52 protein-coding genes (2 of these 52 cut by a window edge) are annotated in these 55,618 nt (G+C 61.0%); 27 read left to right on the top strand and 25 right to left on the bottom strand.

Annotated features, from left to right (window positions below):
* The 6 genes from L8K08_RS20945 to L8K08_RS20970 all read right to left on the bottom strand — a co-directional run.
* Nucleotides 1-600, bottom strand: the 5' portion of a protein-coding gene (locus L8K08_RS20945; RefSeq protein ID WP_347341014.1) for a DegT/DnrJ/EryC1/StrS family aminotransferase. Its footprint begins 624 nt before the window's first position; 600 of the gene's 1,224 nt are visible here — the first part of the coding sequence; it begins with the start codon at nt 598-600; the stop codon falls past the left edge of the window.
* Nucleotides 600-1,010, bottom strand: a complete 411-nt coding sequence (locus L8K08_RS20950) for an EamA family transporter (protein ID WP_145157862.1) — start codon at nt 1,008-1,010, stop codon at nt 600-602. Before L8K08_RS20950 ends, L8K08_RS20945 begins: the two co-directional genes overlap by 1 nt.
* Entirely contained in the window at nt 1,010-1,366 is a 357-nt protein-coding gene (locus tag L8K08_RS20955; protein ID WP_145157859.1) for an EamA family transporter, read from the bottom strand. The genes L8K08_RS20950 and L8K08_RS20955 overlap by 1 nt, the downstream gene beginning before the upstream one ends.
* Nucleotides 1,367-1,659: 293 nt before the next feature.
* Entirely contained in the window at nt 1,660-1,932 is a 273-nt protein-coding gene (locus L8K08_RS20960) for a colicin immunity domain-containing protein (protein ID WP_179676509.1), read from the bottom strand.
* Nucleotides 1,929-3,587 (bottom strand): S-type pyocin domain-containing protein, encoded by a 1,659-nt coding sequence (locus L8K08_RS20965; protein ID WP_242199783.1) that lies wholly within the window; start codon nt 3,585-3,587, stop codon nt 1,929-1,931. Before L8K08_RS20965 ends, L8K08_RS20960 begins: the two co-directional genes overlap by 4 nt.
* A 216-nt stretch (nt 3,588-3,803) precedes the next feature.
* Nucleotides 3,804-4,388, bottom strand: a complete 585-nt coding sequence (locus L8K08_RS20970; protein WP_242199785.1) for a DUF6436 domain-containing protein — start codon at nt 4,386-4,388, stop codon at nt 3,804-3,806.
* A 99-nt stretch (nt 4,389-4,487) separates the two neighbouring features.
* Here L8K08_RS20970 and L8K08_RS20975 point away from each other — a divergent pair, with 99 nt between their 5' ends.
* On the top strand, nt 4,488-5,429 hold the full coding sequence (locus L8K08_RS20975; RefSeq protein WP_242199862.1) for an alpha/beta hydrolase: 942 nt from the start codon (nt 4,488-4,490) through the stop codon (nt 5,427-5,429).
* Between the two features lie 104 nt (nt 5,430-5,533).
* On the opposite strand, the gene L8K08_RS20980 is transcribed toward L8K08_RS20975, so the two are convergent.
* Nucleotides 5,534-6,286, bottom strand: a complete 753-nt coding sequence (locus tag L8K08_RS20980; protein ID WP_106575734.1) for a DUF2059 domain-containing protein — start codon at nt 6,284-6,286, stop codon at nt 5,534-5,536.
* 131 nt (nt 6,287-6,417) lie between these two features.
* Between L8K08_RS20980 and L8K08_RS20985 the strand changes: the two genes are divergently transcribed.
* Both L8K08_RS20985 and L8K08_RS20990 read left to right on the top strand, forming a co-directional pair.
* Entirely contained in the window at nt 6,418-7,050 is a 633-nt protein-coding gene (locus tag L8K08_RS20985; protein ID WP_106575733.1) for a 2OG-Fe(II) oxygenase, read from the top strand.
* Between the two features lie 2 nt (nt 7,051-7,052).
* Nucleotides 7,053-7,535 carry a DUF523 domain-containing protein gene (locus tag L8K08_RS20990; RefSeq protein WP_242199787.1) on the top strand — a complete coding sequence of 161 codons (483 nt, stop codon included), beginning with the start codon at nt 7,053-7,055 and terminating at the stop codon, nt 7,533-7,535.
* A gap of 114 nt (nt 7,536-7,649) precedes the next feature.
* Here L8K08_RS20990 and L8K08_RS20995 read toward each other — a convergent pair whose 3' ends face one another.
* Complete coding sequence (locus L8K08_RS20995) at nt 7,650-8,144, bottom strand: transporter substrate-binding domain-containing protein (RefSeq protein ID WP_242199788.1); 495 nt, start codon at nt 8,142-8,144, stop codon at nt 7,650-7,652.
* Nucleotides 8,145-8,278: 134 nt separating this feature from the next.
* Between L8K08_RS20995 and L8K08_RS21000 the strand changes: the two genes are divergently transcribed.
* On the top strand, nt 8,279-8,719 hold the full coding sequence (locus L8K08_RS21000; protein WP_106575730.1) for a DUF4399 domain-containing protein: 441 nt from the start codon (nt 8,279-8,281) through the stop codon (nt 8,717-8,719).
* Nucleotides 8,720-8,782: 63 nt separating this feature from the next.
* Here L8K08_RS21000 and serA read toward each other — a convergent pair whose 3' ends face one another.
* Nucleotides 8,783-10,012: a phosphoglycerate dehydrogenase gene (gene serA, locus L8K08_RS21005; RefSeq protein WP_010167810.1), complete on the bottom strand. Its 1,230-nt coding sequence runs from the start codon at nt 10,010-10,012 to the stop codon at nt 8,783-8,785.
* Nucleotides 10,013-10,217: 205 nt separating this feature from the next.
* Here serA and L8K08_RS21010 point away from each other — a divergent pair, with 205 nt between their 5' ends.
* From L8K08_RS21010 to L8K08_RS21025, 4 genes are all read left to right on the top strand, one after another.
* Nucleotides 10,218-11,612, top strand: coding sequence for an FAD-binding oxidoreductase (locus tag L8K08_RS21010; protein ID WP_242199789.1), 1,395 nt, complete (start codon nt 10,218-10,220; stop codon nt 11,610-11,612).
* A 22-nt stretch (nt 11,613-11,634) separates the two neighbouring features.
* Nucleotides 11,635-12,300: a fumarylacetoacetate hydrolase family protein gene (locus L8K08_RS21015; protein WP_242199790.1), complete on the top strand. Its 666-nt coding sequence runs from the start codon at nt 11,635-11,637 to the stop codon at nt 12,298-12,300.
* A gap of 248 nt (nt 12,301-12,548) precedes the next feature.
* Nucleotides 12,549-13,472, top strand: a complete 924-nt coding sequence (locus L8K08_RS21020) for an SdiA-regulated domain-containing protein (protein WP_242199792.1) — start codon at nt 12,549-12,551, stop codon at nt 13,470-13,472.
* 120 nt (nt 13,473-13,592) lie between these two features.
* Nucleotides 13,593-14,501 (top strand): SdiA-regulated domain-containing protein, encoded by a 909-nt coding sequence (locus L8K08_RS21025; protein ID WP_242199793.1) that lies wholly within the window; start codon nt 13,593-13,595, stop codon nt 14,499-14,501.
* Here the strand turns inward: L8K08_RS21025 and L8K08_RS21030 are convergent, their stop codons facing one another.
* Nucleotides 14,502-16,448 carry an autotransporter domain-containing protein gene (locus L8K08_RS21030; protein ID WP_242199794.1) on the bottom strand — a complete coding sequence of 649 codons (1,947 nt, stop codon included), beginning with the start codon at nt 16,446-16,448 and terminating at the stop codon, nt 14,502-14,504.
* Nucleotides 16,449-16,816: 368 nt separating this feature from the next.
* Nucleotides 16,817-17,488: a ribose-5-phosphate isomerase RpiA gene (gene rpiA, locus L8K08_RS21035; protein WP_138813421.1), complete on the bottom strand. Its 672-nt coding sequence runs from the start codon at nt 17,486-17,488 to the stop codon at nt 16,817-16,819.
* Between the two features lie 137 nt (nt 17,489-17,625).
* Between rpiA and ilvA the strand changes: the two genes are divergently transcribed.
* Nucleotides 17,626-19,140, top strand: a complete 1,515-nt coding sequence (gene ilvA, locus L8K08_RS21040) for a threonine ammonia-lyase, biosynthetic (protein ID WP_145157825.1) — start codon at nt 17,626-17,628, stop codon at nt 19,138-19,140.
* Nucleotides 19,141-19,180: 40 nt separating this feature from the next.
* The gene (locus L8K08_RS21045; protein ID WP_242199795.1) at nt 19,181-19,594 is read left to right on the top strand and encodes a DUF2269 family protein; all 414 of its coding nucleotides are present in this window, start codon (nt 19,181-19,183) and stop codon (nt 19,592-19,594) included.
* Nucleotides 19,595-19,705: 111 nt separating this feature from the next.
* Here L8K08_RS21045 and L8K08_RS21050 read toward each other — a convergent pair whose 3' ends face one another.
* Nucleotides 19,706-20,362 carry an HAD family hydrolase gene (locus tag L8K08_RS21050; protein ID WP_145157820.1) on the bottom strand — a complete coding sequence of 219 codons (657 nt, stop codon included), beginning with the start codon at nt 20,360-20,362 and terminating at the stop codon, nt 19,706-19,708.
* Nucleotides 20,363-20,505: 143 nt separating this feature from the next.
* Between L8K08_RS21050 and L8K08_RS21055 the strand changes: the two genes are divergently transcribed.
* Together L8K08_RS21055 and ptsP are read left to right on the top strand one after the other, a co-directional pair.
* The gene (locus L8K08_RS21055; RefSeq protein WP_003176750.1) at nt 20,506-20,985 is read left to right on the top strand and encodes an RNA pyrophosphohydrolase; all 480 of its coding nucleotides are present in this window, start codon (nt 20,506-20,508) and stop codon (nt 20,983-20,985) included.
* 22 nt (nt 20,986-21,007) lie between these two features.
* Nucleotides 21,008-23,287: a phosphoenolpyruvate--protein phosphotransferase gene (gene ptsP, locus L8K08_RS21060; RefSeq protein ID WP_145157818.1), complete on the top strand. Its 2,280-nt coding sequence runs from the start codon at nt 21,008-21,010 to the stop codon at nt 23,285-23,287.
* A gap of 100 nt (nt 23,288-23,387) precedes the next feature.
* Here the strand turns inward: ptsP and L8K08_RS21065 are convergent, their stop codons facing one another.
* Nucleotides 23,388-24,134 carry an NRDE family protein gene (locus L8K08_RS21065; RefSeq protein WP_145157816.1) on the bottom strand — a complete coding sequence of 249 codons (747 nt, stop codon included), beginning with the start codon at nt 24,132-24,134 and terminating at the stop codon, nt 23,388-23,390.
* A gap of 214 nt (nt 24,135-24,348) precedes the next feature.
* Here L8K08_RS21065 and lgt point away from each other — a divergent pair, with 214 nt between their 5' ends.
* Both lgt and L8K08_RS21075 read left to right on the top strand, forming a co-directional pair.
* Nucleotides 24,349-25,161: a prolipoprotein diacylglyceryl transferase gene (gene lgt / locus L8K08_RS21070; RefSeq protein WP_056857664.1), complete on the top strand. Its 813-nt coding sequence runs from the start codon at nt 24,349-24,351 to the stop codon at nt 25,159-25,161.
* Nucleotides 25,162-25,215: 54 nt separating this feature from the next.
* The gene (locus tag L8K08_RS21075) at nt 25,216-26,049 is read left to right on the top strand and encodes a thymidylate synthase (RefSeq protein ID WP_106575719.1); all 834 of its coding nucleotides are present in this window, start codon (nt 25,216-25,218) and stop codon (nt 26,047-26,049) included.
* Between the two features lie 140 nt (nt 26,050-26,189).
* Here L8K08_RS21075 and cadR read toward each other — a convergent pair whose 3' ends face one another.
* Nucleotides 26,190-26,639: a Cd(II)/Pb(II)-responsive transcriptional regulator gene (gene cadR / locus L8K08_RS21080; protein WP_145157813.1), complete on the bottom strand. Its 450-nt coding sequence runs from the start codon at nt 26,637-26,639 to the stop codon at nt 26,190-26,192.
* An 85-nt stretch (nt 26,640-26,724) separates the two neighbouring features.
* On the opposite strand from cadR, the gene L8K08_RS21085 reads away from it, so the two are divergent.
* From L8K08_RS21085 to L8K08_RS21115, 7 genes are all read left to right on the top strand, one after another.
* Entirely contained in the window at nt 26,725-29,061 is a 2,337-nt protein-coding gene (locus tag L8K08_RS21085; RefSeq protein WP_242199796.1) for a heavy metal translocating P-type ATPase, read from the top strand.
* 16 nt (nt 29,062-29,077) lie between these two features.
* Nucleotides 29,078-29,941, top strand: coding sequence for a LysR family transcriptional regulator (locus tag L8K08_RS21090; RefSeq protein WP_242199797.1), 864 nt, complete (start codon nt 29,078-29,080; stop codon nt 29,939-29,941).
* Nucleotides 29,942-30,178: 237 nt separating this feature from the next.
* Nucleotides 30,179-31,243 (top strand): putative 2-aminoethylphosphonate ABC transporter ATP-binding protein, encoded by a 1,065-nt coding sequence (locus tag L8K08_RS21095; RefSeq protein ID WP_242199798.1) that lies wholly within the window; start codon nt 30,179-30,181, stop codon nt 31,241-31,243.
* A gap of 1 nt (nt 31,244) precedes the next feature.
* Nucleotides 31,245-32,951 (top strand): putative 2-aminoethylphosphonate ABC transporter permease subunit, encoded by a 1,707-nt coding sequence (locus tag L8K08_RS21100; RefSeq protein WP_242199799.1) that lies wholly within the window; start codon nt 31,245-31,247, stop codon nt 32,949-32,951.
* Between the two features lie 22 nt (nt 32,952-32,973).
* A complete protein-coding gene (locus L8K08_RS21105) occupies nt 32,974-33,996 on the top strand; it encodes a putative 2-aminoethylphosphonate ABC transporter substrate-binding protein (RefSeq protein ID WP_242199800.1) in 1,023 nt (340 codons plus the stop codon).
* 125 nt (nt 33,997-34,121) lie between these two features.
* Complete coding sequence (locus L8K08_RS21110; RefSeq protein WP_242199801.1) at nt 34,122-35,255, top strand: TIGR03364 family FAD-dependent oxidoreductase; 1,134 nt, start codon at nt 34,122-34,124, stop codon at nt 35,253-35,255.
* A complete protein-coding gene (locus tag L8K08_RS21115; protein ID WP_242199802.1) occupies nt 35,255-35,809 on the top strand; it encodes a phosphonate degradation HD-domain oxygenase in 555 nt (184 codons plus the stop codon). The genes L8K08_RS21110 and L8K08_RS21115 overlap by 1 nt, the downstream gene beginning before the upstream one ends.
* Here the strand turns inward: L8K08_RS21115 and L8K08_RS21120 are convergent.
* The gene (locus L8K08_RS21120) at nt 35,806-37,173 is read right to left on the bottom strand and encodes a GTPase/DUF3482 domain-containing protein (protein ID WP_242199803.1); all 1,368 of its coding nucleotides are present in this window, start codon (nt 37,171-37,173) and stop codon (nt 35,806-35,808) included. The two genes, L8K08_RS21115 and L8K08_RS21120, sit on opposite strands and share 4 nt — an antisense overlap.
* Complete coding sequence (locus L8K08_RS21125; RefSeq protein ID WP_242199804.1) at nt 37,166-38,545, bottom strand: DUF2868 domain-containing protein; 1,380 nt, start codon at nt 38,543-38,545, stop codon at nt 37,166-37,168. Before L8K08_RS21125 ends, L8K08_RS21120 begins: the two co-directional genes overlap by 8 nt.
* Before the next feature lie 69 nt (nt 38,546-38,614).
* Between L8K08_RS21125 and L8K08_RS21130 the strand changes: the two genes are divergently transcribed.
* A complete protein-coding gene (locus L8K08_RS21130) occupies nt 38,615-39,127 on the top strand; it encodes a dihydrofolate reductase (RefSeq protein WP_242199805.1) in 513 nt (170 codons plus the stop codon).
* 85 nt (nt 39,128-39,212) lie between these two features.
* On the opposite strand, the gene L8K08_RS21135 is transcribed toward L8K08_RS21130, so the two are convergent.
* On the bottom strand, nt 39,213-40,604 hold the full coding sequence (locus tag L8K08_RS21135) for an L-cystine transporter (protein ID WP_242199806.1): 1,392 nt from the start codon (nt 40,602-40,604) through the stop codon (nt 39,213-39,215).
* Nucleotides 40,605-40,845: 241 nt separating this feature from the next.
* Between L8K08_RS21135 and L8K08_RS21140 the strand changes: the two genes are divergently transcribed.
* Nucleotides 40,846-41,904 carry a haloacid dehalogenase-like hydrolase gene (locus L8K08_RS21140; RefSeq protein WP_145157782.1) on the top strand — a complete coding sequence of 353 codons (1,059 nt, stop codon included), beginning with the start codon at nt 40,846-40,848 and terminating at the stop codon, nt 41,902-41,904.
* 635 nt (nt 41,905-42,539) lie between these two features.
* On the opposite strand, the gene ilvD is transcribed toward L8K08_RS21140, so the two are convergent.
* From ilvD to L8K08_RS21155, 3 genes are all read right to left on the bottom strand, one after another.
* Nucleotides 42,540-44,381, bottom strand: a complete 1,842-nt coding sequence (gene ilvD, locus L8K08_RS21145) for a dihydroxy-acid dehydratase (RefSeq protein WP_242199807.1) — start codon at nt 44,379-44,381, stop codon at nt 42,540-42,542.
* A gap of 259 nt (nt 44,382-44,640) precedes the next feature.
* A complete protein-coding gene (locus L8K08_RS21150; RefSeq protein WP_242199808.1) occupies nt 44,641-45,801 on the bottom strand; it encodes an MFS transporter in 1,161 nt (386 codons plus the stop codon).
* 248 nt (nt 45,802-46,049) lie between these two features.
* Nucleotides 46,050-47,246: a class I SAM-dependent rRNA methyltransferase gene (locus L8K08_RS21155; protein ID WP_003213799.1), complete on the bottom strand. Its 1,197-nt coding sequence runs from the start codon at nt 47,244-47,246 to the stop codon at nt 46,050-46,052.
* A 296-nt stretch (nt 47,247-47,542) separates the two neighbouring features.
* Here L8K08_RS21155 and L8K08_RS21160 point away from each other — a divergent pair, with 296 nt between their 5' ends.
* Nucleotides 47,543-48,355 carry an HDOD domain-containing protein gene (locus L8K08_RS21160; RefSeq protein WP_178119648.1) on the top strand — a complete coding sequence of 271 codons (813 nt, stop codon included), beginning with the start codon at nt 47,543-47,545 and terminating at the stop codon, nt 48,353-48,355.
* 21 nt (nt 48,356-48,376) lie between these two features.
* Nucleotides 48,377-49,189, top strand: a complete 813-nt coding sequence (mutM, locus tag L8K08_RS21165) for a bifunctional DNA-formamidopyrimidine glycosylase/DNA-(apurinic or apyrimidinic site) lyase (RefSeq protein WP_145157771.1) — start codon at nt 48,377-48,379, stop codon at nt 49,187-49,189.
* Between the two features lie 123 nt (nt 49,190-49,312).
* Here the strand turns inward: mutM and L8K08_RS21170 are convergent, their stop codons facing one another.
* From L8K08_RS21170 to L8K08_RS21190, 5 genes are all read right to left on the bottom strand, one after another.
* Nucleotides 49,313-49,564 (bottom strand): YfhL family 4Fe-4S dicluster ferredoxin, encoded by a 252-nt coding sequence (locus L8K08_RS21170; protein ID WP_003195146.1) that lies wholly within the window; start codon nt 49,562-49,564, stop codon nt 49,313-49,315.
* Between the two features lie 339 nt (nt 49,565-49,903).
* Nucleotides 49,904-50,383, bottom strand: a complete 480-nt coding sequence (coaD, locus tag L8K08_RS21175) for a pantetheine-phosphate adenylyltransferase (RefSeq protein WP_003176711.1) — start codon at nt 50,381-50,383, stop codon at nt 49,904-49,906.
* 93 nt (nt 50,384-50,476) lie between these two features.
* Nucleotides 50,477-52,072 carry a GMC family oxidoreductase gene (locus L8K08_RS21180; protein ID WP_242199809.1) on the bottom strand — a complete coding sequence of 532 codons (1,596 nt, stop codon included), beginning with the start codon at nt 52,070-52,072 and terminating at the stop codon, nt 50,477-50,479.
* A 153-nt stretch (nt 52,073-52,225) separates the two neighbouring features.
* The gene (locus L8K08_RS21185; protein WP_242199810.1) at nt 52,226-52,771 is read right to left on the bottom strand and encodes a twin-arginine translocation pathway signal protein; all 546 of its coding nucleotides are present in this window, start codon (nt 52,769-52,771) and stop codon (nt 52,226-52,228) included.
* Nucleotides 52,772-52,799: 28 nt separating this feature from the next.
* Entirely contained in the window at nt 52,800-54,227 is a 1,428-nt protein-coding gene (locus tag L8K08_RS21190) for a coniferyl aldehyde dehydrogenase (RefSeq protein WP_242199811.1), read from the bottom strand.
* A 146-nt stretch (nt 54,228-54,373) separates the two neighbouring features.
* Here L8K08_RS21190 and L8K08_RS21195 point away from each other — a divergent pair, with 146 nt between their 5' ends.
* Complete coding sequence (locus L8K08_RS21195) at nt 54,374-55,045, top strand: TetR/AcrR family transcriptional regulator (protein ID WP_025859550.1); 672 nt, start codon at nt 54,374-54,376, stop codon at nt 55,043-55,045.
* A gap of 33 nt (nt 55,046-55,078) precedes the next feature.
* A protein-coding gene (locus L8K08_RS21200) for a sulfurtransferase (RefSeq protein ID WP_242199812.1) crosses the window boundary here: on the top strand, nt 55,079-55,618 show its 5' portion. 315 nt of this gene lie beyond the right edge of the window; only the first 540 of its 855 coding nucleotides appear in the window; its start codon is at nt 55,079-55,081; its stop codon lies beyond the right edge, outside the window.

Raw genomic sequence — 55,618 nt, forward strand, 5'->3', positions numbered from 1 at the left:
GCATTGCCGGTGCAGCGCCTGATGCAGCACCGGGTCGCGGCTGAACAGCACGCCACCTTCGGCCGTGGTCAGGCCTTTGCCCAGCGCCATGCTGAAAAAGCCCACGTCGCCTTTGAGCCCGACGCTGTGGCCATCGTCGAGCGCGCCCATGGCTTGCGCAGCGTCCTCGATGACCGCCGCGCCGACAGCCCCGGCAATGCGCTTGGCGGTATCGACATCGGCCACACGTCCTGCCAAGTGAGTGACCACCACGGCCAGGGTGTTCTCGTCGCACAACTGCGTCAGTTGCTGTTCATCCAGGTCAATGCTTTCGGGCTGTAGATCGCAAGGCACCACGCGCAATGGCGGGCAGTAATAGGCGGCCAGTGCCACCAGCGGGCAGGTGTAGGCGGGCACGATAAGTTGGGTGCGGCCGGGCATGCGTTGCTGTAAGACGCGCAGCGCGATGATCAACGCCGCCGTGCCGGAGCAGGGCAGTGCTGGCAGTGGGATAGAGAGTTGGCGGGCCAGCAATTCGGCCAGGTTGCCCGAGCGTGCGAGTAAATCTTGCCAGCGCAAAGGGAGCCCCGCAGTTGGCGGAATTTCCCAATGGCGGCTCATCACGCCGGGGCCTGCGACGGCTCGACCTCAAGCTGCTTGCTCTCTTTGTCTTCGCTGCGCGCCAGGCAGAGAATGCCCGCAATAATCAACGCGCCGCCAATGATTTTAGGCAGGGTCAGGGTGTCATCGAACAGCCACACGGAGATCAGCGTCACGCTGATCAGCTCCAGGTGGGAGGCGGCAAACGCCGGGCCCACCGGTGCGTATTTGAGCAGCGTCATCCAGGTGAAGAACGCGCCGATATAGCCGACGAAGGCGCCGTAGATCCACGGCGCGCCGAACACGCGAATCAGCCAGGCCGCGTCCATGGTCAGCGGCTCGGCATGCACCGAGGCGAATTTGAAGCTGACCTGCGCCAAGGTGTCGAAAATGATCAGCGCGAGAAAACCCAGGATATAGAAACGTTTCATCATTCAAACCCTACGACAGTCACGCCACAGGCGATCAGCATGATGCCGATCAGGCGCCATTTGCTCAGGCGCTCTTTGAACAGGAACCGCCCGGCAATCATGATCACGACAATATTGATCGAACCCAGCATCACACCCACCGACAGCGGCACGAGTGTCAGGAACGCCAGCCACAACACGAATTCGAAGACATAACAGATCACGCCGAGCCAGATCCACGGACGCTTGAGCATGTGCTTCCAGTGAGCCAGCCCGTCATGTTCGGCGCTGGCCGAGGCGGCGGCTTTAAAGGCCAGTTGGCCGGACGTGTCAACGATAACGTTGAGCATCCAGAGGATGATGGTTAACTGGCTCATGTATTCCTATGCTTACAAACTCTGCGAAATCCTACGATACAACAGGCTGTTGATCGGGTGATTGGAGTTTGCCAGTTGAACAGCCTGTGTTCAGTTTGGGGTAGGGCTACGCGTTGCATGACGTGCTAGCCGGGACTGACTATGAGGTTTGGGCCCAGTACGGCGTCTTAGGGATTCTGGAGGAGGTAGGCGGGCGCGGTAGAGTACAAGTCCCAGGACTGGGCCTTGTACTCTTGCGCAGTGATAACTGCTAACCCAAGGGGCCGAGTTGTTTTCTTCAGTGTTAATGGGCGTTATTGAAGATTGAATTCCGCCAGAGTGTTTTTTATTTTTTCGCGAAGTTGCAGCTCATCCAGTTCGTACTCATCGCGGTCACTCTCTGGGTTGTAGCAATCAGCCAATGAAAAAATGGTGGATGATGCCTCGTCGACTTTCTCTCCGTCAGTCGTTAGTAGACCCGCATCGCGCTCTCCTTTCCACATCGTCATGTATGAGGCGGCGAAGGTATCTGCATCTATTGCCGAGTTGACAAAATGCTTGGCGAATTCAATTAAGCTTTTGCTCATCTCAAATTTCCTTTCTCAACATAGTTTATAAATTGTTGGGTGCCTGGCTCAATTTTCCATCCAGATAAAAAATTACCATTTTTATCAAGTATTACGACATTATTAGTTTTAGGGTTGAAATATACCGACGAGCCTTCTGCTAGTAGATAAGTTCCTTTGGGAACAGTTTCCTGGTCCTCCAGATGCCTGTTAATGGCGTCCCTGAATTTGGTCAAGGTATCACTGTTCTTCCTAGTGTCATCAATGCCAAAGTCAGACGCGTGTTTTAGATACTTTTTGTCCAGCTGTTTTCGGGTGAAACGGCCTGCGTCGAGCGATTCACTGAATACGAGATATACAGGCGCAATACCCGACCCCGCAGGAAACACATAAATTGCATCGCGAATATCCAGCGGGTCAACCTCTGGCAGCACTTCGGTCGTCGCCGTGATCGGTGTCAACGTAACGCCTGAATAGACAGGCACATCCATTGGTTGGGCGGGGGATGTGGTCGAGCTGTTGCCGGGTGCCGCAATGGGAAACACCAGTGTTCGAGGTGGTGTGTCGGCTGAGGTGAAGGTGTAGGCGTTAAGCGAAGGGTCCAGTGTCAGCGCTCTTACGGGCACCTTTGCTGCAGCTCGATCGCCGACAGGGGGTGCGATCAGGGAATACTGGGTGCGGTCTCCGTAAATACGATACGGCATATCCACAGTCCCGCCAGCGGCGGCGATTTCCGGTAAGTTGCCCGGCAGTTGCGGTGCCAATCCTGCGGCGGGAATGCTCATTGCCGTTGGGTAAAGGTCGCTGTTACCCAGTGCCGGTGAATACAGCAGTAAGCCAATGCCCACTCCCGTTGCCCGGTCCAGTGCGGTCGCGGCAAGCCCTCTCAGGGCCTGGATCGCCGCTTGAATGGCTGTATCCAGCGTTAGCGAAGAGCCAGCAGTCAATGCAATTGAGCCTGCTGTGGTACTGAATTGCGCACCTACTGGCAGCGCGGAAACCCTGAACGTGTTTGCCGCCCGGAGGGTCTGTGCCTGTGCTAAAAGTTGAGCTTGCTCGGCAGCTTCAGCAGCCTTGGCTTGTTCGACTTGAGCTGTCAGCCACGCGATCTGTTGCGTCAGGTACGTGATTTCATCATTCAGGAGTTTGGCAGCATAGGCGGCGTGTAAGGAGTTTTGCCAATTTTGGAAGTTTTTGTCTGGGTTGGCAAAAATCATGCTGTCGGAGGTAGCTATTCTCATGAAGTCGCTGACGCGCCGGCTAAAGAAGTTGGAGCGGTAATAGCTGTTTGCAGTGGCTATCTGCGTTGTTATCGCTGCTGATTTTTCAGCAAGCAGTGTTTCTCTGATTGATCGTTCCTGATTTAATGCCTCGATAGCCGTTAAGGCAGTATTCGCCATCTTTTCCCTGATGGCAGAAAGACTGTTATCTATGGATGTGGCCAAAGCCCCCAGTTTGGTTGAATAGAGGGTTTCTTGATTTCTTACTGCGGCCGCTACGAGCGGTGGAAACTTTTCCAGAATGTAGTTACGGGTTGCGGAGCCGATTCTTCGTGCTTCTAGGCTGCCTGAGAAATCGTCATATCCTCCTCCGTTATTTGGGCCAAATGTTTGCTCTCTATAAGCAGTTATTCTTGTTTCTCCTAGGAAAACAGTATCTCCGGGTTTATATGGCATTGATGCATTCCCTCATTTGACGTGCCAGCACGAGCCATTCCATGCTCGTGTGTATAAATTTAGTTGTTCGCTCTTTAAGAGATGAGCATCTGCACTGTAGTGCAGCCAAGTTTTGAATGCGTCGAGTAATTGTGTGGAGGCGTTTCTATTAACTTTCGTGCGTAGGCCGAGGCGGGGAAGAGGGTTAGTGGATGAATGGCCCGGTCGCGTTAAGTCTTAGGGGGCAGAGGGCGCCGCACGCCACTCGCAATAGCAGCCCACCGCCAACGTATGGGTGGCATCGACCTCGCGCCCGGCCTCAAGGGCTTGCAGGATGGGCTCGATAAAACTGTTGCTGGAATTGCACGTGAGCCCTTCGCTGTACGGCCCGAAATACGCAAGTTTGCCGCTTCGGTCCCAGATTCCGACGGCAGGTGTGGCCGGTATCTGCTCGGCACCGGACAGGGCATTGAGGGGTTTCATCTTGCGCAGGTTGTCGGGCAGTTGGCCGTGGCTGCCGGCCTTTTGCAGGGCGTAGAACTCGACGCCTTGGGGCGCGTAGTGCTCGATCAACTCGCCCAGGTGTTGCTGGTTGCCGACGTTGCACGGGCAGGCCGGGTCCCAGAAGTGCACCAGGCGAATCGGGCCTGGGCCGGCAAGTTCGGCGGGCAGGCGCAGTGCGTCGCCGGAAAACACCGCCGTGTGCTCACTGAATGCGCGCAGGTAGCGACCCTGGAACCAGTCATACGCCGCCCACAGCACGCCGGCGCAGATGACCAGGATCAGGCTGGCGAACAAGGCGGAACGGTAGGGCTGTCGCATTCAGATCAATCCTCGAAGGTCGCGTAGCTTGCCATGCTTGTCCTGACAGATGAATATCGCAGCTCGATATTCATCTTCACCGTCAGTCTGGAACCCTTTATGCCTGTGAGCTTTGACCCCGATCATCTGCGCGAAAGCTTGCGGCCACTTGTGGATGCGCAACCGCTCAGCGTCGAGGCGCGGGTCTACCAGCGCTTCTACGGGCTGGACCTGGCCGCGCGCAAAGTACCGGCGGTGAGCCGCCTGGGGCGTTTCGATGTGGATGGCTTCCACGTGGTGGCGCAGGTGTGGTGGCCACCTCAGCCCGTGGCAACCATGTTCGTGTTCCACGGCTTCTACGACCATATGGGGCTTTACCGCCACGTGGTGAACTGGGCGCTGGACCAAGGCTGTGTGGTGATTGCCTGCGATCTGCCCGGCCATGGCCTGTCCAGCGGCGCACGCGCCAGCATCGATGATTTTGCGGTGTACCAGAACGTGGTGCAGGCGCTGTTTGCCCAGGCCACGGCGCTGCAACTGCCCCAGCCCTGGCATCTGTTCGGGCAAAGCACCGGCGGCGCAGTGGTGGTGGACCATGTGCTCCATCACGGCGCCGACAGCCCGGCGCAGGGCAAGACCTTCCTGCTGTCACCCTTGGTGCGCCCGCGTGCGTGGGGTTGGTCGCAGGTCAGCTATTACCTGCTGCGGCCCTTCGTCAAAGGCATCGCGCGGCGGTTCAGCGAGAACACCAACGACCCTGCGTTCAAACCGTTCCTGGAAGCTGACCCGCTGCAGCCGCGCCACTTGCCGACCGCCTGGGTGGGCGCGCTGGCACGCTGGATCAAGCGCATCGAAGCCGCACCGCGCAGCCCACGGCGGCCGGTGATTGTGCAGGGTGAGGAAGACATGACGGTGGACTGGCAGCACAACTTGCAGGTGCTGCGGGGCAAGTTTGATCAGCCTGAAGTGTTGATGATCCCGCGTGGCAGGCATCATTTGGCGAATGAGATTGCGCCGATTCGCGAGGAGTATTTCAGCTTTCTCACGAACCGCCTGAAGTAACACAATCCAAATGTGGGAGCGGGCTTGCCCGCGATAGCGATCTGCCAGTTAGCCTTTGAGGTGCTGTCCCACCGCTATCGCAGGCAAGCCAGTTCCCACAGTTTTTACTGCGACAGGCTTGAGGTGCTCTGGCCTACTGCAAGCCCTGCGCGAATGGCTGCCAACGCCGCCTTGTAATACGCCCGACCTTCCGGCGACTCGGCAAACGTGGCGAATTCTTCCAGTTCCGGGTCAGACAAATCCCGATAGACGTACAGCAACGTATTGTTCAGGTCGTTGCCGATCTGCTGCATCAGCCGCTCACGCTGCCCATTCAACATGCCCTGAGCCTGCCCACCGCCCAACAAACCCGGAATCATCTGGCTCAAGCTGTCGGCGGCCACACCGGCAATCGCCAGGCTGACTTCCGCACCGGCTTCACGGGCAGGCAGCGCCTGGGCCAGGTGGCCGATGATCAGGCTGCGAGTGGCATCGGCTTCGATGTGCGGCAGGCCTTGGGCGTTTTTCGCCAACTGGTCGCGGCGCGTGGCCAGCAACTCGGCGGCGACAATCTTGCGGCCCAATGGTGATTGAAAAAACGCCAGGGCGGGCTTCGGGTCCGCCAGGTTCTTGCGCAATTGCGCCTCGGCACGCTGGTCCACGGCCTGGGCAGCAAAGCGTTTATTGCTGTTGTCCACCAGTGCCTGGTACACCGCCGGCGGCAGGCTGTTGCGGTAGCGTTGCTGAGCGGCACTCAGAGCGTCATTGAAATGCGCACGCTGTTCAGCCCAGCCGGCGACCTTGTACAACTGGTCATGGCCGTCTGCCCAAGCGGGCAAAACGCAGAACATCAGCACGGAAAAAAACAAACGACGCATATGGACTCCTGTCAGTCGGCCACTATTGTCCGTGTCGGGCGTAGGATTTGTCGAGAAATCCTATCGGTCACCTGACTAAAGTGTATTCAGACGCTCGGCGGCTCTGTCGGATTCACAGGCGTATGGATACTATGCGCGCCATGCAAATACCCCTCGATCATCCCCTGCTGCAACGCATTGTCGACGACCTGGCCGAAAAAGGCTGGTCGCAGCAGAACGGCTTCCTGCCCCAGGCTCTGACCCTGGAACTGGCGGCTGAGTGCCGTAAACGTGCGGCTGAGGGGGAATTGGCACCCGCAGCCGTAGGACGCGGGCCGGCCCAGGAGATTCGCGAGGGTATTCGCGGTGACCATATCCAGTGGTTGGAAGAGGGTGATGCAGCGGTCTGCGAGACTTACATGGGCGTAATGGACAGCCTGCGGTCGGCCATGAACCGCGGGCTGTTCCTGGGCCTGGAAGATTTCGAAAGCCACTTTGCGATGTACCCGCCGGGTGCGTTTTACCTCAAGCACCTGGACCGTTTTCGCGACGATGACCGGCGCATGGTCTCGGCGGTGGTCTACTTGAACGACGCCTGGCTGCCCGAACATGGCGGCCAGTTGCGCATGTACCTCAAGGGCGGCGTCGAATACGACGTGGTGCCCACCGGCGGTAGCCTGGTGGTGTTCCTGTCCGGGGAGGTGCCCCACGAAGTCCTGCCCGCCACGCGCGAACGCCTGTCCCTGACCGGCTGGTTTCGCCGGCGGGGTAACGAGCCGTTTTAAACATGGAAAAGATTCTGATCAGTCGCTGCCTGCTCGGGCACAAAGTGCGCTACGACGGTGGCGCCAGCGGCCCGTTCGATCAATTGGCGGCGTGGCAGGCGCAAGGCCGTGTGGTTGCGATCTGCCCGGAGGTGTCGGGCGGTTTGCCGACGCCCCGGCCCTCTGCCGAAATCCCGGGCGGGCAGGGCATCGATGTGTGGGAGGGCCGTGCCCAGGTGCTGACCGCTGAAGGTGAAGACTTCAGCGCCGCCTTTCTCGATGGCGCCCGCCAAGCCTTGGCGCTGGTGCAACGCCACAATATCCGTGTCGCCATTCTCAAGGCCAATAGCCCGTCCTGCGGCAACGTGCTGACCTATGACGGCACGTTCACTGGCGTAAAGGTCAGCGGCGAAGGCGTGACGGCGGCGTTGCTCAAGCGCCACGGGGTGTTGGTGTTCAGTGAGCTGCAGTTGCCTGAGGCGGCTGCGGCCTTGGCCCAGCTCTGAACCGTCCCCTGAATCAACATGTGGGAGCGGGCTTGCTCGCGAAGGCGGTGCGTCAGTCACCGTTTCTGGTACTGACACTCCGTCTTCGCGGGCAAGCCCGCTCCCACAATTGATCTAGGGTGTCTTGAGGGCCGGTGTGTCGCCTTCAAACCACTTCTGCGTCAGCGCCTTCAAGCGACCATCCGCCTTCACCTGCTGCAGCGCCTTGTCCAGGCTGTTTTTGAACGCCGGGTTGCCCTTTTGGAATGGAATGGCCAGCTCAGGTGTTTCCTTGTAGGGATCGCTGAAATCGAAACGATCCTGCAGCTGGGCAGTCATAGCGATATGGTTGATGGCTACGTCGTACTTGCCGGTTTCAACGCCTGGCAGCATGTCGGCGTCATCGGTGGTGATGAATGAGGGGCGTACATCCATTTCCTTCGCCAGCTGCTCGCCCAGTTCCACTTCAAAGCCGGTGAGCTTGTCGCCGTCCTTGAAGTTGAACGGCGGCGTGTTGGCCTCCAGGGCGATGCGCAGTTCGCCACGATCAAACACATCATCAATCAATTCGGCGTGAGCCAAGGGGCTCAGAAGGGGCAGCAAAAGTACAAGGCCAGGCGAAAAGCGCATGGTCGCTCCTGATGAATTCGTCTACGCGAGGGGCCGTTCAGCATCGCTTTGCTATGGTGTTGAGTGCCTTGGACAGCAATTTGTCGCGAAGTTGTCATAACCCTACAGATTTCATAGAAAAACTGGAGAAGCGAATGAAAGCCTTTTTGTCCCGTGCCACCCTGGCCAGCGTTCTGCTGGGTGCTTCGATGTTGGCTACCGCTGCTGACGGTATCCCACGCAGCGCGCCGCCTGAAGGCGCCAAAGTCTTTATCGTGTCGCCAAAAGACGGCGCCACTGTCGATAAAACCTTCACCGTCAAATTCGGCATGGAAGGCCTGAAACTGGCCCCGGCTACCAGCCAGGACCCAGGCACTGGCCACCACCACCTGCTGATCGACCAGAAAGAGCTGCCTGACGCCAGCGTGCCGATCCCGGCCACTGACACCGTGATCCACTACGGCAAGGCCCAGACCGAAACCGAGCTGACCCTCACCCCTGGCAAGCACACCTTGCAGCTGGTAGCCGGCGACAAACTGCACATGCAGTTCAACCCGACTGTAGCCTCGAAAGTCATCACGGTTAACGTCAAGTAAGATTTGTTCAGATGTGAAAAAGGGAGCCCCGAGGGGCTCCCTTTTTTGTGCTGCGTTGAAACCTTAGAACAACACGCGGCTACGAATCGTGCCGTTGATGTGCTGCAGCTTCTCTTGCGCCAGGTCCGAGTACTCGGCGTCGACGTCGATGACCACGTAGCCGACCTTCTCGTTGGTCTGCAGGAACTGACCGGAGATGTTGATACCGTTTTCTGCGAAGACCTTGTTGATCTCCATCATCACGCCAGGGATGTTCTGGTGGATGTGCAGCAGACGGTGCTTGCCAGGGTGAGCCGGCAGCGCCACTTCCGGGAAGTTGACCGAGGACACCGAGGTACCGTTGTCGCTGTACTTGACTAGCTTCTCCGACACTTCCAGGCCGATGTTGGCTTGGGCTTCAGCGGTGGAACCGCCGATGTGCGGGGTCAGGATCACGTTGTCCAGGCCACGCAGCGGGCTTTCGAAGATGTCGTCGTTGGAGCGTGGCTCCACCGGGAACACGTCGATCGCGGCGCCGATCAGGTGCTTGTCCTTGATCGCGTCAGCCAGGGCGTCCAGCTCAACCACGGTGCCGCGCGCAGCGTTGATCAGGATGCCGCCTTTTTTGATGGCGCGGATTTCCTTCTCGCCGATCATCCACTGGGTCTCAGCGGTTTCCGGTACGTGCAGGGTGACGATGTCGGACATGCCCAGCAGCTCGGTCAGGCTCGACACTTGAGTGGCGTTGCCCAGCGGCAGCTTGGTCAGGGTGTCGTAGAAGAACACCTGCATGCCCAGGCCTTCGGCCAGAACCGACAACTGTGTGCCGATAGAGCCATAGCCGACAATACCCAGCTTCTTGCCGCGGATTTCGAAGGAGTTGGCCGCGCTTTTGATCCAGCCGCCACGGTGGCAGGAAGCGTTCTTCTCAGGGATGCCGCGCAGCAACAGGATGGCCTCGGCCAATACCAGCTCCGCAACGGAACGGGTGTTGGAGTACGGTGCGTTGAACACCGCGATGCCGCGCTCGCGCGCTGCGTTGAGGTCGACCTGGTTGGTGCCGATGCAGAAACAGCCGACAGCCACGAGTTTCTTGGCGTGGTCGAAGATCTCTTCGGTCAGCTGAGTGCGGGAGCGAATGCCGATAAAGTGCGCGTCGGCGATCTTTTCCTTTAACTGGGCTTCCGGCAGAGAACTGGTGATGTACTCAATGCTGGAGTACCCAGCGGCCTTCAGTACGTCGACAGCCGATGGGTGGACGCCTTCCAGAAGAAGGAACTTGATCTTGCTCTTATCGAGAGAAGTCTTGCTCATCTGCGTAAACCTGTATCCCGGAGAAAAATGGCAGGGAATCGAGCAGCGCAAGCTGACCCGGACGGCAGGAAAGCCGTCACCGCAGAAACGCCCTTGGGCTCTGTCCTGCGGGGGCGGTATGCTAGCATACGTGCCCCGCTAAACACCCATTCCTGCGACGTGAAGCGTTCTCAGGATGACCATGAATTGTTCGAGAGTTCTGTCGATGACCCATCCTGCCCTGATTGATGAGCTGAAGACCCTGGTTGAGCCTGGCAAAGTGCTGACCGATGCAGACTCCCTGGAGGCTTACGGCAAGGATTGGACCAAGCACTTCGCACCCGCACCTAGCGCCATTGTGTTCCCCAAGACCACCGAGCAAGTGCAAGCCATCGTGCGTTGGGCCAACGAACACAAGGTTGCGCTGGTGCCTTCCGGCGGCCGCACTGGCCTGTCGGCTGCGGCGGTGGCGGCGAATGGCGAAGTGGTGGTGTCGTTCGACTACATGAACCAGATTCTCGACGTGAACCTCACCGACCGCACCGCCGTGTGCCAGCCGGGTGTGGTCACCAAGCAATTGCAGAACGTCGCTGAAGAAAAAGGTCTTTATTACCCGGTGGACTTCGCGTCGTCCGGTTCGAGCCAGATTGGCGGCAATATCGGCACCAATGCCGGCGGGATCAAGGTCATTCGCTACGGCATGACCCGTAACTGGGTGGCCGGCATGAAAGTGGTCACCGGCAAGGGTGATGTGCTGGAACTGAACCGCGACCTGATCAAGAACGCCACCGGCTACGACATGCGCCAGCTGTTCATCGGCGCTGAAGGCACTTTGGGCTTTGTGGTCGAAGCCACCATGCGCCTGGACCGTGCGCCGAAAAACCTCACCGCCATGGTGCTCGGTACCACGGATTTCGACTCGATCATGCCGGTGCTGCACGCGTTCCAGAGCAAGCTGGACCTGACCGCCTTCGAATTCTTCTCCGACAAAGCCTTGGCCAAGGTCATGGGCCGTGGCGACGTGCCGGCACCGTTCGAAACCGATTGCCCGTTCTACGCGCTGCTGGAATTCGAAGCCACCACCGAAGAAGTCGCCAACCACGCCCTGGAAACCTTTGAGCATTGCGTCGAACAAGGCTGGGTACTGGACGGCGTGATGAGCCAGAGCGAAACCCAACTGCACAACTTGTGGAAGCTGCGCGAGTACATCTCCGAGACCATTTCCCACTGGACGCCCTACAAGAACGACATCTCGGTGACTGTCTCCAAAGTGCCGGCGTTCTTGAAGGAAATCGACGCGATCGTCGGCGAACACTACCCCGACTTCGAGATTGTCTGGTTTGGCCACATTGGCGACGGCAACCTGCACCTGAACATCCTCAAGCCAGAAAACCTGAGCAAGGACGAGTTCTTCGCCAAGTGCGCGACCGTCAACAAGTGGGTGTTCGAAACCGTCGAGAAGTACAACGGCTCGATCTCCGCCGAACACGGCGTGGGCATGACCAAGCGTGATTACCTGACATACAGCCGCTCGCCGGTTGAAATCGAATACATGAAGGCAGTCAAAGCGGTGTTCGACCCTAACGGGATCATGAACCCTGGCAAGATCTTCGCTGTTTAATCGCCCCTGTAGGAGTCGTTTCATGAGCTACCAGCACAAGTACGTCGACGGCACCAACATCCACTTTCCCCTGGGCAAAGTGGTGTGCATCGGGCGTAACTACGCCGAACATGCCAAGGAACTGGACAACCCGGTGCCCACTGAACCATTGCTGTTCATCAAACCGGGTAGCTGCGTGGTCGCGCTGGAAGGCGGTTTCGCCATCCCGACCGACCGCGGTTCGGTGCACTACGAGGCGGAAATCGCGGTGTTGATCGGCAAGCCCCTGTCGAACAAACCCAGCCGTGAAGAAGTACTGGACGCCATTTCCGGCTTCGCGCCGGCCCTGGATTTGACCTTGCGCGACAAACAGGCCGAGCTGAAAGCCAAAGGCCTGCCCTGGGAAATCGCCAAGTCGTTCGATGGCGCCGCAGTGATTGCACCGTTCGTGGTCGGCAGCAGCTTTGCGGACGTGACCGATATCGGTATTCGCCTGACCATCAACGGCGAAGTGCGCCAGGACGGCAACAGCTCGCAGATGCTCAACCCGATCATCCCGATGATCCAGCACATGGCTGGCTGCTTCTCGCTGCAGGCCGGTGACGTGATTCTCACCGGCACGCCGGCGGGCGTAGGTCCGTTGAACGTGGGTGACGAGCTGGTGCTGGAGTTGACGGGTGTGAGCCGTTTCGAAAGCAGCGTTCGCTGATTCCTGGCCAAACGCAGTAAAAAATGTGGGAGCGGGCTTGCTCGCGAATGCGGTGTACCAGTCAATACATTCGGTGACTGACATTGCGCATTCGCGAGCAAGCCCGCTCCCACATTGGATCTTCATACATTCTGAATCCCTGCTTTTGCATTTTTTTCACACGCCATCCGGATAATCCACAGCCTCCTGCGCGCGGGCCCGCTGATCCTGTGCTATCACCTAACGCTGACTTTCCGGAAAAGCGCTCAATGGCCGTGACTTTGCCCTCCGCTGCACCCAAGCCCCGTTCACGTTTTGCCCTGCGCTGGTATTCCTGGCTGTTTCTCGCCGGGGCGATTGTGTATGGCGTTGCCTGGCTCATGCATTGGGATGATCGTGGCGTACTGTGGGTGGCGGAACGCTTTGAAACGCCGGCTGAGCAGCAGGCCAGCGTCTGGCTGCCGGACTACCATGCGGTCATCGACGGCAAGTTACTGCCCGGCATGGAGAAGGATGAGGCTTCGGATCTTTCCTACAATCCGCAGACCAAAACCCTGTTTTCCGTGATGGGCAAAAACCCGTTCCTGGTTGAGTTGAGCCTGCAAGGCGATGTGCTGCGCAAGATGCCACTCAACGGCTGGAACAACCCGGAAGGCCTGACGATGATGGAGAACGGCTTGATGGCCATTGTCGATGAGCGCATGCACACGCTCACCGTGGTGAAAGTCGATGCCGGCACCCAGCAACTGAATATCGCTGACTTCAAGAGCTACGACCTGGGCCCGTCCAAGGATCAGAACAAAGCCTTCGAAGGCATCACCTGGGACAAGCGCAATCAACAGCTCGTGCTGGGCGAGGAGCGCCCACCGGCGCTGTTCACCTGGAAAAGCGATGGCACCACGCTGACGGGTGACAAGCAAAAAGTTGCCAGCACCGAGCTGGACATGCGCAACCTTTCGGCCCTTGCCGTCGATCCGCGTACCGGCCACTTGCTGGCATTGTCGGCCGACTCCCACCTGTTGCTGGAGCTGGATGAAAAGGGCGAGCAAGTCAGCTTCATGACCTTGCTCGGCGGCTTCAACGGCCTCAAGCGCACCATTCCGCGTGCCGAAGGTGTGACCATGGACGAGAGCGGCACGTTGTACATGGTCAGTGAGCCGAACCTGTTCTACCGTTTCGAGAAACAGAAATAACCCACGATTACGTCGGACATTTCCCCAATAGCGGCATTCGTCAGACATCCGGCAGCGTTTAAGTTTAAATTCAGACAGGCGTGATATTCATTCGCCACTTTTTGACTTCGAGCTGCCCTGATGCGTCGATTCGCCCGCCCCAAACCCGCGTTTTTTACTGTGCTGCTGATCGCCCTTGTGGCCGCCGGTGTGGTTGCACAGCAATTGCGTCTGTTCGAGCGCGCTTGGTTTAACTGGCAGGCCTGGCGCCAGCCTGCCGATGAGCGCTCCATCGGCCTGGCCGATTATCGCGTCAGCCTGGAAGCCAAGGTGATCGAAGGCCTCGACGATGATGTCTCAGCCCTCACCTATGACCCGGTGCGCAAAAGCCTGTTTACCGTCACCAATAAAAACGCCGAGCTGGTCGAACTGTCCCTGGAGGGCAAGATTTTGCGGCGCATTCCACTGGTGGGCTTTGGCGATGCCGAAGCGGTGGAGTTCATCAGCGACAACATCTACGTGATCAGCGATGAGCGTCAGCAGCGGCTGATCAAAGTGCACGTGAACGACGACACCCAGTTCCTCGACGCCGCCGATGCGGAGCAGATGACATTGGGCGTACACATGGGCGGCAACAAGGGTTTCGAGGGCCTGGCCTACGACTCGGTCGGCAAGCGCCTGTTTGTGGCCAAGGAACGTGACCCGATGCTGATTTACGAGGTGCACGGTTTCCCTCATTTCAAGCCGGAAAAAACCTACTCGGTGCACGTCATCAACAACCCCAAGCGCGATGCCGGACTGTTTGTGCGCGATCTGTCGAGTTTGCAATACGACGAGCGCAGCGGCCATCTGCTGGCGCTGTCGGATGAGTCGTTTCTGGTGCTGGAGTTGGACATCGACGGTCGCCCGCTAAGCAGCCTTTCTCTGCTCAACGGGCGCCATGGCCTGCAAAAACGTGTGCCTCAGGCCGAGGGCATCGCCATGGACGACCAAGGCAGCTTGTACCTGGTCAGCGAGCCGAACCTGTTTTACGTGTTCAAGAAACCCTGATCAAAACATCCACTGCACACCCAGCGAATAGCCGGTCTGGCTGCCTTCGGCATGCCCCAGGCGGCTGTTTACCTCGGCGTAAACGCCCAACTGCGGGGTGATCGCCAGCTGGCTGCCGACTTGGGCGCGGCCAAAGCTTTTGTCCACGGCACCCAGTTTGGCGGTGCGCGCCCGGCCGTCGGCGTGGGCGGTCAATTGCAGGTCGTCGAGACGCCCGTCAGCCAATTCCTTGACCCAGGCGATGTCGCCGTAAGGCAGCAAGCTCAAGCCATAGGGCAGGGCGACGGCACCGCGTACGCGCCAACCGAGGCTGGCTTCCAGAGAGTCGAAGGATTGCTCCTGGTACTCAAGCGCCGTGCGCAGGTTCTGTTTCTCGTGGAATTTATCGATGCGCGCGTGACTGTAATCCAGACCGGCAAACGGCCCACTCTTGACCGTGCCGAAGTCGAAGTCGTAGCCGCCCAGGACGCGCGCGCCCAAGGACAGAGCGTCGGTGTTGCCGCTCAGTTGCTGATTGAGCAAGATCGGGCCGCCATTGGCCTGGATCAACAGGTTGCGCTTGGAATCAAAGCGCGTACGCCCGACGCTCAGGTCGCCGGCCAGCCAGCTCGGCCCGCCGTCGTTGAGCAAGGCGTAGACCGCCGCCTGCCAGGTGTCGCTGTCGAGTTTGCCGCGGTGTTCGAGGGTGTCGCGCCCGTTGAGGTAGCTCAGGCTGGCGCCGATGTTCAGGCTGGACGTGAGTTGGTAGTCGCCCAGCGCATGCACGCCCAGGCGCCGCGCCTCGGGGTTGAGCGGGCTGTCGAAGCCGCTGTCCGGGCTGTATTCGCCATCCACGCCAATTTCGCCATCAAAGCTGCCGGCCTCGCGGCTGGCGGACTGCAAGGTCAGCCAGCGCCGATCATGCAGCCGCACCATGGCCTGGTGCTGGCGCTGCAAATTGTCTTGCATGTTGCGCGCAACGGCGCCGCCCGAGGCGGTCGAGGCCATCAGGTCAGCGTTGGTCAACTCCAGTACCAGGCGGCTGAGCAGGCGCGAATAGTCACGCAGGCGCTGGTCGATGCGCGCCTGGCCGAAGGCATCGGTGAGCACGGCTTTGTTGTCCTCGGCCGGGTCATGCCAGGTGGAGCCACCCGGAATTTTCGGGTTGTTGGTCTGGGTGTAGCCGTCCAGGTCGCCCAGCTCCCAGTTGGTGGCTTCGATATACAGAATCGGGATGTTCAGCGGCTCGAACGGCTCGCCATCGCTGCAACAGCCGGTGCCCTTGGGGTATTGCGGGTCCAGGCCAGGGTTGGTGAACAGTGGGATGTTCAATTCCTTGGCGATCTGGAAAGTGTGCTCGCGCAGCGAGGCCAGGGCGGGGTTGGCCGTGCTGTTCTGGCCGGCGTGGGCGTACATCATGTCGCCGGTGATCAGGCTGTCGAGGTTGATCATCGCCAGCATGTTCGCGCGCTGGCTGGCGCTGAGTGAGTCGACAAACGCCTTGGAGCCGCGCAGGCCTTCTTCTTCCGCGCCGAAGCCGACGATTTGCAGGCCGTTTTCCAACTGCAGCCCGCCGAGGTTCTTCGCCACTTCGGTCAGCCCGCTGGCGCCGGATCCGTTGTCGTCCAGGCCTTGCAGGGTCGGGCGGCCGAAGTAGGTGTCAAAATGCGCGCCAATCACCACGTACTGCGCCGTGGTGCCGGCGGCGTAGGCCACCACGTTTTGCGAGGCGCGAGTGCCGTTGTTCCAGGTGAAGTTCTGGCGACTGAGGCTGTAGGCCGAGCCCATCTGGCTTTGCATCCAATCTGCTGCGCCGGCGAAATTGGCGGTGCCGCGATACCGGCCGGGGTAATCGTTGATCAGCTTTTCCAGGGTGGTGTTGGCGTGCTGGCCGTAATCGTAGGCCTGGGTATGTGTCGACAGCAGGCTGCCGACCACGCTGATCGCGAGGGCTAGGGGCTTTATCACAAGGTCGTCCTTGAGGTGATGGGGAAGGTCAAGCCCAGACCCATTGCACAATGCGCGCCTCATTCCTTGAGCGAATGCAAAGTGGCGCATTGTTAAACGCGAGGGTCGCCTGGCTGTAATTTGTAACGGATTTGATACTGAGGAAGGTGCGACATGCCGTGGGGTTGCGCACGATTTTGGCGAGGGGATGCAGCGAAAAGTAGCATTCTTGTTACATAAATATCGAGGTCAGCACATAGCAAATGTGGGAGCGGGCTTGCTCGCGAAGACGGTGTATCAGGCAGCTGATCCAGCGACTGACATACCGCATTCGCAAGCAAGCCCGCTCCCACACAAACCCGGCTCCCACAGGGGGGATACGCGGTTTTTTAAGCTTTCAGGGTTTTCACGCCTTCAGAGGTGCCCAGCAGCAACACATCAGCCGGACGCGCGGCGAACAACCCATTGGTCACCACGCCGACGATCGCATTGATCTGCGTCTCCAGCTGCACCGGGTTGGTGATCTGCATGTTGAACACATCAATGATGATGTTGCCGTTGTCGGTCAACACGCCTTCGCGGTACACCGGGTCGCCGCCCAGCTTGACCAGCTCGCGGGCCACGTGGCTGCGGGCCATCGGGATCACTTCCACCGGCAGCGGGAATGCGCCGAGTACCGGCACCAGCTTGCTGGCGTCCGCAATGCAGATAAAGGTCTTGGCCACGGCCGCGACGATCTTCTCGCGGGTCAGGGCAGCGCCACCGCCTTTGATCAGGTTCAGGTGTTCGTCGCTTTCATCGGCGCCGTCGACATAGAACTCCAGGTCGCTCACGGTGTTGAGCTCGTACACCGGAATGCCATGGCCCTTGAGGCGTGCGGCGGTGGCTTCGGAGCTGGCCACGGCGCCGTCAAACGCACCTTTGTGCTGGGCCAGCGCATCGATAAAGCAGTTGGCGGTGGAGCCGGTGCCGACACCGACGATGCTCTTGTCGTCGAGTTTAGGAAGGATTAAATCGACGGCGGCCTGGGCCACTGCCTGTTTGAGTTGATCCTGGGTCATGCGGGCTCCGGAACGGGCGGGGAGTTATCGAGGGCGGCGAGTATAACCCAACAAAACCTCGGGATTCGTGTGGTCGCCCGGCCAAAAGCCGGGTTAGACTCCTTGGCCCTGCCCAACCTGCTCAGTGATTCCCGCCGATGCTTGAACAGTACGTCAAAAAGATCCTCACCTCGCGCGTCTACGACGTTGCCGTAGAAACCCCCTTGCAGACCGCCCGCCAGCTCTCCGAGCGGCTGGGCAACAAGGTCTGGCTCAAGCGTGAAGACTTGCAGCCGGTGTTCTCGTTCAAGATTCGCGGCGCCTACAACAAGTTGACCCAACTGAGCAGCGAGGAACGTGCGCGCGGCGTGGTCACCGCGTCTGCCGGCAACCACGCCCAGGGCCTGGCCCTGGCGGCCAAGGTGCTGGGGGTCAAGGCCACCATCGTGATGCCCAAGACCACCCCGGAAATCAAAGTTGAAGGCGTGCGTTCGCGTGGCGGCAAAGTGGTGCTGCACGGCGATTCCTTCCCGGAAGCCCTGGCCTACTCGCTCAAACTGGTCGACGAAAAAGGCTACGTCTACATTCACCCCTACGATGATCCGCACACCATTGCCGGGCAGGGCACCGTGGCGATGGAGATTCTGCGTCAGCACCCTGGGCCGCTGGACGCGATTTTCGTACCGGTGGGCGGCGGCGGGCTGATCGCCGGTATTGCGGCGTACGTGAAATACCTGCGCCCTGAAATCAAGATCATCGGTGTCGAGCCGGATGACTCCAACTGCCTGCAGGCCGCCATGGCGGCGGGCGAGCGTGTGGTGCTGCCAACCGTCGGCATCTTCGCCGATGGCGTGGCGGTAGCACAGATCGGCCAGCACACCTTCGACATCTGCAAAGACTATGTGGACGAAGTGATCACCGTCAGCACCGATGAAATCTGCGCGGCGATCAAGGACATCTACGACGACACGCGCTCCATCACCGAGCCTGCTGGCGCGCTTGGCGTGGCGGGTATCAAGAAATACGTGGAAACGCGGGGCATCACCGGGCAAACCCTGGTGGCCATCGACTCCGGCGCCAACGTCAACTTCGACCGCCTGCGCCACGTGGCCGAACGCGCCGAACTGGGTGAAGGCCGCGAAGCCATCATCGCCGTGACCATTCCCGAGCAGCCGGGCAGCTTCAAGGCGTTCTGCGAGGCTGTGGGCAAGCGCCAAATCACCGAATTCAACTACCGCTACCACTCCGGCCGCGAGGCGCACATCTTCGTCGGCGTGCAGACGCACCCGGAAAACGACCCGCGCAGCGCGCTGATTGCCAGCCTCACCAGTCAGGGTTTCCCGGTGCTGGACCTGACCGAGAACGAACTGGCCAAGTTGCACATCCGCCACATGGTCGGCGGGCACGCGGCCAAAGTCAGCGATGAGCTGGTGTTCCGTTTCGAGTTCCCGGAGCGTCCGGGCGCGCTGTTCAACTTTCTCAACAAACTGGGCGGGCGCTGGAACATCTCGATGTTCCACTACCGCAACCACGGCGCGGCCGATGGCCGTGTGGTCGCGGGCCTGCAAGTGCCGGCGGACGAGCGCCATCTGGTGCCGGCGGCCTTGGCGCAAATCGGCTACCCGTACTGGGATGAAAGCGAAAACCCGGCTTACCAGCTGTTCCTCGGTTAAGCGACTACGCTGACTGAGCGGCCTTCAAGGAATCAAGACCATGGAAACGCTGACCACCCTCAAGGTGATCCACATCACCGCCACTGTGTTACTGCTGCTCAGCGGCCTGGGCCTTGCGGTACTGGCCTGGCGCAAACGCAGCGTCGGTCCGACCGCTACCGTGCAACGTCCGTGGGCGTTTGTGTGGTTGCTGATGGGGGTGTGCATGGTCAGCATGCCGTTTACCGGCTGGTGGCTGGTGCATATGACCGGCTGGCCGCTGGGGCAAACCTGGATTCTGGGTTCCAGCATCCTCTACACCGTGGCGGCGCTGGCCTGGTTCTGGCTGGTGGCGCGGCTTAATCGCCTGCGTAAAGGCGAGGGCGGTAGCCTGAATTTCACGTTGGTGCTGGCGGTGGTCAGCCTGGTGGGGTTTGTGGCGATTGCCGGGTTGATGGGTGCCAAGCCGGTTTAAGGCTTGAGACCGCGTCGGCTGCATCGGGGGCAAGCCCCCTCCCACACTCGACCGCATTCCAAAGGATCTACTCGGTTAAATGTGGGAGGGGGCTTGCCCCCGATAGGGCCATCAGCTACGCAGCGTAATCACCGGCCAGCCACGCTTCTGGGCCTCAGCCCGCAAATTCGGGTCCGGATCCACCGCCACCGGGTGGGTCACTTGCTCCAGCAACGGCAAATCGTTCATCGAGTCGCTGTAGAAGTAGCTGTCTTCCAGGCTGTACCCGGTTTCTTCCAGCCAACGATTCAGGCGCGTCACCTTGCCCTCACGGAAGCACGGCACATCGGTGCTGCGCCCGGTGTAGCGGCCATTTTCCATCTCGCATTCAGTGGCGATCAGGGTTTCAACGCCCAGGCGTGCGGCAATCGGCGCGGTGACGAAGCGGTTGGTGGCGGTGATGATCACCAGCTTATCGCCCGCAGCGCGGTGTTTGGCCAGCAGTTCCACGGCCTTGGGCAGCATGATCGGCTCGATGCAGTCGCGCATGTAGTCGTTGTGCCACTCGTTCAACTGGGCCATCTCGGTGCGGCCGAGGATTTCCAGGCAGAAGTTCAGGTACTCGGCGTTATCCAGCGTGCCGGCCAGGTAGTCCTGGTAAAACTCGTCGTTGCGGGCCTTGTAGGCCACCGCGTCGAGAATCCCGCGTTCGCAGAGGTAATCGCCCCAGGCGTGATCGCTGTCACCGCCCAGAAGCGTGTTGTCCAAGTCGAATAAAGCCAGGCGCATTGCAGTTACTCGCTGAAAAGTCTGTAAAAAGGCGTCCAGAATACGGTCTTTTCACAAGAGTGCACATAAGGTAAGAAGCCTCGTTGCCGCTGGAACAACCTTTGTGGAACAATGCGGCGACATGCGTTTGCGAGGTTGTTGCCGTGATCGACCCCGATGGTTTCCGTCCTAATGTCGGGATTATTCTTACGAATGATGCCGGACAGGTGCTATGGGCTCGCCGAATCAACCAAGATGCCTGGCAGTTTCCTCAAGGTGGAATCAACCCCGACGAAACCCCTGAAGACGCCTTGTACCGTGAGTTGAACGAAGAAGTCGGCCTTGAGCGCGAAGATGTGCAAATTCTGGCCTGTACCCGTGGCTGGTTGCGCTATCGTTTGCCGCAACGCCTGGTGCGTACCCACAGCCAACCGCTGTGCATCGGCCAGAAGCAGAAATGGTTTCTCCTGCGCCTGATCTCCAACGAGCAGCGGGTGCGGATGGATTTGACCGGTAAACCGGAGTTCGATGGCTGGCGTTGGGTCAGCTATTGGTACCCGTTGGGCCAGGTGGTGACATTCAAGCGCGAGGTTTATCGTCGCGCTCTCAAAGAGCTTGCCCCGCGCCTTTTAGCGCGCGACTGACGACGGAGTTCGACCCCGAGCCATGCTCAATACGCTGCGCAAGATCGTCCAGGAAGTTAACTCCGCCAAGGATCTCAAGGCGGCGTTGGGGATTATTGTGTTGCGCGTCAAGGAAGCCATGGGCAGCCAGGTCTGCTCGGTTTACCTGCTGGACCCCGAGACCAACCGTTTTGTGCTGATGGCCACCGAGGGCCTGAACAAGCGCTCCATCGGCAAGGTCAGCATGGCGCCCAATGAAGGTCTGGTGGGCTTGGTGGGGACGCGTGAAGAACCCCTGAACCTCGAAAACGCGGCCGATCACCCGCGTTACCGCTACTTCGCCGAAACCGGCGAAGAGCGCTACGCCTCGTTCCTCGGCGCACCGATCATTCACCACCGCCGCGTTGTCGGCGTGTTGGTCATCCAGCAAAAAGAACGCCGCCAGTTCGACGAAGGTGAAGAAGCCTTCCTCGTGACCATGAGCGCGCAGCTTGCCGGGGTTATTGCCCACGCCGAGGCGACGGGCTCGATTCGCGGCCTGGGCCGTCAGGGCAAGGGCATCCAGGAAGCCAAGTTCGTCGGCGTGCCGGGTTCGCCGGGTGCTGCCGTCGGTACGGCGGTGGTCATGCTGCCACCGGCCGACCTCGATGTGGTGCCGGACAAGACCGTCCACGACATCGACGCCGAAATCAAACTGTTCAAGACCGCCCTGGAAGGCGTGCGCGCCGATATGCGCAACCTGTCGACCAAGCTGGCCACGCAACTGCGTCCCGAAGAGCGCGCGCTGTTCGACGTGTACCAGATGATGCTCGACGACGCGTCGCTGGGTAATGAAGTCAAAACCGTGATCAAGACCGGCCAGTGGGCCCAGGGCGCGCTGCGCCAAGTGGTCACCGATCACGTCAACCGTTTCGAGTTGATGGACGACGCCTACCTGCGCGAGCGTGCCTCGGATGTGCGTGACCTTGGTCGCCGTCTGTTGGCCTACCTGCAGGAAGACCGCACCACCAACCTGGTCTACCCCGACAACACCATCCTGATCAGTGAAGAGCTGACCGCCACCATGCTTGGCGAAGTGCCGGAAGGCAAACTGGTGGGCCTGGTTTCGGTTCTGGGTTCGGGTAACTCCCACGTCGCGATCCTGGCCCGGGCCATGGGTATTCCGACGGTCATGGGCCTGGTGGACCTGCCGTATTCCAAGGTCGACGGCATCGACATGATCGTCGATGGCCATCGCGGCGAAGTCTTCACCAACCCCAGCGAGCTTTTGCGCAAACAGTACGCCGAGGTGGTGGAAGAAGAGAAACAACTGGCGCTGGGCCTGGATTCGCTGCGCGAACTGCCGTGCGTGACCCTTGACGGCCACCGCGTGCCGCTGCTGGTGAACACCGGCCTGCTCGCCGATGTGGCCCGCGCGCAACAGCGCGGCGCCGAAGGGGTAGGGCTGTACCGCACCGAAGTGCCGTTCATGATCAACCAACGGTTCCCGAGCGAGAAGGAGCAGCTGGCGATTTATCGCGAGCAACTGCAAGCCTTCCACCCGTTGCCGGTGACGATGCGCAGCCTGGACATCGGCGGCGATAAGTCACTGTCCTACTTCCCGATCAAGGAGGACAACCCCTTCCTTGGCTGGCGCGGCATTCGCGTGACCCTCGACCACCCTGAAATTTTCCTCGTACAGACCCGCGCCATGCTCAAGGCCAGCGAAGGCCTGAACAACCTGCGCATCCTGTTGCCGATGATCTCCGGCACCCATGAGCTGGAAGAGGCTCTGCATTTGATTCACCGCGCCTGGGGCGAAGTCCGTGACGAAGGCGCCGACGTGCCGATGCCGCCGATTGGCGTGATGATCGAAATTCCAGCGGCGGTGTACCAGGCTAAAGAACTGGCGCGGCAGGTGGACTTCCTTTCGGTCGGCTCCAACGACTTGACCCAATACCTGCTGGCCGTGGACCGCAACAACCCACGGGTGGCCGACCTCTACGACTACCTGCACCCAGCCGTGCTGCAAGCCCTGCAACACGTGGTGCGCGACGCCCATGCCGAAGGCAAGCCGGTGAGCATCTGCGGTGAAATGGCCGGCGACCCGGCCGCAGCGGTGCTGTTGATGGCGATGGGCTTTGACAGCCTGTCGATGAACGCCACCAACTTGCCGAAGGTGAAGTGGATGCTGCGCCAGGTGAACCTGAACATGGCCAAGGAATTGCTGGCCGAGCTGATGACCATCGACAACCCGCAAGTTATCCACAGCTCGCTGCAGTTGGCGCTGAAGAACCTGGGGCTGACGCGGATGATCAACCCGGCTTCTGCAAAAACCCTCTAAACCGAGGGGCCGCCATCGCGGGCAAGCCCGGCTCCCACAGGGGAATGCATTCCACACTGTGGGAGCTGGCTTGCCTGCGATGAGGCCGGCCCAAGCGCCGCTAAATCCTGAGTTCTACCTCGCCCAGCCGACCACCCAGCGGCCCAAAGCTGCGCTCGACCATCTGCCGCGTCCCGTCGGCATTCACAATCAATGCCGTGCTCGCCCGCGTCCCATAACTGGGGCTGGCGATGAACACACTCGACAGCAGACTTTCGGTCGCCAACCCCACGCCGGTGTCCGGCAAGTCGGCAAACGGCGCGGTTTGCGGGTCGCTCAAGATGTCCAGCAAAGCCTCCGGCTGCGGGTTTTCCAGTAATTCGCTAAACGCCGCCTTGGCCTTGAGCAGCTTCGGCCATGGCGTATCCAGCCCGGCGTTGGACAACCCATAAACCCCGGCCTTCAGTTGTGTCGGCGTAGTCTCATTGGCGTTGTAATGCCACAGCTCGTTCTGCGTGCCCACTAACAGGTTAAATCCGGCATATTCAATCGAACGGCCGTTAACGTCGGCTAAGTAGTCGTCAATTGACAGCGAACCGGCCAGGAATCGCGCCACAAGCTCCCCGCGCGACTTACGTGACGGCGGCTGGTGCGGGTCGCGGATGTTGGTCAGGGCCGCAAAACGCCCCTCGGCGTTCACCCCCAGCCAGGTGCCACCCGCTTCCTGGTCGCGGCCGGCGTAAATGTGCGGCGCATCCGGCCATTGGGCCAGCGGCAGGCTGGGGCGGGCGTAGAACTCATCACGATTGGCCGCGACGATCAGCGGTTGGGCGTGGCCCGGCCGCCAGGCGAAAACTATCAGGCACATCAGGCGATCCCTTTTGTGTTTTCCCTCACTCTACCCACACAACGGCGGGCGTTCCATCGTATCGAAGTTGGGCCGCACGCCTTCCATCCGTTAACATGCGTGGCTATTGGGCGCGTGTGAACTTCTTAATTTGAAATAGCGGCTGTAACGCAGGCTTAATCGCACACCGGCATGGTCCGGTGCGTCATGACTAATGATTTAACGAGGAGTCGCAATGCTGCCTTACCCGCAGATCAACCCGGTGGCCGTGGCTATCGGTCCGCTGCAAATCCATTGGTACGGGTTGATGTACCTGATCGGCATCGGCGGTGCCTGGCTGCTGGCTTCACGGCGCCTGAACCGTTTCGACCCGACCTGGACCAAGGAGAAGCTCTCCGACATGGTGTTCTGGATGTCGATGGGCGTAATCGTCGGCGGGCGGCTCGGGTATGTGCTGTTTTACGACCTGCCAGCCTATATCGCCAACCCGACGCTGATTTTCGAAGTGTGGAAGGGCGGCATGGCATTCCACGGTGGATTTGTCGGCGTGATGATCGCCGCGTGGTGGTTTGGCCGTCGCAACGGCAAGTCGTTCTTCCAGCTGATGGACTTCGTCGCGCCGTTCGTGCCGATTGGCCTGGGTGCCGGGCGGATCGGTAACTTCATCAACGCCGAGCTGTGGGGCAAGCCGACCGACGTGCCGTGGGCCATGGTGTTCCCGCCATTCAGCGACCCGGCGCAGTTGCCGCGCCATCCGTCGCAGCTCTACCAGTTCGCCCTGGAAGGTGTGGCACTGTTCCTGATTCTGTACATCTTCTCGCGCAAGCCACGCCCAACCATGGCCGTGTCGGGGATGTTCGCGCTGTTCTACGGGATCTTCCGCTTTATCGTCGAGTTCGTGCGCGTGCCGGATGCACAGCTGGGCTACCTGGCGTGGGGCTGGTTGACCATGGGCCAGATCCTCAGCATGCCGATGATTCTGGCGGGTCTGGGCCTGCTGTGGTGGGCTTACAACCGTCCGCAGGGCATCAAGAACGCCGCGCTTTAAATTCGAATGCCGAGGCTTTTGCGTAGCCTCGGCTTCAACGATACGGGTAAAAACATGAAGCAATATCTCGAACTACTGAACGACGTCGTGACCAATGGATTGACCAAGGGCGATCGCACCGGCACCGGCACCAAGGCCGTGTTCGCCCGTCAGTATCGGCATAACTTGGCCGACGGCTTCCCGCTGCTGACCACCAAGAAGCTTCATTTCAAGAGCATCGCCAACGAACTGATCTGGATGTTGAGTGGCAACACCAACATCAAGTGGCTCAACGAAAACGGCGTGAAAATCTGGGACGAATGGGCCACCGAAGACGGCGACCTGGGCCCGGTGTACGGCGAGCAGTGGACCGCCTGGCCGACCAAGGACGGCGGCAAGATCAACCAGATCGACTACATGGTCGACACGTTGAAGAACAACCCCAACAGCCGTCGCATCCTGTTCCACGGCTGGAACGTCGAATACCTGCCGGACGAAACCAAGAGCCCGCAGGAAAACGCGCGCAACGGCAAGCAAGCGCTGCCACCGTGCCACCTGCTGTACCAGGCGTTTGTGCATGACGGCCATCTGTCGATGCAGTTGTACATCCGCAGCTCCGACGTTTTTCTCGGCCTGCCGTACAACACCGCGGCGCTGGCGTTGCTCACCCACATGCTGGCCCAGCAATGCGACCTGATCCCGCACGAGATCATCGTCACCACTGGCGACACCCACGCGTACAGCAACCACATGGAACAGATCCGCACTCAGCTGGCGCGCACGCCGAAAAAGCTGCCGGAACTGGTGATCAAGCGCAAACCTGCGTCGATCTACGACTATAAGTTCGAAGACTTTGAAATCGTCGGCTACGACGCGGACCCAAGCATCAAGGCTGACGTGGCCATCTAAAGACTGTCTTGGTCTCAATGGATGGGCTTGTGTGGGAGGGGGCTTGCCCCCGATAGCAGTGGTTCAGTCACCCGGTTAGTCACTGACAGACTGCCATCGGGGGCAAGCCCCCTCCCACATTAGAACCCTGTTCGCTTGAGTTAATGGCCGTGGCTTCTGCCCACATGCGAAGGCTCAGCCTCGCTGGCTGCCACACTGCCGCTGACCTCCAGCCGCTGCAAAATCGCGCATTGATCCATTCCCGGCCCACCGCCGCAGCGTTGGCGCAGGTCCAGCAATTGCTCCTGTAACGCCAGCAGCCCATCGATCCGCGCTTTCACGTGGTGGATATGCTCATCAATCAACGCATTCACGCTTTCGCATTGGTCCTGAGGACTGTCGCGTAGCCCGAGCAGGCTGCGGATTTCTTCGAGGGTCATGTCCAGGCTGCGGCAGTTGCGGATAAAGATCAGCCGCTCGGTGTGCGCCTGGGTGTACACGCGGTAGTTGGCATCGGTACGCGCCGGGGGCGGCAGCAAGCCTTCCTTCTCGTAATAACGGATGGTTTCCACCTGACAGTCGGTCAGTTTGGCCAATTCACCGATCTTCATCGCAGCAATCTCCAAATGGGTGCTTGACCCTATAGTGGCTACAGGGTCTTTACTTGGCAACAGGCACCTTTACGGACGCGACAGAATGAGCGACTCCATCCACACCCCAAAAAAGCATGATCACAAGCACGATCACGATCACGATCATGACCATGACCATGACCATGACCATGACCATGACCATGACCATGACCATGACCATGGCCACGACCACGGCGCCAAACTGACGCCGGTCAAAAAGCACGACCACGCCAGCCACGGCGACACTTGCTGCTCCAGCAAGGCAGCGCCCGCCGTGGTCACATTGAGCGAAGCGCCGACCGCCGGCTCGCGCCTGAGCACCTTTCGCATCGAAGCCATGGACTGCCCCACCGAGCAGACGCTGATCCAGAACAAACTGGGCAAGCTCGCTGGCGTGCAGCAGCTGGAATTCAACCTGATCAACCGTATCCTCGGCGTCACCCATGACCTGCCGAGCACTGCGCCGATCATCGACGCGATCAAATCCATCGGCATGCAGGCCGACCCGATCGAAGAAGGCGCCCCCGCCGCCGCACCGCCGGCCAAGAAACACTGGTGGCCGCTGGCGCTGTCCGGCGTCGGTGCATTGGGCGCTGAAGTGCTGCATTTCACCGGCGTAGCCCCGACGTGGGTGATTGCACTGGTGGCGTTGGTGTCGATTCTCAGCGGCGGCCTCACCACCTACAAAAAAGGCTGGATCGCGCTCAAGAACCTCAATCTGAACATCAACGCGCTGATGAGCATCGCAGTCACCGGCGCGATCCTGATCGGCCAATGGCCGGAAGCAGCGATGGTGATGTTCTTGTTCACCGTCGCCGAGTTGATCGAAGCCAAGTCCCTGGACCGAGCGCGCAATGCCATCAGTGGCTTGATGCAGATGACCCCGGAACAAGCCACGGTGCAGCAAGCCGATGGTGGGTGGGTCGAACAAGAAGTTAAAAGCATCGAACTTGGCGCCATCGTGCGGGTTAAGCCCGGCGAGCGCATCGGCCTGGACGGTGAAGTCACCGCTGGCCAATCCACCATCGACCAAGCGCCGATCACCGGCGAAAGCCTGCCGATTGAAAAGGGCGTGGGCGATAAAGTCTTCGCCGGCACCATCAACCAGGCCGGTTCGCTGGAATACAAAGTCACCGCCGCCGCTAACAATTCAACGCTGGCGCGCATCATTCACGCCGTGGAACAGGCCCAAGGCGCTCGGGCGCCCACCCAGCGCTTTGTCGACACCTTCGCCAAGGTTTACACCCCGGCGGTGTTCTTGTTTGCCCTGGGTGTGGCGATTATCCCGCCACTGTTTATGGCGGGCGTCTGGTTCGACTGGATCTACCGCGCCCTGGTGCTGTTGGTAGTCGCGTGCCCCTGTGCGTTGGTGATCTCCACCCCCGTGACCATCGTCAGCGGCCTGGCCGCGGCAGCGCGTAAAGGCATCCTGATCAAAGGCGGCGTGTACCTGGAGGGCGGTTACAAGCTCGACTACCTGGCCCTCGACAAAACCGGCACGATCACCCACGGCAAGCCGGTGCAAACCGATTACCTGGCGCTGTTTCCCAATCTCGAAGACAGTGCGCCGGCCCTGGCTGCCAGCCTGGCCGGGCGCTCCGACCACCCGGTGTCGCTGGCCATCGCCAATGCGGCTGTGGATAAAAACCTGCAGAGCCACGTTGTGGATAACTTCGAGGCCCTGGCCGGGCGTGGTGTGCGCGGCGATATCAACGGCGAAACCTATCACTTGGGTAACCACCGCCTGGTGGAAGACCTTGGCCTGTGTTCACCCGAGCTTGAAGAAAAGCTCTTCGCGCTGGAGAAACAAGGCAAGTCCGTGGTGTTGCTGCTCGACAAGTCCGGCCCGCTGGCGTTGTTCGCCGTGGCCGACACCGTCAAGGACAGCAGCCGCGAAGCCATTCAGCAACTGCACGACCTGGGCATCAAGACCCTGATGCTCACGGGCGACAACACCCATACCGCCCAGGCGATTGCGGCCCAGGTCGGCATCGACCAGGCCCAGGGCGACCTGTTGCCCACCGACAAACTGCAAGCCATCGAAACCCTCTACGGCCAAGGCCACCGCGTGGGCATGGTCGGCGACGGCATCAACGATGCCCCTGCGCTGGCCCGCGCCGAGATCGGTTTTGCCATGGCCGCCGCCGGTACCGACACCGCCATCGAGACCGCCGACGTGGCCTTGATGGACGATGATTTGCGCAAGATCCCGGCTTTCATTCGGCTCTCCCGGCAAACGTCGAGTATCCTCAAGCAGAACATTGCCTTGGCGCTGGTGATCAAGGCGATCTTCCTCGCAGTCACCTTCCTCGGCATGGCGACCATGTGGATGGCGGTGTTCGCCGACATGGGCGTCAGCCTGCTGGTGGTGTTCAATGGCCTGCGCCTGTTGCGCAAATAATTGATGTGAGGGTGGCGTGCTGAGTGCCGAGTTAAAGGCGTTTTTTATGGTCGCCCGCCTGGGCAGCATTACCCAGGCGGCGAAAAAACTCGGGCTGAGCCAGCCCACGGTGACTACCCAGATTCGCAACCTGGAAAGCCAATACGGCGTTGAGCTGTTCTACCGTGGCGGGCGCCGCCTTACCGTCAGCGACGACGGCGCGCGCCTGCTGCCGATGGTCAAGGCGCTGTTGCAGCAGGAAGCCGACATCGAGTTCTTTCTGCGCAACAACGGACAGGTCCAGGGCACGTTACGGATTGCCGCAACGGCGCCGTATTACATCCTCGACCTGGTCAAAGCCTTTCGCGAACGCCTGCCGCAGGTGGAGGTGTCGGTGGAAATCGGCAACTCCCAGCAGGTGCTCGAAGCGCTCGACGATTACCGCGTCGATGTCGCCGCGTCGTCCCAACTGCTGGAAGACCCCCGCCTGATTCGCCGCGTGCTGGGCACCGATCCTTTGGTGTTGGCGGTGCACCGCAATCATCCCCTGGCCACGCTCGATCACGTGCCGCTCAATGCGTTGACCGGGCATACCTTGCTGATGCGTGAGGCGGGCTCTACCACGCGGCGGCTGAGCGAAGAAATGCTGCAGGGCGCTGGGGTGAGTTACGGGCCGTTGCTGGAGATTGGCAGCCGTGAGTCGATCCGCGAGGCGGTGCTGCGCAACATCGGCATCAGCATCATCGCTCGTCAGGAAGTGCCTCATGACCCGCAGTTGCGCGTGCTGACCATCGAGAACGCGCCGCAGATTGCGGAGTATTTGTACTGCCTCAAGGAACGAAAGTCGGCGCGCCTGCCGGCGGCGTTTCTTGGGTTGGCGCAGGAAATGTCGCCACTCTGAACCTTGCTTGGTGGCCTTTGAATAGCCATCGCAGGCAAGCCAGCTCCCACCTTTGAATGCGTTCACACATCAAAATGTGGGAGCGGGCTTGCCCGCGATGGCGTCAGCCCTGACGACACAGTCTCCAAATCCTACACAAATCCACCAATACCACTATCACCGCATTTTGCCTTCCTGCCACATCAGGTACGCATTGCCCACCTAGCATGGCCTTCATCCGTTTGATGAGGTGCCTCCATGAACACAGCCCTGACCCACCCCGGCGCGCCGATGACGGTGCGCGGTATCCACAAACGCTTCGGTGCCTTTACTGCGCTGGACAATGTGTCCCTGGACGTCGCCGCTGGCGAGCTGGTGTGCCTGCTGGGCCCGTCCGGTTGCGGCAAGACCACCTTGCTGCGCTGCATCGCCGGCCTTGAACGCCAGGACAGCGGTGAGCTGCGCCTGGGCAACCGCGACGTTTCCCTACTGCCGCCGCAGGCGCGGGACTACGGCATTCTGTTTCAGTCCTACGCACTGTTTCCCAACCTCACCGTCGAGGCGAATATCGGCTACGGCCTCACCGGCAGCGGCCGTGATGAGGTGCGCAAGCGCGTCGGCCAGATGCTCGAACTGGTCGGCCTGCTGGGCAGCGAAAAGAAATACCCCGGCCAGCTTTCCGGCGGCCAGCAACAACGCGTCGCCCTGGCCCGTGCCCTGGCACCGGCGCCCTCGCTGTTGCTGCTCGACGAGCCCATGTCGGCCCTCGACGCCCGTGTGCGCGAGCATTTATGCACCGAGCTGCGTCAGCTGCAGCGGCGCCTGGGTATCACCACGCTGATGGTCACCCACAATCAGGACGAGGCCATGCTGATGGCCGACCGCATTGCCGTGATGAACAACGGCAAGGTCGAGCAATACGCCACGCCCCAGGAAATCTACGACCGCCCGGCCACGCCGTTTGTGGCGGAGTTTGTCGGCCAGGGTAACTGGCTGCCGTTCAGCCGCAACAGTGCGAGCCATGCCCAGGTCGGCGGGCTGAACATGCGCCTGGCCGACGATGCTGGCGTGGCGAAATCCGGGCGCTTGTTCTGCCGTCCGGAAGCCATCAGCGTCAACCCGCCGGTGCATGAAGAAAACCTGTTCCCGGCCAAGGTTCGCGAGATCACGTTTCTTGGCAACCGCTGCCGCATGCGTTTTGAACTGGAACAATTGCCCGGCCACGCGCTGCTGGCCGAGTTGGCCCCGGAAGCCATGCCACGCCTGGGTGCCCAGGACATCTGGGTCGCCTTGCCGCCGCGCAGCCTGCAGGTGTTTGCCTGAGATGGCGGCTGTGATGACCCTGCCGCGCCAGGTATCGCGCGCCGAAAACGGCGACCGTATTTTTGTGCTCGGCGGCAAACTGCTGTGGCTGGTGCTGCTGGGTGTCGCCGTATTGCTGCCATTGCTGGCAATCTTCTGGCGCGGTTTCAGCAGTGAAGCCGGGCAGGGCGGCGGTCTTGCTGCGGCGCGGGAAATGCTCACCAGCGCTAACTTCCACTGGCTGCTGGGCAATAGCCTGAAAGTCTCCCTCAGCGTGGCGGCCATCGTCGTACCGCTGGCCTATCTGTTTGCCTACGCGCTGCAACGCACACTGATTCCCGGCAAAGCGATGTGGCGTGGCCTGTCGCTGCTGCCGTTGATGGCGCCGTCGATGCTGCCGGGGATTGCGCTGGTGTACCTGTTCGGCAATCAAGGCCTGTTGCGCGGTGTGCTCTCGGACAATATCTACGGCTTCTGGGGCATTGTTCTCGGCGAGGTGATCTACACCTTCCCACACGCTTTGATGATCCTGCTGTCAGCACTGTCGCTGGCGGATGCGCGGCTTTTCGATGCGGCATCAAGCATGGGCGCCAGCCCCGCGCGGGCGTTTCGCAGCATCACCTGGCCGGCCACGCGCCAAGCGGTGTTCGCCGCGTTTTGCCTGGTGTTCACCCTGACCATTACCGACTTCGGTGTGCCCGTCGTGGTCGGCGGCGATTATCAGGTGCTGGCGCTGGAAGCCTACAAGGCGGTGGTCGGCCAGCAACAGTTCGGTCGCGGCGCGTTGATCGGCATGGTGTTGCTGCTGCCGGCGCTGTTCAGCTTTGGCGTCGATGCCTGGCTGCGCCGTCGGCAGGGCGATGCCATGAGCGGCCGCGCTCAGGTGTTCCAGCCGGCACCGTCGCGGCTGCGCGATGGTTGCTACCTGGCCATTGTATTGCTGATCTGCGCGGTGTTGCTGCTGGTATTCGGCATGGCGGTGTATTCCTCGCTGGTGAAATTCTGGCCGTACAACCTGTCGTTGTCGCTCAACCACTACCAGTTCGAAGACACGGCCGGCGGCGGTTGGCTGGCTTACCGCAACAGCCTGACCATGGCGCTGTGCACGGCGCTGATCGGCAGCGTGTTGATCTTCACCGGCGCCTACCTGATGGAAAAGACCAAAAGCCAGAAGGGCCTGAACCTGGCCCTGCGCATGCTCAGCTTTGTGCCGATGGCCGTGCCGGGCCTGGTGTCGGGCCTGGGCTACGTATTCTTTTTCAACCTGGGCGGCAACCCGCTGCATGTGTTCTACGGGACGATGACCCTGCTGGTGGTGTGCACCATTGCGCACTATTTGACCACCGCGCAGATGACCGCGACCACGGCGCTGCGCCAGCTCGACAGCGAATTCGAAGCCGCCGCGCTGTCCCTCAAGGCGCCGCTGTACCGCCACTACCTGCGTGTCACCGTGCCGATCTGCCTGCCGGCGCTGCTGGACATCGTGCGCTACCTGTTTGTGTCGGCGATGACCACCGTGTCGGCCGCAATTTTCCTCTACAGCCCCGACACCATCCTCGCCGCCGTCGCCGTATTGAACATGGACGACGCCGGCAACGTGGGCGGTGCGGCGGCCATGTCGACCTTGATTCTGTTCACCTCGGCCGGCGTCTCGCTGCTGCTGGCGTGGGCCTCACGTGGCGCACTGCGTCGCTCTCAAGCCTGGCGCCAGACCGCGCCCGGCCAATAACCATCCTTGAAGGAGGTGCTCCATGTTCAAGCCCCTGGCGCTGGTCGCTGCCGTACTCACCGCATTCAGCCTGAATGCCTTCGCCAAGACCGAGCTGACCGTGTACACGGCCCTAGAAGCCGAGCAGTTGAAGACCTACAAGCAGGCCTTCGAAAAAGCCAATCCCGACGTCGAGATCAAATGGGTGCGCGACTCCACCGGCATCATCACCGCCAAGCTTCTGGCCGAGAAAGACCGCCCGCAAGCCGACGTGGTCTGGGGCCTGGCGGCCTCTAGCCTGGCGATTCTCGATCAGCAAGGCATGCTGGATAACTATGCGCCGAAGGGCCTGGACAAAATCGGCAAAAACTACCGCGACGCTGCCAACCCGCCGGCGTGGGTGGGTATGGACGTGTGGGCCGCAACCATCTGCTTTAACACCATCGAAGCCCAGAAGCAGGGCCTGACCAAGCCGGTGAGCTGGCAAGACCTGACCAAGCCTGAGTACAAGGGCAAAATCGTGATGCCCAACCCGGCCTCCTCCGGCACCGGCTTTTTGGATGTCAGTGCCTGGCTGCAAACCTTCGGCGAGAAGCAGGGCTGGCAGTACATGGACGACCTGCACCAGAACATCGGCCAGTACGTTCACTCCGGTTCCAAGCCGTGCAAGCTGGCGGCCTCGGGTGAATTCCCGATTGGTATTTCCTTCGAGTACCCCGCCGTTCAACTGAAACGCCAGGGCGCGCCGCTGGACATCATCCTGCCCAAAGAAGGCCTGGGCTGGGACATTGAAGCGACTGCCGTGATCAAAGGCACTGCCCACGCCGACGCGGCTAAAAAGCTCGCTGACTTCTCCGCCAGTGCAGCGGCGATGGACCTGTACAAAGAAAACTTTGCCGTACTTGCCCAGCCCGGTATCGCCAAGCCGCAGACCGAATTGCCGGCCGATTATGAGCAGCGCCTGATCAAGAACGACTTTGCGTGGGCCTCGAAAAACCGCGACAGCATCCTGACTGAATGGCGCAAGCGCTATGACGGCAAGTCCGAGAAGGTGGCCGGTCAGTAAGGTTTTCGTTAGGGCTTATGGCCTCATCGCCGGCAAGCCAGCTCCCACATTTGACGGTGTTCACAAATCAAAATGTGGGAGCTGGCTTGCCGGCGATAGCGGCTTCGAATTCAGGACACTCTTTAATGACACAACACAGCGACTTATTGATCATCGGCGCCGGCATCCTTGGCCTGTCCCACGCCTACGCCGCCGCCAAACGCGGCCTCAAGGTCAAGGTATTCGAGCGCAGCGCCACGCCGCTCGGCGCCTCTGTGCGCAACTTTGGCCAGGCGCTGGTCACCGGCCAACCGCCGGGGCCGATGCTCGACCTGGCCCTGCAAAGCCGTGATATCTGGGGGCATTGGGCGCAGGTCGCCGGCCTGCAGCTCAAGCGCAAGGGCTCATACCTGTTTGCGCGTACAGAGGCGGAGGAGCATCTGTTGGAAGCTTTTTGCGCCGGTCGTGCGCAGGCTTACGGCTACAACGTCGAACTGCTGCAAGGCGCGGCGATGAAAGATCTATATGGCGGCCAGTTCCGCCATCACCGCGCCGCGTTGCATGGCAAAGACGATCAGCAGTTGTATTCGCGCGAAGCGATTCCGGCGCTGATCAACTACCTTCGCAGCGAATTGAAGGTGGAGTTTCATTTCTCCACGCTGGTGCGCGACGTTGAGCCTGGCCACGTGCACACCACGGCGGGGAGCTTTCGTGGCGAGCAGGTCATTGTGTGCTCCGGCCACGACTACCAAACCCTGCTGGCGGAATCGATCGCCGAACTCAACCCGAGTGTCTGTCGCCTGCAAATGCTGCGCGCCCGTCCAGCCGTCAACCTGAACCTGCAACACGCGTTGCTCACAGGCCTCAGTTGTGTGCATTACGGCGCCTTCGCCGATTTGCCGGAAGCGGCGCCCGTGCAGGCGCAAATCCTGCGCGATGCACCGCATTTGCATGCACACGGCATTCACTTGCTGATCAGCCCGACGCCTTATGGCGAACTGATCATCGGTGATTCCCATGACTACGGCCGTGATGCCTCGCCGTTCAATACCGAGCAGGTCGATGACTGGATGATCAAACTGGCGCAGCAGACCCTGGGTTGCAAGGTTCAGGTGGTGGAGCGCTGGCAGGGCGTGTATGGCGCGCGTGGACCGGGGCCGTTTTCGTTCCTGCGCGTAGCACCGGGCGTGAGCGCGGCGTTGATGCACACCGGCGTGGGCATGAGCGTCGGGCCGGCGATGGCCGAACGAAACATCAGCACAGTGTGGGGTGAGGCGTGATGAACCCGGAACAGGCGATTGCCGAACTCTTCGGCTTGTACGAGCAGCATGGCACGGCGGACTACATCGGCGAGCCGGTGTCGCAGATCGAACACATGTCCCAGGCCGCACAGTTGGCCATGGCTGAGGGCTTTGACGATGAAGTGGTGCTGGCAGCGTTTTTCCACGACATCGGGCACCTCTGCGGCCAGGGCGGCGAGAACATGGGCGGTTACGGCGTGGTCAGCCACGAGCGGCTGGGCGCGGATTATTTGCGCCGCGCAGGGTTCAGCGAACGCATGGCCAGGCTGGTGGAGTATCACGTGCAGGCCAAGCGTTACCTGACCTTCAGCCAGCCGGCCTATTACGCGCGCTTGAGCGAAGCCAGTCGCCGAACCCTGAGTTACCAGGGCGGCGTGATGAGCGCCGAAGAAGCCCAGGCGTTCGAGCAGGACCCGCTTTGTTCGGTGAGCCTGCGCATGCGCCACTGGGATGAGCTGGCCAAGGACATGCATGTGCCGGTGCTGGACCTTGAGATATTGAAGGCCAAGGCCCGGCGACTGCTTGCGGCTTAGCGTTCATCCAGGCGCGGGGCCAGCGCCTCGACCTGTTCCTGGCGCTCGGCCTGGCTGAGTTTGGCGTGAGGGTTGAGGGACGACCATTGCGGGTGCGCGCGGGCTTTATGCAGCGCGTCCGGCAGCTTGCCCTCGCGCCAGGTTTTGTCCTGAGGCGTGTCGACCTTGATGCTGTGCATCGCCGCATGGCCACGCAGGTTCAGGGCCTTGAGCAACTGGCGCTGGCGCAAGGCGAGCAGGCGCAGCACGCTGTCGTCGACGGTCAGCTCACGATGGCCCTTGATCTTGCCCAGCAGACGGCTGCCGTAGCTGCGCGCGGTTTGCAGCGCACCGCCGGCAATCGCACCGGCAATCGCGGCGACGCCCAGGGTCAGGCCGCCAACCAGCAAATCCACGCCGGCCCCGGCGGCGGCGCCTGCGGCGATCCCGCCGCCGACGCGCACGCCAAGTTGTTTGAGGGTTTCGGGGTTAAACAGGTCATCGCCCCAACGGCCGTCGAGCAGCGGCAAGTCGCTGGCGGTGGCGTCCTGCGGGCGAAAGCCGAAAAGTTTGAGCAGGGCTTCCACGCATTTTTGTTCGCGCTGGCGCACGGCCTTGCGTAAATCGCCGATGGCTTGCTGTTCATCCTCGGTGACCACGCTGCGCCGGCACGCGGCGCAGTCGATCAACAATTCGGCGATCAACCGCGCGGCGCTCTGCTGGCGGGCCTGGCGCTGGGCTTGCTGATCGAGGATCAGCCGTTCCAGCTGCGGCCGCGCATTCTCCAGCAGCAGGGCCAGGCTTTCATACAGGCGGCGCTCCCCGTCCTCCGGCGGCGCGACGCTGTCGAACCGCACCAGCGCATGCAGGCCCAGGCGGGCCAGGGCTTCGCGCCAGTCGGGTTCGCGGTGGTCGCTGCTGCTGACGAAGTTGAGCACCGGCAGCAGCGGCTTGCCGCAACTGGCCAGCACTTGCAGCTCGTCGCGGTACTTGGCCAGCACCGGCTCGCGAGCGTCGATCACATACAGGCCGGCGTCGCAGGCCAGCAGTTGGCGCAAAACCTTGGCCTCCTGTTCGAAACGCTGGCGCGCCTCGCTGCCTTCCAGGAAACGCGCCAGGCGTGCCGGGCCGTCCAAGCGCTCGCCGGGGCGATCCAGGCGCTCCAGGTAGTCGAGCAGGGCGATCGCGTCTTCCAGGCCGGGCGTGTCGTACAGCTCCAGCAAGGCTTCGCCGTCGACCGACAACCGCGCGCCTTCCACATGCCGCGTGGTGCTGGGGCGATGAGAGACTTCGCCGAAGCCGACGTCACGGGTCAGCGTGCGCAAAAGCGAGGTCTTGCCGACGTTGGTGTGGCCGACCACGGCCAGTTTCAGCGGTTTAGTCATGACCGGTCTCCAGCCATGTGAGCGGCGCGCAGTCGGCGAAGGGCAGTTCGAGTTGGTGCAACGCGGCGTGCCAATCGCCAAGGCGCTCGGCGTCCAGCGCCTGGCCGGGCGGTGCCTGCAGCAGCCACACGCGGGTGGCCGTGGCGCTGCGTGCCAGTTCGGCGATCAGCGCCAGGCTGCCACGGTCAGGCGAGCGACGAGGGTCGCAGGCGATGGCCAGGCGTGCGGGTGGGAAGCGCGTGAGCTGTTCCAGCAGTTTGTTGCGCGATTCGCGGCTGTCCAGAATGCCGGCGTTTTTGATGCTCGCCGGTAATTTGGGCGGCCACGGGTGTTGATCGTCGAGTTCGATGGCCACCAGCAGGGCGCCGTCGCTCTGCAGTTCGCTGACGCCGCCGCTGACCTGGTGCAGCTGTTCGGGCGCTGCATCGTTGACACCGAGCCGCTCGCTGCTTGGCATCAGGCGTTCGCGCAACGGGCTGTAGCCGGGCAGGTTGAGGTCCAGGCGCAGGGCGGCGCGCCCGCGTTTCCAGCGCCACAGGCACAGCAGCGCGAGGATCAACCGCGGCAGCAGGCCGTACACCAGCAGCACGCCGACCAGCCAGGCGGCCCAGGCTTGGCGTGCGCTTTCGATATTCAGGGCGGAGTCGCCGCTGGCGCGGATCATGTCGACGGTCGGCACGTTAAAGCCCAGCAGCGCGGGCAGGCTGCCGAGGGCTTGGGTGACGGCGACAAAGGTGTCGGCGCCCAGGATGGTGGTTTCCCACACAAAACCGTAGCGCCGGGTGGCCAGCAGTGTCAGCAAAATCACCATGGCACTGAGCAATGCCAGCAACCACAGGCTGTTGACCAGCACACCCACTGCCCAGCGATTGAGTTTGTGGCGTTGCAGCAACAGCAGCAGTGCCGGCGCCAGCTGAGCCGCCTTGGCATCACGCGCGAGTTTTTCGCTGAGCCACAGCCACAGGCGGCCGAGGCTGGCGCTGTGCTCGCCGGCAAACGCCAGGCCCAAGGCCCAGCTCAGCAGCAGAATCAGGTTCAAGCCGAGCAGACTGCCCAGCGCCCAGAACACATTCACCGGGGTCAGGCCGTTACCCAGCGCGGCAAACGCCAGGCCGGCGCCACTGATCACCGCGACCACGGCCAACAGCACCAGCGCCAAACGGGCGCCTTGCAGCCAGCGGGTGAGGGCGGCGGTCAGTCCGTCGCGTTCGGCCAAGTGCAGGGCGCGCGCCTGGATGCGCGTCGGCAAGTCGCCACCGGCCGTGCGGGCCAGGCGGTTGGCTTCCAGGTCTTCGAGTGGGCCGGCGTGTTCTTCACGCAGGCGCACGGTTTCTGTCAGCCAGAGGGTGTGCAGGGGAGTCAGAGCAGTCACGCGCCGTCCTGTTGAGCAAGTGAGGTTGGAGCATAACCGCTGACTCGCAGCTCTGGTATTCTCGTCGCCATGAAAAAAACTCTCCCTTTAAGCCTGATCGCAGCCCTCGGTGAAAACCGCGTGATCGGCGTCGACAACAGCATGCCCTGGCATTTGCCGGGGGATTTCAAATATTTCAAGGCCACCACGCTCGGCAAGCCGATCATCATGGGGCGCAAGACCTGGGATTCGCTGGGCCGACCGCTGCCGGGGCGCCTGAATATCGTGGTCAGCCGTCAGACCGATCTGGCGCTTGAAGGTGCGGAAGTTTTTCCGTCGCTGGCTGCGGCGGTGGAACGGGCCGAGGCCTGGGCGCTGGAGCAAAGCGTGGATGAGCTGATGCTGATCGGCGGTGCGCAGTTGTATGCGCAAGGGTTGGAGCAGGCGGATCGCCTGTATCTGACGCGGGTTGCGTTGAGCCCGGACGGGGACGCGTGGTTTCCCGAGTTTGATCTGAACCAGTGGAAGCTGGTGTCGAATGTCGAGAACCCGGCCGAGGGCGATAAGCCTGCCTACAACTTCGAAGTCTGGGAAAAAGCCTAAAAGCATCGGGGGCAAGCTCCCTCCCACAGTTGACCGAGTGAACGCGATCAAGTGTGGGAGGGGGCTTGCCCCCGATAGCGGTCTATCAGGCCTGCGCTAACTCCGCATGCTCATCGGCATTGAGCAACGCTTTATCCGTCTGCCCCATGATCTGGCTGGTAATCGCACCCGCCGTCATCGAACCGTTCACGTTCAGTGCCGTACGGCCCATGTCGATCAGCGGCTCCACGGAAATCAGCAGCGCCACCAGTGACACCGGCAAGCCCATCGCCGGCAGTACGATCAGCGCGGCAAAGGTCGCGCCGCCGCCAACACCGGCCACACCGGCTGAACTCAAGGTCACGATTGCGACCAGCGTCGCGATCCACAGCGGGTCGAGCGGGTTGATGCCCACGGTCGGTGCAACCATCACCGCGAGCATGGCCGGGTAGAGACCGGCGCAACCGTTCTGGCCGATGGTCGCGCCAAACGAGGCGGCGAAACCGCCAATCGATTGCGGGATACCCAGGCGGCGGGTCTGCGCTTCAATGCTCAGCGGGATGGCGGCTGCGCTGGAGCGGCTGGTGAAGGCAAAGGTCAGCACTGGCCACACCTTGCGGAAGAAGCGCAGCGGGTTGACCCCGGCCAGCGACAGCAGCAGGCCGTGCACCACAAACATCAGGCCCAGCGCCAGGTACGACACCACCACAAAACTGCCGAGTTTGATGATGTCTTGCAGGTTGGAGCCGGCGACCACTTTGGTCATCAGCGCCAGCACGCCGTAGGGCGTCAGCTTCATCACCAGGCGCACCAGGCGCATCACCCAGGCTTGCAGGGTGTCGATGGCGTTGAGCACTTTCTGGCCTTTTTCCACGTCGTCCTTGAGCAGTTGCAGTGCGGCAACCCCGAGAAACGCAGCAAAAATCACCACGCTGATGATCGACGTCGGCTTGGCCCGGGCCAGGTCGGCAAACGGATTGGCTGGCACGAACGACAGCAGCAGCTGTGGGATATTCAGGTCGGCGACCTTGCCTGCGTAATCACTCTGGATCACTTGCAGGCGCGCCATTTCCTGGGTGCCGGCCACCAGGCCTTCGGCGGTGAGGCCGAACAGGTTGGTCAGGCCGATACCGATCAGCGCCGCAATTGCCGTGGTGAACAGCAGCGTACCGATGGTCAGGAAGCTGATCTTGCCCAGGGACGAGGCGTTATGCAGACGCGCCACGGCGCTGAGGATCGAGGCGAATACCAGCGGGATCACGATCATTTGCAGCAACTGCACGTAACCATTGCCGACCAGATCAAACCAGCTGATCGAGGCTTTGAGCACCGGGTTGCCGTCGCCATAAATCGTGTGCAACGCCGCGCCGAACAGCACGCCGAGCACCAGCGCGAACAGAACCTTCTTGGCGAGGCTCCAGTGTGTGCGGCGGGTTTGTGCCAGGCCCAAAAGCAGGGCCACGAACACCAGTACGTTGAGAATCAGGGGCAGATTCATTGAAGCTCCGTTGAGAAGGCAGCCAATCGCGTGAGCCTGCGATTGCGAACCGGAAAGCCTAACAGCTTGAAATATATTGATTTAATACCGATATGGAATGGTGACTGTCGTTTTTGGAATAAGCCTTTGACGCTCAGGCACACGCCCTTGGCGCAATCACGACGCAAGCGGTCGTGCTCGGGCGATAACTGTCACACAGATTTGTTAGCGTCGATGTCTTTCACTCAGGGAGAAATCGCTTATGAAGTTCGCGCCAACACTACTGGCCGCCGCCTTCTGCTTGGGCCTCGCCAGCCAGGCATTTGCCGCCACCGAGTTGAAGCACTGGCCGGCGCCTGCCGCCGAGCAACTGAACAAGATGATCGCCGCCAACGCCAACAAGGGTAATTTCGCGGTGTTCGACATGGACAACACCAGTTACCGCTACGACCTCGAAGAGTCACTGCTGCCGTACCTTGAGAACAAAGGCCTGATCACCCGCGACACCATGGACCCATCCCTCAAGCTGATTCCGTTCAAAGACACCGCCGACCACAAGGAAAGCCTGTTCAGCTACTACTACCGACTCTGCGAAGTGGACGACATGGTCTGCTACCCGTGGGTTGCGCAGATTTTCTCCGGCTTCACCCTCAAGGAGCTCAAGGGCTATGTCGACGAGATGATGGCGTCGGGCAAGCCGGTGCCGGTCACCTATTACGACGGTGACGTGGTCAAGACCATGGACGTGCAGCCGCCGAAAGTCTTCACCGGCCAGGCTGAGCTGTTCAACAAACTGATGGAAAACGGCATCGAGGTGTATGTGATGACCGCCGCGTCCGAGGAGTTGGTGCGCATGGTCGCTGCCGATCCGAAGTACGGTTACAACGTCAAACCCGAGAACGTCATCGGCGTGAGCACCTTGCTCAAGGATCGCAAGACCGGCGAGCTGACCACCGCGCGTAAGCAGATCGCCGCCGGCAAGTATGACGAGAAGGCCAACCTCGGCCTGGAACTGACCCCGTACCTGTGGACCCCGGCGACCTGGATGGCCGGCAAGCACGCGGCGATCCTGACCTACATTGATGAGTGGAAAAAACCGGTGATCGTGGGCGGTGATACGCCGACCAGCGACGGTTACATGTTGTTTCACGATGTGGACGTGGCCAAGGGTGGCGTCCACCTGTGGATCAACCGCAAGGATAAATACATGACCCAACTCAACGGCATGATGGCCAAACACGCGGCGGCCCAGGCCAAGGAAGGGCTGCCGGTGACGGCGGACAAGAACTGGGTGATCGTCAAGCCGGACGAGATTCAGTAAGACCGAGCCGCCTGCTTTCGCGAGCAAGCCCGCTCCCACATTTTTGCCCGCATTCTCATGGTGGAACTCGGTTAAGTGTGGGAGCGGGCTTGCCCGCGAAAGCGGTGTGTCAGGCAGTACATGAGTCGGCGGGCCCACCGCGATCGCAGGCAAGCCAGCTCCCACATTCGACCGCATGCTTGAGTTGGAACCCGATCAACTGTGGGAGCGGGCTTGCCCGCGAAAGCGGTGTGTCAGGCAGTACATTAGTCGGCTGGCCCACCGCTATCGCAGGCAAGCCAGCTCTCACATTCGACCGCATGCTTGAGTTGGAACCCGATCAACTGTGGGAGCGGGCTTGCTCGCGAAGGCGGTGTGTCAGGCAGTACAAGAGTCGGCTGGCCCACCGCGATCGCAGGCAAGCCAGCTCCCACATTCGACCGCATGCTCATGTTGGAACCCGATCAACTGTGGGAGCGGGCTTGCCCGCGAAGGCGGTGTATCAGGCAGTACATGGGTCGGCTGGCCCACCGCTATCGCAGGCAAGCCAGCTCCCACATTCGACCGCATGCTCATGTTGGAACTCGGCTTACTGCTGAAGGGGTTACCCAGAAAAAAATGCCCCGCACGTGGCGGGGCATTTTTATGCGCGGGGCTTACAGGCCGTCGAGCATCGCTTTGTTACGCACAGCGCCTTTGTCGGCGCTGGTGGCCAGCAAGGCGTAAGCCTTCAACGCAGTGGTGACCTTGCGCGGACGCTTCTCGACCGGTTTCCAGCCTTTCTTGTCCTGCTCAACCCGGCGGGCGGCCAGTTCTTCGTCGCTGATCAACAGGTTGATCGAGCGGTTCGGAATGTCGATCAGCACTTTGTCGCCGTCCTGCACCAGGCCAATCGCGCCGCCGGCAGCCGCTTCTGGCGAAGCGTGGCCGATGGACAGGCCCGAGGTGCCGCCGGAGAAACGGCCGTCGGTGAGCAGGGCGCAGGCTTTGCCCAGGCCTTTGGATTTCAGGTACGACGTCGGATAGAGCATCTCTTGCATGCCCGGGCCGCCTTTCGGGCCTTCGTAGCGGATGATCACGATGTCGCCGGCCTTTACTTCGTCGGCGAGGATGCCGCGTACGGCGCTGTCCTGGCTTTCGAAGATCTTGGCGTTGCCTTCGAACACGTGGATGGATTCATCCACACCGGCGGTTTTCACCACGCAGCCATCCAGTGCGATGTTGCCGTACAGCACGGCCAGGCCGCCTTCTTGCGAGTAGGCGTGCTCGACACTGCGGATGCAGCCGTTTTCACGGTCGTCATCGAGGGTGTCCCAACGGGTGGACTGGCTGAACGCCGTTTGCGTCGGGATGCCGGCCGGGCCTGCCTTGAAGAAGTGATGCACGGCTTCGTCGGTGGTCTGGGTGATGTCCCACTTGGCGATGCCTTCGGCCATGCTCGTGCTGTGCACGGTCGGCAGGTCGGTGTGCAGCAGGCCGCCACGGGCCAGCGAGCCGAGGATCGAGAAGATCCCGCCGGCGCGGTGCACGTCTTCCATGTGGTACTTCTGGATGTTCGGCGCGACCTTGCACAGTTGCGGCACGTGCCGGGACAGACGGTCGATGTCGCGCAGGTCGAAATCGATCTCGGCTTCCTGGGCGGCGGCCAGCAAGTGCAGGATGGTGTTGGTGGAACCGCCCATGGCGATGTCCAGGGTCATGGCGTTTTCGAACGCCTTGAAGTTGGCGATGTTGCGCGGCAGCACTGACTCATCGTTGTCGGCGTAGTAACGCTTGCACAGCTCGACGATGGTACGGCCGGCCTGCAGGAACAGCTGCTCGCGGTCGCTGTGGGTGGCCAGCGTGGAACCGTTGCCCGGCAAGGCCAGGCCGAGGGCTTCGACCAGGCAGTTCATCGAGTTGGCGGTGAACATGCCGGAGCACGAGCCGCACGTTGGGCAAGCGCTGCGCTCGTATTCCGCGACTTTCTCGTCAGACGCGCTGGAATCGGCGGCGATGACCATAGCGTCGACCAGGTCGAGGCCGTGGGAGGCCAGTTTGGTCTTGCCGGCTTCCATCGGGCCGCCGGAGACGAAGATCACCGGGATGTTCAGGCGCAGGGAGGCCATCAGCATGCCGGGGGTGATTTTGTCGCAGTTGGAGATGCACACGATGGCGTCGGCGCAGTGGGCGTTGACCATGTATTCCACGGAGTCGGCGATGATCTCGCGGCTCGGCAGCGAATACAGCATGCCGTCATGGCCCATGGCGATGCCGTCATCCACGGCGATGGTGTTGAATTCTTTGGCCACGCCGCCGGCGCGTTCGATCTCGCGGGCGACCAGTTGGCCCAGGTCCTTGAGGTGGACGTGGCCGGGTACGAACTGGGTGAACGAGTTGGCAATCGCGATGATCGGCTTTTTGAAGTCGTCATCTTTCATCCCCGTGGCACGCCACAGTGCGCGCGCGCCGGCCATGTTGCGGCCGTGGGTGGATGTTTTCGAGCGGTAATCAGGCATGGAGCACTCCGGGCGGCTAATCAAGTACTAAAGGGAAGTGAGCTTCTATTGACGTCTGGAACACTCAGAAAATGGCCGTGTGTCCAAACGTTGCCACTCGCGTCGCGGGATCGCCGCGTGCTTGGGCCTCGAGCTCATAAACCCGCCGGGGGATGACTGGCGATGAATAGCGTCGATTCTACACCGCTGGCGGCCGGAGGGAATGGCCGCCAGCGTGTAGATAGCGCTTACGAGACGTGTGGGTGTGCAAGTTTCATGGTCAGCGGCCGACCCGCGCGTTCGTCATCACGCCCCAAACGCTGAGCACGATGAAGCTGATGGCGATGGTCATCAGCAGGTTGGCCCCGGCTTGGGCGAGGGCGGCGCTGCTGACGGCAGCGGTGATGAACATGATGCTGTTGCCGGCCGAGGCGGCGGTGCCGGCGCTGCTGGAGAACAGCAACATGGCGGCGGAAATCGCGGCGGGGCGAACCAGAGTTACGGCCAGGGCGCTGATCAGCATCGGGATCAGCAGGGTGATGGTGGTGATGGCTCCAAGACCGACGATCAGCATCAGAAGCACGCCTGCGATAAGCAGCAATCCAAGGCCGATGTTGATTTGCCGGGACAGCGAGATGCGTTTTTGAAGATACGACGCCGCCAAGCCACCGAGCAGATAGGCCACGCCATACACCATGAGTACCAGTGCGTACTGGTATTCGGAGAGTTTCAACGAGTCCATGAAAATCAACGGTGTCACGCTGATCAAGGCGAAGTAGCAGGCGAACACCAACGCGGCGATCCACCAGTAACGCAGGAAGTCGCGATTGGTCGCGACATCTTTCAGCGTGCCGATGATCGACACCGGCGTGCGGTGCGGGCTGGCGGACTTGGAGGGCAGTATGCAGAACGCATGGATCAACATCCCCAACGCCATCAGTGCGAATCCATAGAAACTACCTTGCCAATCGAAGGTGGTTTGCAACCAGGAGCCGATCAGCGGTGACAAGGCGACGAACGAGCCGCTCAGGGTCATGTAGTAGAGGCGCACACGGGCTCGATCCTGTTCTTCGAACAGGTCTTCCACTAACGCGTGGCCCAGTACGAAGAAGCCGCAACCCATGGCCTGGACCGAGCGAAACAGCAGGAAGCTCAGGTAGTCCGTCGATAATGCGCAACCTATCGCACCCAGGATCGACAGCGTGATGCAACCGAGCAGGACTTCCTTGCGGCCCCATTTATCCGACAGTGGGCCGGCAATCAATTGGGACACTGAAAACACCAGCGTGAACAGACTGATCGACAGTGCGATTTCTGCGGTAGGCGTGTCGAACCTGGCAGCCAGTGCGGGAAACGAGGGCAGCAGAATGTTGATAGGGAAAAAGCTGATCAGGGAAATGCAGGTGATGAGGATGAAGCGGGAGAGGTAGGGCCCAGACATTGTTTTTGTTTTCCGGAGTAATTCCAGAAACCGATACTAGTCTGCGAAATGTGGAATTCAATCAAAACCGTTGAAGGACGGTTCCCGAATTGTTGTGGTTTGCGGTGATAGGAAAGTTGCCCTGACACACCACAAACCAAAATGTGGGAGCGGGCTTGCTCGCGAATACGTAGTGTCAGTCAACTCATTCATCGACTGACTTGCCGCTTTCGCGAGCAAGCCCGCTCCCACATTTAGCCCGCGTTCAATCAGCTATTGGGCAACAACCGGCACGTAATGCTCTTGATGTAGCGCGTTTCGGCAATCGCCGGGTGCACCGGGTGATCCGGCCCCTGGCCGCCGCGTTCGAGCATCTGGATATTGCGGTCCAGGTGACGGGCGCTGGTCAGCAGGATGTTTTGCAGGTCGTCTTCCGGCAAGTGCATCGAGCAGGATGCGCTGACCAGGATGCCGTCCTTGCTGAGCAGGCGCATGGCTTGCTCGTTCAGGCGGCGGTAGGCGCCTTCGCCGTTTTTCATGTCTTTTTTGCGTTTGATGAAAGCCGGTGGGTCGGCGACGATCACGTCGAAGCGTTCTTCGCTGGCTTTCAGCTCTTTGAGGGCTTCGAACACATCGCCTTCGATGCAGGTCATCTTCTCGGCAACGCCGTTCAGCGCAGCGTTGCGCTCCACGCCGTCGAGGGCGAAGGCCGAAGCGTCGACGCAGAACACTTCACTGGCGCCGAAGGCTGCGGCCTGCACGCCCCAGCCACCGATGTAGCTGTAAAGGTCCAGCACGCGTTTGCCTTTGGCATACGGCGCCAGGCGGGCGCGGTTCATGCGGTGGTCGTAGAACCAGCCGGTCTTCTGGCCCTGGATTACCGGGGCTTCGAATTTCACGCCGTTCTCTTCCAGCGCCACCCACTCCGGCACCAGGCCGAACACGGTTTCAACGTAGCGGTTGAGGCCTTCGGCGTCGCGCGCGGCGGAGTCGTTCTTGAACAGGATGCCGCTTGGCTTGAGCACTTGGGTCAGGGCGGCGATCACGTCTTCTTTGTGGGCTTCCATGGTCGCCGAAGCGATCTGGACGACCAGGATGTCGCCGAAACGGTCAACCACCAGGCCCGGCAGCAGGTCGGAGTCGCCGTACACCAGGCGGTAGAACGGCTTGTCGAACAGGCGATCACGCAGCGACAGCGCGACGTTGATGCGGTGCACCAGTAGCGACTTGTCCAAAGGCAACTTGATGTCGCGCGACAGCAGGCGTGCGCAGATCAGGTTGTTCGGGCTCATGGCCACGATGCCCAGGGTCTTGCCGCCGGCCGCTTCCAGGATAGCCTGGTCGCCTGCCTGGAAGCCGTGAAGTGGGGTGGCGGCCACGTCGATTTCGTTGCTGTAGACCCACAGGTGGCCGTTGCGCAAACGACGATCGGCGTTGGCTTTGAGACGCAGGCTTGGCAGGGACATGACGTCGCTCCGGAAAAAAGAGCGGGAGTATACCGTGTTGTGCATGAATTCGCGGCGCCGCCGGACATGTGGGAGCGGGCTTGCTCGCGAAAGCGGTGGATCAGCGACTGTATTCGGTGACTGACACCGAGCGTTCGCGAGCAAGCCCGCTCCCACATTTGATCCGGTTTCAGTTCGGCATTTGGGTGTCGGTCAAGTCTTCATAAGGGTTAGAATCGCCGCCTAGCCCAGAGTGTGTACTTATGTCCCAAGAGCTTTCCGCCGAACAGATCCAACAGGCCCTGCAAGGCATCAGCGTGCCGCCTCAACCGCAAATCATGGTGGATTTGCAGATGGAGCAGTACATGCCCGACCCGGACCTGGAAGTGATCGCGCGGTTGATCTCCCAGGACCCGGGCCTGTCCGGCGCATTGCTGAAGATCGTCAACTCGCCGTATTACGGCCTGAGCAACAAGATTGCCTCGATCCAGCGCGCGGTGAACCTGCTGGGCAGCCGTTCGATCATCAACTTGATCAACGCACAGTCGATCAAAGGCGAGATGAGCGACGACACCATTGTCACCCTCAACCGCTTCTGGGACACCGCCCAGGATGTGGCCATGACCTGCCTGACGCTGGCCAAGCGCACCGGCTCGCAGGCGGTGGACGAGGCTTATGCCCTGGGGCTGTTCCACGATTGCGGCGTGCCGTTGATGCTCAAGCGGTTCCCCGATTACATGACGGTGCTGGAGCAGGCCTACGCCAATGCCGGGCCCGATTGCCGCGTGGTCGACACCGAGAACAACGCGTTCAACACCAACCATGCCGTGGTCGGCTACTACACCGCCAAATCCTGGCGCCTGCCGGAGCATGTGACCGACGCGATCGCCAACCACCACAACGCGTTGGCGATTTTCAGCGATGAGTCGTCGCGCACGCCGCAACTTAAAAACCTGCTGGCCATCCTGAAAATGGCTGAGCACATCTGTTCGTCCTGTCGCGTGCTGGGTAACCAGGCCGTGGACCATGAGTGGAATGCCATCGGCCATCTGGTGCTGGATTACGTGGGCCTGTCGGACTACGACTTCGAAAGCATGAAGTTGTCGATCCGCGAACTGGGCGCGCACTGACCCTTTTTTCACGAGGTACACATGCCCGAGTTACCAGAAGTCGAAACCACCCGGCGCGGGATTGCGCCGCACCTGGAAGGCCAACGCGTCAGCCGTGTGGTGGTGCGTGAGCGGCGCCTGCGCTGGCCGATCCCGGAAGACCTGGATGTGCGCCTGTCCGGGCAGCGCATCGTGCTGGTGGAGCGGCGGGCCAAGTACCTGTTGATCAATGCCGAAGTGGGTACCTTGATCAGCCACTTGGGCATGTCGGGCAACCTGCGGCTGGTGGAAGCCGGTTCGCCCGCGCTCAAGCATGAGCATGTGGACATCGAGCTGGAGTCGGGAATGGCGCTGCGCTACACCGACCCACGGCGCTTCGGCGCGATGCTCTGGAGCCAGGACCCGCACAACCACGAATTGCTGATTCGCCTGGGGCCGGAGCCGTTGACTGACCTGTTTGACGGCGAGCGGCTGTTCCAGCTGTCCCGCGGCAAGTCCGTGGCGGTGAAGCCGTTCATCATGGACAACGCGGTGGTGGTGGGCGTGGGCAATATCTATGCGACCGAAGCGCTGTTTGCCGCCGGGATTGATCCGCGTCGCGCCGCCGGTGGCATTTCACGCGGGCGTTACTTGAAGCTGGCAATTGAGATCAAGCGTGTGCTGGCCGCCGCCATCGAGCGTGGCGGCACCACATTGCGGGACTTTATCGGCGGTGACGGGCAGCCGGGGTATTTTCAGCAGGAACTGTTCGTCTACGGCCGGGGCGGCGAGGCGTGCAAGGTCTGCGGCAGCGAGTTGCGCAATGTGGTGTTGGGGCAGCGGGCGAGTGTGTTTTGCCCTAAGTGCCAGAGCTGAGTGTTGTGTGAGGGCTGATGCCGCCATCGCAGGCAAGCCTGCTCCCACACTTGACCGTATTCACACGTTTAAATGTGGGAGCTGGCTTGCCTGCGATGAGGTCCGGATGGGCGCCACAGAGTCTCAGGCCTTACCGGTAATCTTCCGGTACTTCTCCATCAACTGCTCTTCAGTTTCAGGGTGTGCTTCATCCAGCGGAATGCAATCTACCGGGCACACTTGCTGGCACTGAGGCTCGTCGTAGTGGCCGACGCACTGGGTGCACAGGTTGGGGTCGATCACGTAGATCTCTTCACCCTGGGAAATCGCAGCGTTCGGGCACTCAGGTTCGCAGACGTCGCAGTTGATGCAATCGTCGGTGATGATCAGGGACATGGAAACTCCTGCCAGGGCTGTCAGCCAGGGCATCTGAAAACGAATGCGCGCAATTGTGCCGCATTGGCGCCCGCAGTGCGAGCTGTGGCGATCGCTGGGCTTGTTTTAGGGAGCGCCGCGCCTATTGTGGCGAGCTCCGTGCCTGTTGTGGCGAGCGGGCTTGCCCCGCGTTGGGCTGCGAAGCGGCCCTGAAACAGGCCGCCGTGTTTTGACTGAAACTACGCGGTGGGTTTATTGGGGCTGCTTCGCAGCCCAACGCGGGGCAAGCCCGCTCGCCACAGTAAGCCCGCTCAGCACAGACAAACCGGGCTCAGCACAGACAAGCCCGCGCTTCAGAAATTATTTCTTGAAGCGCAGTGTCAGCGCATCCGCCACAGCCGGGTGTACGAACTTGGTGATATCTCCGCCCAAAGCGGCGATTTCACGGACCAATGTCGAGGAAATGAACGAGTAACGCTCCGACGGCGTGAGGAACAGGCTTTCCACGTCCGGCGCCAATTGGCGGTTCATGTTGGCCAGCTGGAATTCGTATTCGAAGTCCGACACCGCGCGCAGGCCACGCAGGAACACATTGGCGTTCTGCTCCTTGGCGAAGTGTGCCAGCAGCGTCGAAAAACCCACCACTTCCACATTAGGCAGGTGTTTGGTGACCTCACGCGCCAGCTCCACGCGCTGTTCCAGGGGAAACAGCGGGTTTTTCTTGGGGCTGGCAGCGACCGCGATGATCACATGGTCGAACAGGCGAGAGGCGCGTTCGACCAGATCGCCATGGCCTTTGGTAATCGGGTCGAAGGTACCTGGGTACAACACTCGGTTCATCGCGTCGTCCTGGCGGAGTCCGTTGGGGAACCGGATGGTATCGCAGCCATCCCGGTCGGCCAAGTCAACTTATGCAGAAGAAAGCATGTTTTTTCACGCTGTTTTCAGACGTTCGGCCAACGCTGTCGCCAGTTGCGCGGTTAATCCATACACCGACAACTGCGGGTTAGCCCCAATGCTGGTGGGGAATAACGAGCCATCGTGGATCGACAGATTGCGCAACTGATGATGGCGACCGAGGCTGTCAGCCACGGCATTTTTCGGGTCTTCGCCCATGGCGCAACCGCCCATCACGTGGGCGCTGCCCAGGGTGGTTCGATGCAGTTCCAGGCTCAGGCCGTCGATCAGGCTGCGTGCCTCGGCCAGGGTGCTGACGTAACGCGCGTCGTGATGCAACGGCTTGACCGACTTGGCGCCCGCCGCGAACTGGATCTCGGCCATGCTGTGGAAGGCTCGGCGCAGGCCGTCCCAGGCGTAGGGCGATACTGCGTAATCGAGAACCGGCGTACCGTCACCGCGTAATTCCACCGTGCCGCCAGGGCTGTCGGGATGAAAGCCATCACGTAAAAGGGCAAGCATGGCGTGCGTATGGGGCAACTGGCTCATATCCAGCGCGTTGCCGGTGCCGTAACCGCCGAATAGTGTGCTGGCCAACCCAGGGTGCAAGGGCGGTGCCTCCAGCTTGTAGGACATTTTGCCGGTGGTGCCGTCCAGCCACTGGAAGTGATCGGAATAAATTGACTGCGGCGCGCCGTAGAACGGGTTGATCACCTCGTCAAACTGCCCGGCAGAGAAATTCACCAGATGCAGGAACGTGCGCTTACCCACGCGCGAGTGCGGGTCGGGCGCGTCCGAACGCATCAGCAGCGCCGGGCTGTTGATGCCGCCGCCCGACAGCACGTAATGCCTGGCCTTGACGGTTATCTTGCGACCGGTGGGCGCGACGCAACGCTCGTCCATGGCCACGCATTCCAGGCTGCTGATGGTGTCGCCGCTGTACTTGAGCCGTTCTGCGCGGGCGAGATACAGCAGTTCGCCGCCATTTTGCAGGGTGGACGGAATGGTAGTCACCAGCATCGACTGCTTGGCGTTGACCGGGCAACCCATGCCGCAATACCCCAGGTTGAAACAGCCGCGCACGTTGCGTGGGATCACGTGCCAGCTGTAACCGAGCTTTTCGCAGCCTTTGCGGATCACATCATTGTTGGCATTCGGTGGCATGGCCCACGGGGCGATGCCCAGGCGCTGTTCCATCTTCTCGAACCACGGCGCCATCTCGGCGCTGCTGTGGCCTTTTACCGCGTACTCACTGGCCCAGTGGGTGAGGGTGGCGTCCGGCGTTCGGAAGCTGGAGGTCCAGTTGATCAATGTGGTGCCGCCCACCGCCCGGCCCTGCAGGATGGTTATCGCGCCGTCTTTGCTCATGCGGCCAATGCCTTCCTGGTACAGGCTGGCGTAGGCCTCGTCTTCGAGCAGCTTGAAGTCGCTGCTGGTCTTGAGCGGGCCCTCTTCGATCAGCAGCACCTTGTAGCCGGCGGCGCTGAGGATTTCGGCAGTGGTGCCTCCGCCGGCACCGCTGCCGATGATCACCACATCGGCTTCCAGCGTCAGGTCGCTGTCGAGTGCGGCGCCATTGTGGGTTTTCCAGCCGCGGGCCAGGCCGTCGCGGAACAGATCGGGTACGGGCATAGGTGTGCACTCTTATTTTTTTTTGTACGAAGTTGCGATCAGTGTGGGAGCTGGCTTGCCAGCGTTAGCGGTTTGCCTGCCGATCAATTCATCGCTGATACACCGCCATCGCAGGCAAGCCAGCTCCCACATTTTCTAATCAGGTTGTCAGGCCTAAATCTTCGGCGGGCCGGGGTAGCCGCAATGGGCCCAGGATTGCGGGCGGAAGTACCAGGCCATGATTACCAGCTTGAGCAACGAACCCTGGCCCATGCGCAGCAGGTTCAGGTAGCTGTTTTCCCAGCGGTGCAGGAAGTTGCGGATCTGTTCACTGCTGGCATTTTCCCAACTGCCCCAGATCCCCGTCAGCGGGCCGCGGGTGATGCCCATGCCCAGCACGTCGAACAGTTGCTGGGTAAGCTTGAACATCTCCGGCGACAGGTGCTGCAGGCTGTAGTCGAGTTTTTTCAGGGTGTCTTCAATCCCGGCGACCACGTCCTGGGCGCTGGCCACGCCCTCGAGCAGCACCGGGATCACTGCGCGCAAGAACGGCAAGTCACTGCTGCGCAGCATTGCAAAGCCGCTGGCCGGGGTGCTGCTGGAACAGCCGCTGAGGCTGGCGCCCAGCCCGGCAGTGGCCAGGAACGCGCTGGCACACAGGCCGATTTTCAAGACGCCGCGCCGCGACAGCACAGGTGTTTCAGTCAGGCTAGGGTTCATTATTATTGTTGTCCCGAGAGTGGCGGAATCAGCGTACAAACAACTTCTGAATCAACTTCTGGATCGACTTGCCATAGGGCGGGTAGATCAATTTCGCCGCGTTCAGGCGCTGTTTCACCAGCACGCCCTTGGCCTTGCTGAATGTGAGGAACCCTTCGTGGCCGTGGTAGTGGCCCATGCCGGAAGGTCCGATGCCGCCGAAGGGCATGTCATCCTGAGCCACATGCAGCAGGGTGTCGTTCAGGCACACGCCGCCGGAGTGGGTTTCATGCAGCACGCGGTTCTGCTCGCCCTTGTTGTAGCCGAAGTAATACAGGGCCAGCGGACGAGGGCGCTGGTTGACGTAGGCAAAGGCCTGATCAATGCCGCGATACGGCACGATCGGCAGCACCGGGCCGAAGATTTCGTCCTGCATCACAGTCATCTCATCGCTGACATTCAGCAACAGGCTGTGGGACATGCGCCGTGCCTGGCCTTGGTCGTACAAGGTGATCAGGGTGGCGCCTTTCTCGGTGGCGTCTTTGACGTAGGCATTCAGCCTGGCCTGTTGCCGATCATTAATGATGGCGGTGTAGTCCGGGTTGTCGGTCAGGGTCGGGTAAAACCCGCGAACTGCCTTGCTGTACGCCTCGACGAACCCCTCGATGCGATCTTCGGGCACCAGCACGTAGTCCGTCGCCACGCAGGTTTGCCCGGCATTCAGGCATTTGCCGAAGGCAATGCGCTCGGCGGCGTCCTTGAGCGGCACATCGGCGGAGACTATTGCCGGCGACTTGCCGCCCAGCTCCAGCGTCACCGGGGTCAGGTGTTCAGCCGCCGCACGCATCACGTGCTTGCCGATGCTGGTGGCGCCGGTGAACAGCAGGTGATCGAAGCGCAATTTGGAAAACGCCATGCCCACTTCGGCCTCGCCCAGCACCACGCACACCAGGTCTTCGGGGAAGATTTTCGCCAGCAGCGCCTTGAGCAGTTCACCCGTAGCGGGCGTGGATTCGCTGAGCTTGAGCATCACCCGGTTACCGGCCGCCAACGCGCCGACCAACGGGCCGATGGCCAAATACAACGGGTAGTTCCACGGCACGATCACGCCGACCACGCCCAATGGTTGATAGATGACCTTGGCGGATGCCGGTTGGAAGGCGATGCCTACAGCGCGGCGGGAAGGTTTCATCCAGCCTTTGAGGTGTTTGCTGGCGTAGTGAATGCCATGCAGGCTCGGCATCAACTCGGCGAACAGGGTTTCGTCTGCGCTACGGTGGCTGAAGTCCTGGCTGATCGCGTCGATCAGGGCCTGGCGTTCGCCGCTGAGCACATCGCGCAATGCCTTGAGCCATTGTTGGCGCTGCGCCGCCGGTGGCATCGGGTTGGCGGCATAGGCGCGGCGCTGGGCGTCGAAAAGGTCCTGGAGTTGATCCAGCGCCTGGGAATCTTGCAGGTAGGCAACGTTGGCAGACATGGCGCAGTTCCCGATTGTTATAGGTCTGCCTGGATTTTTAGAGTCATTGCTCTAAATTGTCAAATATCATTGCAGCAACATGCGGATTTATCCAGACAAGGATAGGCCGTAAGATGCCCCATCACGTGTTTAGAAGCTGATCCCCTATGGCACCACGAGTAAAGACCAGCGAGCGCATTGTGCAAACCAGCCTGGAGCTTTTTAACCAGCAGGGCGAGCGCAGTGTCAGCACCAACCACATTGCCGCCCACATGGAAATTTCCCCGGGCAACCTGTACTACCACTTCCCCAACAAGCAGGCGATCATCGCCGTGCTGTTTCGCGAATACGAAGCCCTTGTGGACAGTTTCCTGCGCCCGCCCCAGGGCCGCGCCGTCACCGTCGAAGACAAGCGTTTTTACCTGCAGGCCGTGCTGGCGGGCATGTGGCGCTATCGCTTCCTGCACCGCGACCTGGAACACCTGCTGGAAAGCGACCCGGAACTGGCCACCGGCTACCGGCGCTTTTCGCAGCGTTGCCTGATCCAGGGCGGCGCTATCTATCAAGGGTTTGTCGATGCCGGCATCCTCAATATGGACCCGGTGCAAACCGAGGCGCTGACCCTCAATGCCTGGATCATCCTCACCTCGTGGGTGCGATTTCTGTGCACAACCAATGAAAATTCCGCCCACTTGAGCGCCGAGGCGATCAAGCGAGGGGTGTACCAGGTGCTGGTGCTGGAGGCGGGGTTTGTCACGCCCCAGGCCAAAGAGGCGGTAGACGCTTTGTTCAAAGAGTTTTACGTGCCGTTGAACCAGGCACTGGAAGAAGTGAAGTAGGACCTTTCCCGAATCTGTTCACAGGAGTCCGTCATGCCGCTTGCCCAACTGATCAGCCCCCAGCAACTCGCCGAGCGCCAGAAGGCGGCCGGGCTGGTGATCCTGGATTGCCGCTTTGCCCTGGAAGACCCGGACTACGGGCTTTGCAGCTACGCCGAAGGGCATATCGAAGGTGCGCAATATGCCGACCTGGAGCGCCACCTCAGCGGTGCGGTGACAAAGGGCGTGACCGGGCGTCATCCGTTGCCGGCGGCGGACACCTTGGCCGCGCAACTGCGGGCCTGGGGCATCAATGCCGACACGGACATCGTGCTGTATGACGACGGCCCCGGCGCCTATGCCGCCCGCGCGTGGTGGCTGCTGGCCTGGCTGGGCAAACGCGACGGCGTGTTTATTCTGGACGCAGGCCTCAAGGCCTGGCACGCGGCCGGCTTCCCGCTGAGCCTGGACGCGCCCGTGGTTGAGCCGGGGACGTTTGCCGGCACCCCGGACAATCACCTCGTGCTGGACGCCGAGCACCTGCAAAAACGCTTGGGCGAACCGGGCATGACCTTGATCGATGCCCGCGCCCAA

It is taken from the genome of Pseudomonas sp. TREG-RG-20F-10-E-6-01 (genome assembly GCF_022662455.1).
Lineage (GTDB): Bacteria > Pseudomonadota > Gammaproteobacteria > Pseudomonadales > Pseudomonadaceae > Aquipseudomonas.

What these genes read in the sequence shown, in the direction of transcription:
- L8K08_RS20970 (WP_242199785.1), bottom strand. Translation starts at nt 4,388, where the DNA reads ATGCGACAGCCCTACCGTTCCGCCTTGTTCGCCAGCCTGATCCTGGTC.
- L8K08_RS20965 (WP_242199783.1), bottom strand. Translation starts at nt 3,587, where the DNA reads ATGCCATATAAACCCGGAGATACTGTTTTCCTAGGAGAAACAAGAATA.
- L8K08_RS21045 (WP_242199795.1), top strand. Translation starts at nt 19,181, where the DNA reads ATGGAAACGCTGACCACCCTCAAGGTGATCCACATCACCGCCACTGTG.
- L8K08_RS21170 (WP_003195146.1), bottom strand. Translation starts at nt 49,564, where the DNA reads ATGTCCCTGATCATCACCGACGATTGCATCAACTGCGACGTCTGCGAA.
- L8K08_RS21020 (WP_242199792.1), top strand. Translation starts at nt 12,549, where the DNA reads ATGGCCGTGACTTTGCCCTCCGCTGCACCCAAGCCCCGTTCACGTTTT.
- L8K08_RS21075 (WP_106575719.1), top strand. Translation starts at nt 25,216, where the DNA reads ATGAAGCAATATCTCGAACTACTGAACGACGTCGTGACCAATGGATTG.
- L8K08_RS20990 (WP_242199787.1), top strand. Translation starts at nt 7,053, where the DNA reads ATGGAAAAGATTCTGATCAGTCGCTGCCTGCTCGGGCACAAAGTGCGC.
- L8K08_RS21100 (WP_242199799.1), top strand. Translation starts at nt 31,245, where the DNA reads ATGGCGGCTGTGATGACCCTGCCGCGCCAGGTATCGCGCGCCGAAAAC.
- L8K08_RS21095 (WP_242199798.1), top strand. Translation starts at nt 30,179, where the DNA reads ATGAACACAGCCCTGACCCACCCCGGCGCGCCGATGACGGTGCGCGGT.
- L8K08_RS21110 (WP_242199801.1), top strand. Translation starts at nt 34,122, where the DNA reads ATGACACAACACAGCGACTTATTGATCATCGGCGCCGGCATCCTTGGC.
- rpiA (WP_138813421.1), bottom strand. Translation starts at nt 17,488, where the DNA reads ATGACCCAGGATCAACTCAAACAGGCAGTGGCCCAGGCCGCCGTCGAT.
- L8K08_RS21155 (WP_003213799.1), bottom strand. Translation starts at nt 47,246, where the DNA reads ATGTCCCTGCCAAGCCTGCGTCTCAAAGCCAACGCCGATCGTCGTTTG.
- L8K08_RS20960 (WP_179676509.1), bottom strand. Translation starts at nt 1,932, where the DNA reads ATGAGCAAAAGCTTAATTGAATTCGCCAAGCATTTTGTCAACTCGGCA.
- L8K08_RS20985 (WP_106575733.1), top strand. Translation starts at nt 6,418, where the DNA reads ATGCGCGCCATGCAAATACCCCTCGATCATCCCCTGCTGCAACGCATT.
- L8K08_RS21065 (WP_145157816.1), bottom strand. Translation starts at nt 24,134, where the DNA reads ATGTGCCTGATAGTTTTCGCCTGGCGGCCGGGCCACGCCCAACCGCTG.
- L8K08_RS20980 (WP_106575734.1), bottom strand. Translation starts at nt 6,286, where the DNA reads ATGCGTCGTTTGTTTTTTTCCGTGCTGATGTTCTGCGTTTTGCCCGCT.
- L8K08_RS21135 (WP_242199806.1), bottom strand. Translation starts at nt 40,604, where the DNA reads ATGAATCTGCCCCTGATTCTCAACGTACTGGTGTTCGTGGCCCTGCTT.
- serA (WP_010167810.1), bottom strand. Translation starts at nt 10,012, where the DNA reads ATGAGCAAGACTTCTCTCGATAAGAGCAAGATCAAGTTCCTTCTTCTG.
- L8K08_RS21190 (WP_242199811.1), bottom strand. Translation starts at nt 54,227, where the DNA reads ATGTCTGCCAACGTTGCCTACCTGCAAGATTCCCAGGCGCTGGATCAA.
- mutM (WP_145157771.1), top strand. Translation starts at nt 48,377, where the DNA reads ATGCCCGAGTTACCAGAAGTCGAAACCACCCGGCGCGGGATTGCGCCG.
- L8K08_RS21195 (WP_025859550.1), top strand. Translation starts at nt 54,374, where the DNA reads ATGGCACCACGAGTAAAGACCAGCGAGCGCATTGTGCAAACCAGCCTG.
- L8K08_RS21115 (WP_242199802.1), top strand. Translation starts at nt 35,255, where the DNA reads ATGAACCCGGAACAGGCGATTGCCGAACTCTTCGGCTTGTACGAGCAG.
- L8K08_RS21150 (WP_242199808.1), bottom strand. Translation starts at nt 45,801, where the DNA reads ATGTCTGGGCCCTACCTCTCCCGCTTCATCCTCATCACCTGCATTTCC.
- L8K08_RS21185 (WP_242199810.1), bottom strand. Translation starts at nt 52,771, where the DNA reads ATGAACCCTAGCCTGACTGAAACACCTGTGCTGTCGCGGCGCGGCGTC.
- L8K08_RS21180 (WP_242199809.1), bottom strand. Translation starts at nt 52,072, where the DNA reads ATGCCCGTACCCGATCTGTTCCGCGACGGCCTGGCCCGCGGCTGGAAA.
- L8K08_RS21000 (WP_106575730.1), top strand. Translation starts at nt 8,279, where the DNA reads ATGAAAGCCTTTTTGTCCCGTGCCACCCTGGCCAGCGTTCTGCTGGGT.
- ilvD (WP_242199807.1), bottom strand. Translation starts at nt 44,381, where the DNA reads ATGCCTGATTACCGCTCGAAAACATCCACCCACGGCCGCAACATGGCC.
- L8K08_RS20955 (WP_145157859.1), bottom strand. Translation starts at nt 1,366, where the DNA reads ATGAGCCAGTTAACCATCATCCTCTGGATGCTCAACGTTATCGTTGAC.
- ilvA (WP_145157825.1), top strand. Translation starts at nt 17,626, where the DNA reads ATGCTTGAACAGTACGTCAAAAAGATCCTCACCTCGCGCGTCTACGAC.
- L8K08_RS20950 (WP_145157862.1), bottom strand. Translation starts at nt 1,010, where the DNA reads ATGAAACGTTTCTATATCCTGGGTTTTCTCGCGCTGATCATTTTCGAC.
- L8K08_RS21120 (WP_242199803.1), bottom strand. Translation starts at nt 37,173, where the DNA reads ATGACTAAACCGCTGAAACTGGCCGTGGTCGGCCACACCAACGTCGGC.
- L8K08_RS21130 (WP_242199805.1), top strand. Translation starts at nt 38,615, where the DNA reads ATGAAAAAAACTCTCCCTTTAAGCCTGATCGCAGCCCTCGGTGAAAAC.
- L8K08_RS21085 (WP_242199796.1), top strand. Translation starts at nt 26,725, where the DNA reads ATGAGCGACTCCATCCACACCCCAAAAAAGCATGATCACAAGCACGAT.
- L8K08_RS21010 (WP_242199789.1), top strand. Translation starts at nt 10,218, where the DNA reads ATGACCCATCCTGCCCTGATTGATGAGCTGAAGACCCTGGTTGAGCCT.
- L8K08_RS20975 (WP_242199862.1), top strand. Translation starts at nt 4,488, where the DNA reads ATGCCTGTGAGCTTTGACCCCGATCATCTGCGCGAAAGCTTGCGGCCA.
- cadR (WP_145157813.1), bottom strand. Translation starts at nt 26,639, where the DNA reads ATGAAGATCGGTGAATTGGCCAAACTGACCGACTGTCAGGTGGAAACC.
- L8K08_RS21140 (WP_145157782.1), top strand. Translation starts at nt 40,846, where the DNA reads ATGAAGTTCGCGCCAACACTACTGGCCGCCGCCTTCTGCTTGGGCCTC.
- L8K08_RS21105 (WP_242199800.1), top strand. Translation starts at nt 32,974, where the DNA reads ATGTTCAAGCCCCTGGCGCTGGTCGCTGCCGTACTCACCGCATTCAGC.
- L8K08_RS21050 (WP_145157820.1), bottom strand. Translation starts at nt 20,362, where the DNA reads ATGCGCCTGGCTTTATTCGACTTGGACAACACGCTTCTGGGCGGTGAC.
- ptsP (WP_145157818.1), top strand. Translation starts at nt 21,008, where the DNA reads ATGCTCAATACGCTGCGCAAGATCGTCCAGGAAGTTAACTCCGCCAAG.
- L8K08_RS21015 (WP_242199790.1), top strand. Translation starts at nt 11,635, where the DNA reads ATGAGCTACCAGCACAAGTACGTCGACGGCACCAACATCCACTTTCCC.
- coaD (WP_003176711.1), bottom strand. Translation starts at nt 50,383, where the DNA reads ATGAACCGAGTGTTGTACCCAGGTACCTTCGACCCGATTACCAAAGGC.
- L8K08_RS21025 (WP_242199793.1), top strand. Translation starts at nt 13,593, where the DNA reads ATGCGTCGATTCGCCCGCCCCAAACCCGCGTTTTTTACTGTGCTGCTG.
- lgt (WP_056857664.1), top strand. Translation starts at nt 24,349, where the DNA reads ATGCTGCCTTACCCGCAGATCAACCCGGTGGCCGTGGCTATCGGTCCG.
- L8K08_RS20995 (WP_242199788.1), bottom strand. Translation starts at nt 8,144, where the DNA reads ATGCGCTTTTCGCCTGGCCTTGTACTTTTGCTGCCCCTTCTGAGCCCC.